The 48,781-nt window shown below is 60.7% G+C and carries 49 protein-coding genes, 2 tRNA genes and 2 pseudogenes; 35 read left to right on the top strand and 18 right to left on the bottom strand.

Annotated features, from left to right (window positions below; all coding sequences use genetic code 11):
• Positions 1-198: 198 nt before the first annotated feature.
• A tRNA-Glu gene (locus QWB57_RS04195) sits at positions 199-274 on the bottom strand.
• A 133-nt stretch (positions 275-407) separates the two neighbouring features.
• On the opposite strand from QWB57_RS04195, the gene pcnB reads away from it, so the two are divergent.
• The 14 genes from pcnB (at position 408) to pnp (ending at position 15,232) form a co-directional block, all read left to right on the top strand.
• Positions 408-1,781, top strand: a complete 1,374-nt coding sequence (gene pcnB / locus QWB57_RS04190; RefSeq protein WP_288968467.1) for a polynucleotide adenylyltransferase PcnB — start codon at positions 408-410, stop codon at positions 1,779-1,781.
• On the top strand, positions 1,778-2,305 hold the full coding sequence (gene folK, locus QWB57_RS04185; RefSeq protein WP_223627443.1) for a 2-amino-4-hydroxy-6-hydroxymethyldihydropteridine diphosphokinase: 528 nt from the start codon (positions 1,778-1,780) through the stop codon (positions 2,303-2,305). The genes pcnB and folK overlap by 4 nt, the downstream gene beginning before the upstream one ends.
• A 28-nt stretch (positions 2,306-2,333) precedes the next feature.
• Positions 2,334-3,149 carry a 3-methyl-2-oxobutanoate hydroxymethyltransferase gene (panB, locus tag QWB57_RS04180; protein WP_223627445.1) on the top strand — a complete coding sequence of 272 codons (816 nt, stop codon included), beginning with the start codon at positions 2,334-2,336 and terminating at the stop codon, positions 3,147-3,149.
• The gene (panC, locus tag QWB57_RS04175) at positions 3,146-4,000 is read left to right on the top strand and encodes a pantoate--beta-alanine ligase (protein ID WP_223627447.1); all 855 of its coding nucleotides are present in this window, start codon (positions 3,146-3,148) and stop codon (positions 3,998-4,000) included. The genes panB and panC overlap by 4 nt, the downstream gene beginning before the upstream one ends.
• A 93-nt stretch (positions 4,001-4,093) precedes the next feature.
• Positions 4,094-4,474 carry an aspartate 1-decarboxylase gene (gene panD / locus QWB57_RS04170; RefSeq protein WP_223627449.1) on the top strand — a complete coding sequence of 127 codons (381 nt, stop codon included), beginning with the start codon at positions 4,094-4,096 and terminating at the stop codon, positions 4,472-4,474.
• Positions 4,471-5,976: a glucose-6-phosphate isomerase gene (gene pgi, locus QWB57_RS04165; protein ID WP_223627752.1), complete on the top strand. Its 1,506-nt coding sequence runs from the start codon at positions 4,471-4,473 to the stop codon at positions 5,974-5,976. Before panD ends, pgi begins: the two co-directional genes overlap by 4 nt.
• Before the next feature lie 69 nt (positions 5,977-6,045).
• A tRNA-Met gene (locus QWB57_RS04160) sits at positions 6,046-6,122 on the top strand.
• Positions 6,123-6,274: 152 nt separating this feature from the next.
• Entirely contained in the window at positions 6,275-6,892 is a 618-nt protein-coding gene (gene rimP / locus QWB57_RS04155) for a ribosome maturation factor RimP (protein WP_223627451.1), read from the top strand.
• Positions 6,893-6,898: 6 nt separating this feature from the next.
• Positions 6,899-8,386 carry a transcription termination factor NusA gene (nusA, locus tag QWB57_RS04150; RefSeq protein WP_223627453.1) on the top strand — a complete coding sequence of 496 codons (1,488 nt, stop codon included), beginning with the start codon at positions 6,899-6,901 and terminating at the stop codon, positions 8,384-8,386.
• A 128-nt stretch (positions 8,387-8,514) separates the two neighbouring features.
• Positions 8,515-11,151: a translation initiation factor IF-2 gene (infB, locus tag QWB57_RS04145; protein WP_288968465.1), complete on the top strand. Its 2,637-nt coding sequence runs from the start codon at positions 8,515-8,517 to the stop codon at positions 11,149-11,151.
• Positions 11,152-11,166: 15 nt separating this feature from the next.
• Entirely contained in the window at positions 11,167-11,529 is a 363-nt protein-coding gene (gene rbfA / locus QWB57_RS04140; RefSeq protein ID WP_223627457.1) for a 30S ribosome-binding factor RbfA, read from the top strand.
• The gene (gene truB, locus QWB57_RS04135; protein WP_288968462.1) at positions 11,513-12,505 is read left to right on the top strand and encodes a tRNA pseudouridine(55) synthase TruB; all 993 of its coding nucleotides are present in this window, start codon (positions 11,513-11,515) and stop codon (positions 12,503-12,505) included. The genes rbfA and truB overlap by 17 nt, the downstream gene beginning before the upstream one ends.
• Positions 12,506-12,711: 206 nt before the next feature.
• On the top strand, positions 12,712-12,972 hold the full coding sequence (gene rpsO, locus QWB57_RS04130) for a 30S ribosomal protein S15 (RefSeq protein WP_223627461.1): 261 nt from the start codon (positions 12,712-12,714) through the stop codon (positions 12,970-12,972).
• A gap of 160 nt (positions 12,973-13,132) precedes the next feature.
• Entirely contained in the window at positions 13,133-15,232 is a 2,100-nt protein-coding gene (pnp, locus tag QWB57_RS04125) for a polyribonucleotide nucleotidyltransferase (protein ID WP_288968460.1), read from the top strand.
• A 99-nt stretch (positions 15,233-15,331) separates the two neighbouring features.
• Here the strand turns inward: pnp and QWB57_RS04120 are convergent, their stop codons facing one another.
• Genes QWB57_RS04120 through QWB57_RS04105 form a run of 4 tightly spaced genes read right to left on the bottom strand, consistent with a single transcriptional unit; the run spans position 15,332 to position 18,414 of the window.
• Complete coding sequence (locus tag QWB57_RS04120; RefSeq protein WP_288968459.1) at positions 15,332-15,877, bottom strand: 3-hydroxyanthranilate 3,4-dioxygenase; 546 nt, start codon at positions 15,875-15,877, stop codon at positions 15,332-15,334.
• Between the two features lie 4 nt (positions 15,878-15,881).
• Positions 15,882-16,304 carry a RidA family protein gene (locus tag QWB57_RS04115; protein WP_288968458.1) on the bottom strand — a complete coding sequence of 141 codons (423 nt, stop codon included), beginning with the start codon at positions 16,302-16,304 and terminating at the stop codon, positions 15,882-15,884.
• Entirely contained in the window at positions 16,301-16,966 is a 666-nt protein-coding gene (can, locus tag QWB57_RS04110) for a carbonate dehydratase (RefSeq protein WP_223627471.1), read from the bottom strand. The genes QWB57_RS04115 and can overlap by 4 nt, the downstream gene beginning before the upstream one ends.
• On the bottom strand, positions 16,963-18,414 hold the full coding sequence (locus tag QWB57_RS04105) for an aldehyde dehydrogenase (protein WP_288968456.1): 1,452 nt from the start codon (positions 18,412-18,414) through the stop codon (positions 16,963-16,965). The genes can and QWB57_RS04105 overlap by 4 nt, the downstream gene beginning before the upstream one ends.
• 215 nt (positions 18,415-18,629) lie before the next feature.
• Here QWB57_RS04105 and rpsF point away from each other — a divergent pair, with 215 nt between their 5' ends.
• The 7 genes from rpsF (at position 18,630) to QWB57_RS04070 (ending at position 24,377) form a co-directional block, all read left to right on the top strand.
• Positions 18,630-19,052, top strand: coding sequence for a 30S ribosomal protein S6 (rpsF, locus tag QWB57_RS04100; protein ID WP_223627475.1), 423 nt, complete (start codon positions 18,630-18,632; stop codon positions 19,050-19,052).
• A gap of 23 nt (positions 19,053-19,075) precedes the next feature.
• A complete protein-coding gene (gene rpsR, locus QWB57_RS04095) occupies positions 19,076-19,306 on the top strand; it encodes a 30S ribosomal protein S18 (RefSeq protein ID WP_223627477.1) in 231 nt (76 codons plus the stop codon).
• Positions 19,307-19,511: 205 nt separating this feature from the next.
• Positions 19,512-19,967 (top strand): 50S ribosomal protein L9, encoded by a 456-nt coding sequence (gene rplI / locus QWB57_RS04090; protein ID WP_223627479.1) that lies wholly within the window; start codon positions 19,512-19,514, stop codon positions 19,965-19,967.
• A 219-nt stretch (positions 19,968-20,186) separates the two neighbouring features.
• On the top strand, positions 20,187-21,599 hold the full coding sequence (locus QWB57_RS04085) for a replicative DNA helicase (RefSeq protein ID WP_223627481.1): 1,413 nt from the start codon (positions 20,187-20,189) through the stop codon (positions 21,597-21,599).
• A 24-nt stretch (positions 21,600-21,623) separates the two neighbouring features.
• The gene (gene alr, locus QWB57_RS04080; RefSeq protein ID WP_223627483.1) at positions 21,624-22,751 is read left to right on the top strand and encodes an alanine racemase; all 1,128 of its coding nucleotides are present in this window, start codon (positions 21,624-21,626) and stop codon (positions 22,749-22,751) included.
• Entirely contained in the window at positions 22,748-22,903 is a 156-nt protein-coding gene (locus tag QWB57_RS04075) for a hypothetical protein (RefSeq protein ID WP_223627485.1), read from the top strand. The genes alr and QWB57_RS04075 overlap by 4 nt, the downstream gene beginning before the upstream one ends.
• A 40-nt stretch (positions 22,904-22,943) precedes the next feature.
• The gene (locus QWB57_RS04070) at positions 22,944-24,377 is read left to right on the top strand and encodes a wax ester/triacylglycerol synthase family O-acyltransferase (protein ID WP_223627487.1); all 1,434 of its coding nucleotides are present in this window, start codon (positions 22,944-22,946) and stop codon (positions 24,375-24,377) included.
• Positions 24,378-24,399: 22 nt separating this feature from the next.
• On the opposite strand, the gene QWB57_RS04065 is transcribed toward QWB57_RS04070, so the two are convergent.
• Positions 24,400-25,791 carry a M20/M25/M40 family metallo-hydrolase gene (locus QWB57_RS04065; protein WP_288968455.1) on the bottom strand — a complete coding sequence of 464 codons (1,392 nt, stop codon included), beginning with the start codon at positions 25,789-25,791 and terminating at the stop codon, positions 24,400-24,402.
• Positions 25,792-26,062: 271 nt separating this feature from the next.
• On the opposite strand from QWB57_RS04065, the pseudogene QWB57_RS04060 reads away from it, so the two are divergent.
• The 4 genes and pseudogenes from QWB57_RS04060 to QWB57_RS04045 form a co-directional block, all read left to right on the top strand.
• A pseudogene (locus QWB57_RS04060) lies at positions 26,063-26,623 on the top strand (OmpA family protein); the annotation flags it as partial.
• A gap of 49 nt (positions 26,624-26,672) precedes the next feature.
• Positions 26,673-27,596, top strand: a complete 924-nt coding sequence (locus QWB57_RS04055; RefSeq protein ID WP_288968454.1) for a M14 family metallocarboxypeptidase — start codon at positions 26,673-26,675, stop codon at positions 27,594-27,596.
• A gap of 216 nt (positions 27,597-27,812) precedes the next feature.
• Positions 27,813-28,250: a hypothetical protein gene (locus QWB57_RS04050; protein WP_223627495.1), complete on the top strand. Its 438-nt coding sequence runs from the start codon at positions 27,813-27,815 to the stop codon at positions 28,248-28,250.
• A gap of 175 nt (positions 28,251-28,425) precedes the next feature.
• Positions 28,426-28,770 carry a RidA family protein gene (locus QWB57_RS04045; protein WP_223627497.1) on the top strand — a complete coding sequence of 115 codons (345 nt, stop codon included), beginning with the start codon at positions 28,426-28,428 and terminating at the stop codon, positions 28,768-28,770.
• A 120-nt stretch (positions 28,771-28,890) separates the two neighbouring features.
• On the opposite strand, the gene QWB57_RS04040 is transcribed toward QWB57_RS04045, so the two are convergent.
• A complete protein-coding gene (locus QWB57_RS04040; protein WP_223627499.1) occupies positions 28,891-30,696 on the bottom strand; it encodes a DUF885 domain-containing protein in 1,806 nt (601 codons plus the stop codon).
• A 139-nt stretch (positions 30,697-30,835) separates the two neighbouring features.
• On the opposite strand from QWB57_RS04040, the gene QWB57_RS04035 reads away from it, so the two are divergent.
• Both QWB57_RS04035 and QWB57_RS04030 read left to right on the top strand, forming a co-directional pair.
• Positions 30,836-32,896 carry a M13 family metallopeptidase gene (locus tag QWB57_RS04035; RefSeq protein WP_223627501.1) on the top strand — a complete coding sequence of 687 codons (2,061 nt, stop codon included), beginning with the start codon at positions 30,836-30,838 and terminating at the stop codon, positions 32,894-32,896.
• An 85-nt stretch (positions 32,897-32,981) separates the two neighbouring features.
• Positions 32,982-33,563 carry a DUF6151 family protein gene (locus QWB57_RS04030; protein WP_288968452.1) on the top strand — a complete coding sequence of 194 codons (582 nt, stop codon included), beginning with the start codon at positions 32,982-32,984 and terminating at the stop codon, positions 33,561-33,563.
• Between the two features lie 38 nt (positions 33,564-33,601).
• On the opposite strand, the gene QWB57_RS04025 is transcribed toward QWB57_RS04030, so the two are convergent.
• The 5 genes from QWB57_RS04025 to QWB57_RS04005 form a co-directional block, all read right to left on the bottom strand.
• Positions 33,602-34,150, bottom strand: a complete 549-nt coding sequence (locus QWB57_RS04025; RefSeq protein ID WP_288968450.1) for a peroxiredoxin — start codon at positions 34,148-34,150, stop codon at positions 33,602-33,604.
• Between the two features lie 104 nt (positions 34,151-34,254).
• Positions 34,255-36,171, bottom strand: coding sequence for a M56 family metallopeptidase (locus QWB57_RS04020; RefSeq protein WP_288968448.1), 1,917 nt, complete (start codon positions 36,169-36,171; stop codon positions 34,255-34,257).
• On the bottom strand, positions 36,164-36,550 hold the full coding sequence (locus QWB57_RS04015) for a BlaI/MecI/CopY family transcriptional regulator (protein ID WP_288968447.1): 387 nt from the start codon (positions 36,548-36,550) through the stop codon (positions 36,164-36,166). The genes QWB57_RS04020 and QWB57_RS04015 overlap by 8 nt, the downstream gene beginning before the upstream one ends.
• A gap of 100 nt (positions 36,551-36,650) precedes the next feature.
• Complete coding sequence (locus QWB57_RS04010; protein WP_263296630.1) at positions 36,651-36,776, bottom strand: hypothetical protein; 126 nt, start codon at positions 36,774-36,776, stop codon at positions 36,651-36,653.
• Positions 36,777-36,805: 29 nt separating this feature from the next.
• Positions 36,806-37,183 carry a GGDEF domain-containing protein gene (locus QWB57_RS04005; protein WP_288968469.1) on the bottom strand — a complete coding sequence of 126 codons (378 nt, stop codon included), beginning with the start codon at positions 37,181-37,183 and terminating at the stop codon, positions 36,806-36,808.
• A gap of 25 nt (positions 37,184-37,208) precedes the next feature.
• Between QWB57_RS04005 and QWB57_RS04000 the strand changes: the two genes are divergently transcribed.
• Both QWB57_RS04000 and QWB57_RS03995 read left to right on the top strand, forming a co-directional pair.
• The gene (locus tag QWB57_RS04000; protein ID WP_223627511.1) at positions 37,209-37,370 is read left to right on the top strand and encodes a hypothetical protein; all 162 of its coding nucleotides are present in this window, start codon (positions 37,209-37,211) and stop codon (positions 37,368-37,370) included.
• Positions 37,371-37,987: 617 nt separating this feature from the next.
• Positions 37,988-38,254, top strand: a complete 267-nt coding sequence (locus QWB57_RS03995; RefSeq protein ID WP_223627513.1) for a DksA/TraR family C4-type zinc finger protein — start codon at positions 37,988-37,990, stop codon at positions 38,252-38,254.
• Between the two features lie 51 nt (positions 38,255-38,305).
• Here the strand turns inward: QWB57_RS03995 and QWB57_RS03990 are convergent, their stop codons facing one another.
• A complete protein-coding gene (locus QWB57_RS03990; protein ID WP_223627515.1) occupies positions 38,306-38,791 on the bottom strand; it encodes a hypothetical protein in 486 nt (161 codons plus the stop codon).
• A 9-nt stretch (positions 38,792-38,800) separates the two neighbouring features.
• Here QWB57_RS03990 and QWB57_RS03985 point away from each other — a divergent pair, with 9 nt between their 5' ends.
• Positions 38,801-39,673 (top strand): hypothetical protein, encoded by an 873-nt coding sequence (locus QWB57_RS03985; RefSeq protein WP_223627517.1) that lies wholly within the window; start codon positions 38,801-38,803, stop codon positions 39,671-39,673.
• Positions 39,674-39,945: 272 nt separating this feature from the next.
• Positions 39,946-41,616, top strand: coding sequence for a M1 family metallopeptidase (locus QWB57_RS03980; RefSeq protein ID WP_288968444.1), 1,671 nt, complete (start codon positions 39,946-39,948; stop codon positions 41,614-41,616).
• A 15-nt stretch (positions 41,617-41,631) separates the two neighbouring features.
• Here the strand turns inward: QWB57_RS03980 and QWB57_RS03975 are convergent, their stop codons facing one another.
• The 3 genes from QWB57_RS03975 to QWB57_RS03965 all read right to left on the bottom strand — a co-directional run bounded on the left by QWB57_RS03975 (position 41,632) and on the right by QWB57_RS03965 (position 44,545).
• On the bottom strand, positions 41,632-43,404 hold the full coding sequence (locus QWB57_RS03975) for a DUF885 domain-containing protein (RefSeq protein WP_223627521.1): 1,773 nt from the start codon (positions 43,402-43,404) through the stop codon (positions 41,632-41,634).
• 68 nt (positions 43,405-43,472) lie between these two features.
• Positions 43,473-43,883 carry an HIT domain-containing protein gene (locus QWB57_RS03970; protein WP_223627523.1) on the bottom strand — a complete coding sequence of 137 codons (411 nt, stop codon included), beginning with the start codon at positions 43,881-43,883 and terminating at the stop codon, positions 43,473-43,475.
• The gene (locus tag QWB57_RS03965) at positions 43,880-44,545 is read right to left on the bottom strand and encodes a dienelactone hydrolase family protein (RefSeq protein ID WP_288968441.1); all 666 of its coding nucleotides are present in this window, start codon (positions 44,543-44,545) and stop codon (positions 43,880-43,882) included. The genes QWB57_RS03970 and QWB57_RS03965 overlap by 4 nt, the downstream gene beginning before the upstream one ends.
• Positions 44,546-44,727: 182 nt before the next feature.
• On the opposite strand from QWB57_RS03965, the gene rimO reads away from it, so the two are divergent.
• Positions 44,728-46,059: a 30S ribosomal protein S12 methylthiotransferase RimO gene (gene rimO, locus QWB57_RS03960; RefSeq protein ID WP_288968439.1), complete on the top strand. Its 1,332-nt coding sequence runs from the start codon at positions 44,728-44,730 to the stop codon at positions 46,057-46,059.
• 25 nt (positions 46,060-46,084) lie between these two features.
• Here rimO and QWB57_RS03955 read toward each other — a convergent pair whose 3' ends face one another.
• Both QWB57_RS03955 and QWB57_RS03950 read right to left on the bottom strand, forming a co-directional pair.
• Positions 46,085-46,372, bottom strand: coding sequence for a HigA family addiction module antitoxin (locus QWB57_RS03955; protein ID WP_288968438.1), 288 nt, complete (start codon positions 46,370-46,372; stop codon positions 46,085-46,087).
• 5 nt (positions 46,373-46,377) lie between these two features.
• Positions 46,378-46,656, bottom strand: coding sequence for a type II toxin-antitoxin system RelE/ParE family toxin (locus tag QWB57_RS03950; protein WP_288968437.1), 279 nt, complete (start codon positions 46,654-46,656; stop codon positions 46,378-46,380).
• Between the two features lie 532 nt (positions 46,657-47,188).
• On the opposite strand from QWB57_RS03950, the gene QWB57_RS03945 reads away from it, so the two are divergent.
• The 3 genes and pseudogenes from QWB57_RS03945 to QWB57_RS03935 form a co-directional block, all read left to right on the top strand.
• Positions 47,189-47,629 carry a GspH/FimT family pseudopilin gene (locus tag QWB57_RS03945; RefSeq protein WP_288968436.1) on the top strand — a complete coding sequence of 147 codons (441 nt, stop codon included), beginning with the start codon at positions 47,189-47,191 and terminating at the stop codon, positions 47,627-47,629.
• Positions 47,626-48,099 (top strand): type IV pilus modification protein PilV, encoded by a 474-nt coding sequence (gene pilV / locus QWB57_RS03940; RefSeq protein ID WP_288968434.1) that lies wholly within the window; start codon positions 47,626-47,628, stop codon positions 48,097-48,099. Before QWB57_RS03945 ends, pilV begins: the two co-directional genes overlap by 4 nt.
• Positions 48,096-48,781 (top strand): annotated as a pseudogene (locus QWB57_RS03935) (hypothetical protein); the annotation flags it as partial. The gene pilV and the pseudogene QWB57_RS03935, both read left to right, overlap by 4 nt.

The raw sequence follows: 48,781 nt of genomic DNA, 5'->3' as shown, positions 1-48,781 counted from the left end.
AATAACGCGATATCGAACCTTGTACCGTGTTTTTGATGCTCAAAGCCATCACGGTTCGATTGTCGGTCTTTGGCCAGTTGCAGGATTTCCCGGTCCACGGGGTAGCCAATGCGCTGGGTGAGTCAGATCGGTCAGATGTGATATCACGCTAGGCCATAGCAAGGCAAAGGCCACCTTGCGGTGGCCTTTGCCTTGCTATGGCGCTCCCTACGGGATTCGAACCCGTGTTTTAGCCTTGAGAGGGCCACGTCCTAGGCCTCTAGACGAAGGGAGCAATGAGGGGTGCCGATTGGACAATCGGCTCGGCGCTGGGGATTCCGGCGCTGAGCTTGTTAGTATAAGTGGCTGCGCAAGCCACTGGCAATGCGCCTTTCACTTCCTTTGACGCTGCGGTCTGGCCGCCACGCATGACTGAATCCCAATCCATTTCCACCGCTGTTGTCCCCAGCTTGCACGTGATTCCACGTGAAGCGCACAACATTTCCCGCAAACAGATGAGCCAAGGCACACTGCGTGTGCTGTACCGCCTGCGCGAGGCCGGCTTTGCGGCCTATCTGGTGGGGGGGGCGGTGCGCGACTTGCTGGTGGGCGGTGAGCCCAAGGATTTTGACGTGGCTACCGATGCCACTCCCGAGCAGGTCAAGGCGCTGTTTCGCAATTGCCGCTTGATTGGGCGCAGGTTTCGCTTGGCGCATGTGGTGTATGGCCGTGAAATCATCGAAGTGGCCACCTTTCGCGCCAATGGCGGTGATGACGAAGGCGACCGCCTGACCGACGATGGCGGCCGGCTGCTGCGCGATAACGTGTACGGCAGTATCGAGCACGATGCGGTACGCCGCGACTTCACCGCCAACGCGCTGTATTACGCGATTGAAGATTTTTCGGTGCGCGATTACGTGGGGGGGTTTGCAGATGTGCAGGCACGGGTGCTGCGCCTGATTGGTGAGCCGGAAGCGCGCTATCGCGAAGACCCGGTGCGGATGCTGCGGGCGGCGCGGTTGGCGGCCAAGTTGGGATTCACGATTGCGCCGGCCACCGCCGAACCGATTGCACGGTTGGCCCCGTTGCTGGCCGATGCGTCGCCGGCGCGTTTGTTCGAAGAAACCCTGAAGATGTTCCTGTCGGGTCATGCAGTGGCCAGTTTTGAATTGCTGGAAGCGCATGGATTGTTGCCGGTGTTGTTGCCGGAAACGGCGCAAGCCTTGCAGTCCAACAAGTCGGGTGCGTTGCGGCGGATGCTGGTGCAGGGCTTGCGCAACACCGATGCGCGGGTGCATGCCGATCAGCCGGTGTCGCCGGCGTTCTTGTATGCGGTGTTGCTGTGGCCAGCGTATTGCCGTGCTTTGGCGCTGCTGCAAGCACAGGGCGTGCATGCGGCCGAAGCGCAGCGGCGTGCGGCCGATCGCGTCACCTTGCACCAAGTGGCGCGGATTGCGTTGCCGCGGCGGTTTTCGCAACCGATGCAGGAAATCTGGCTGTTGCAACCGCGCTTCACCTTGCGTCTGCGCAAGCGGGTGTTCCGCCTGCTGTCGCATCCGCGGTTTCGGGCCGCGTTCGATTTCCTCGAACTGCGCTTGGCGGCTTCGGACTCGCATGCTGACGACGTGGCGTTCTGGCGCGAGGCGCAGTTGCACCCCAGCGATGCCACTGCCGACAGCGCGCAAGATCGTCTGACCCCCGACGAGATTGGCAATGATGCCATTGCCGAGGCGGGCGACGCCCCGCGCAAACGTCGGCGTCGGCGTCGGCGTCCCACCGACACCCGTCCCGCCGCCGAATGAGGGCGCCGGTACACGCGGCAGTGGGTTTAGGTGCCAATCTGGGCGATTCCACCCACGCAGTGACCAGCGCCATCCATGCGCTGGCTCAGCTGCCGGAGACCGAATTGCTGAGCGCATCGCGCCTCTATCGCACGCCGGCGTGGGGGCGGGTGGATCAGCCGGATTTCATCAATGCAGCGGTGCTGTTGAACACCACATTGACCGCCCCGGCCTTGCTGGCGCAGTTGCTGGAAATCGAACGCAATGCAGGCCGGCAGCGCGGCGGCGATACCGCGGCACTGCGCTGGGGGCCACGGGTGCTGGATCTGGACCTGCTGCTGTATGGCGATGCCGTGATCAACGTCCCCGGCTTGCGGGTGCCGCATCCGTATCTGCACGAGCGTGCGTTTGCACTGGTGCCGTTGGCCGAGATCGCAGCAGAGATGGTCTTTCCCGGATATGGCAGTGTGGGTGAGGCGCTGCGGCAGGTGGATGCGCAGGGCGTGGAAGCGATTGCCGTTCAGGCTGCTTCATCTGCGCGATAATGCGCGATTGCCCTGTTGGAAGCCCGCAATGAGCGTGCATGCCGAATCGAAGTCCTGGAGCGTGCCGCAGCTTGCGCAGGCGCGTGCCGCCGGCCGCAAATTGGTGATGTTGACCTGCTATGACGCCAGTTTTGCGCGGGTGCTGGATGCTGCGGGTATTGATCTGATCTTGATCGGCGATTCGTTGGGGATGGTGGTGCAGGGCCACGAATCCACCTTGCCGGTACAGGTGGATGACATCGTGTACCACACCGCAGCGGTCGCGCGGGCGGCCAAACATCCGCTGAAAATTGCGGACTTTCCGTTTGGCAGTGACGGTAGCCCGGCGCAAGCATTTGCCGCGGCGGTGCGGTTTATTCAAGCCGGCGCGGCGATGGTCAAGTTGGAAGGTGCGGGCCACAAACTCGGCACCATTCGCTATTTGGTGGAACGCGAAATCCCGGTGTGCGCGCATCTGGGCCTGACCCCGCAGTCGGTGCTCACGATGGGTGGCTTCAAGGTACAAGGGCGCGAGCAATCTGCCGCCGAGCGTTTGCAGGCGGAAGCCTTGGCCGTGGCAGAAGCCGGTGCGGCTTTGCTGGTGTTGGAGGGCGTGCCGGCCACGTTGGCTGCGCAAATTACCCAGGCCAGCCCGATTCCCACCATCGGGATTGGGGCAGGTGCCGGCTGTGATGGGCAAGTGTTGGTGTTGCATGACTTGTTGGGTATCGACACTGGGCATCGCAAACCCAAATTCGTCAAGGATTTCCTGGCCGAAGGCGGCTCGATTGCCGGCGCGGTGCATGCCTATGCCGAGGCGGTGCGCGCAGGCACGTTTCCGACCATGGAGCACAGCTACGCATGATTGAAACCATCACCCAGCTTGCGGCATTGCGCGAGCGTATTCGCCAGTGGCGGCGCGACGGCCAGACGGTGGGTTTCGTGCCGACCATGGGTAACCTGCATGCCGGCCATTACTCACTGGTTGCACTGGCGCGGCAGCATGTGGACAAAGTGGTGTCCAGCGTGTTCGTCAATCCCACCCAGTTTGGCCCCAACGAAGATTTTACCCGCTATCCACGCACGCCCGACGCCGATACCAGCGGCCTGCATGCGGCTGGCTGCGATATATTGTGGTTGCCGGAAGTGGAAGCGATGTACCCGTTCGGTGTGCCGTTGGCCTCGAATGTGCATGTCCCCGGAATCAGCAGCGTGCTGGAAGGTGCGTGCCGCCCCGGCCATTTCGATGGTGTGTGCACGGTAGTGACGCGCCTGTTCAATCAGGTGCAGGCGGATGTGGCGGCGTTCGGCAAAAAAGACTTCCAGCAGTTGGCGGTGATCCGGCAAATGGTGGTGGATTTGCACATGCCCACCGCCATTCTCGCCGGCGCGATCGTGCGTGAAACCGACGGCCTGGCGATGAGTTCGCGCAACCAGTATTTGTCGCAGGCCGAGCGCGCCACCGCGCCGGGCATTCATCGTTGCTTGTTGGCGATGCGCGATGCCGCGCAGGCCGGCCAGCCGCGTGCACAAGTGGAAGCCGATGCCGACGCACAACTGCGTTCGGCAGGCTTCGTACCGGACTACGCGGTGCTGCGTTGCCCCGATTTCAGCGAGCCGCAGGATGGGCAGGCGGGCGCAAGGGTTGCGCTGATCGCGGCACGTCTGGGGCGGACGCGGTTGATCGACAATCTGGAATTTGAATTGCCCGGATAAATTGCGGTTTTTGGAATGTTGCAGTGCGGCATTTGCGTCTTATACTGCAGCCTCAATGCGGCCAACGCCGTCATGCACCATCGGAGTCAAGCCATGCAACTGACCCTCCTCAAGGGCAAGATCCACCGCGCCACCGTCACCCATGCCGAGCTGCATTACGAAGGCTCCTGCGCAATTGACGGGCGTTTGCTGGATATTGCCGGTATCCGCGAATACGAGCAGATCCACATCTACGACGTCACCAGTGGCGAGCGCTATTCCACGTATGCCATTCGTGGCGAAGAAGGCAGTGGGGTGATTTCGGTCAACGGCGCGGCCGCACACAAATCACGGGTGGGTGATCTGGTCATCATCTGCGCCTATGTGCAGTGCGATGCCGAAGAAGCCAAGGCCTACAAGCCCACCTGCGTGTATGTGGACCGCAATAATCATCTGACCCACACCAATCATTCGATGCCCCAACAGGCGGCCTGACCATGACAAGCCTGCTGGACGGTCTGGATGCACATGCACAGCGACTGGCCAGCAGCACGCTGGTCAATTTGATTGCAAACGATCCGGCGCGCGCGCAGGAATTTGCCCTGCGTTGCGGCCCGTTGTACGCCAATTTTGCGCGTCAGCGTTATGACCGCACGGCGCTTGATGCGTTGTTTGATCTTGCCAAGCGCGCTGATCTTGCAGGCGCCATGCAACAGCTGTTGGGTGGTGAAACCGTCAACGGCACTGAAGGCCGTGCGGCTTTGCATAGTGCATTGCGCGGCGGCGTGGCAACGTCGGCTTTTGCGCTGGCGGCGCGTGCGCAAGCGCTGTCTGCGCAGCTAAGGATGCGCGAGTTGATCGACGCGCTGGCAGCCAGTGATGTGACCGACATCGTATCCGTTGGCATTGGTGGTTCTGATCTTGGGCCGCGTTTGATTGTGGATGCATTGGCGCGGCCGGGTGCGCGTTTCCGCGTGCACTTCATTTCCAATGTCGATGGCAATGCGGCGCGCCGCGTGCTGGCAGGGCTAGATCCGGCCAAGACCGCCGGAGTGGTGATTTCCAAAACTTTCGGCACCCAGGAGACCCTGCTCAATGGCGGCATTGTGCGGGAGTGGTTGGGCAACAATGACCGCTTGTACGCGGTCAGCACGAATGCGCAACGGGTAGCCGATTTTGGCATCCCGCCGGAACGCACCCTACCAATGTGGGACTGGGTGGGCGGGCGTTATTCGCTGTGGTCGGCGGTGGGTTTTCCGATTGCCTTGGCGCTGGGCATGGATCGCTTCGAGCAATTGCTGGAAGGCGCAGCCGCGATGGATACGCACGCGCTGCACGCGCCGTTGCATGGCAATATCACGGTCTGGCACGCGCTCACTGCGGTGTGGAACCGCAACGGCCTGCACGCCGCCACCCAAGCCGTGCTGCCGTATGACGACCGCCTGAAGTTGTTGCCCAATTACTTGCAGCAGCTGGTGATGGAAAGCCTGGGCAAATCGGTGCGCGTGGATGGCAGCGACATCGCTGCTGACACCGTGCCGGTGTGGTGGGGTGGGGCGGGCACCGATACCCAGCACAGTTTCTTCCAAGCCCTGCATCAAGGCACCCAGATCGTGCCGGCCGATTTCATCGGCGTGGTCAAGGCCGACCACCCGCACGCGGCCAACCATGCCGCACTGCTTGCTAACCTGTTGGCACAAACCGAGGCATTGGCCAACGGCCAGGACAGCGACGACCCGCATCGCCGCTATCCCGGCAATCGCCCCAGCACGCTGTTGCTGCTGGATGCACTGACCCCGCAATCCTTGGGCATGCTGATTGCGTTGTATGAGCACAGCGTGTATTTGCAATCGGTGTTGTGGGGGATCAACGCCTTCGATCAATTCGGTGTCGAGCTGGGCAAGCAAGTGGCCAGTCGCTTGCTGCCAGCGCTGCGTGGTGAAAGCCAAGCCCATGACGCGGTGACGCGGGCGCTGTTGGCGGTGATTCATGGGTAGGGAATTACGTTCGCAGTGAAGATAGTGGTTGCATGTTTCTTGCACACTGCCTACAATGCGCGACTCTGCTGCGGGGTGGAGCAGTCTGGCAGCTCGTCGGGCTCATAACCCGAAGGTCGCAGGTTCAAATCCTGCCCCCGCTACCAAGTTTCAGTGTCGATTCAACGGCATCGGGCTCGGGCTCGCGAAAGTATCTCCAGGCTTTCGCAATCCAGTGTCATCGGAAAAGGGCCCAATGGGTCCTTTTTCGTTTTCAGATATCGGAATTTCACACATCCGTTTTTGCGATAGGCGCACCGTGACAGACAAGGCTGACGAAATTGCTGCGTTGCTGGCTCCAACCATTGCATCGATGGGCTTGGAGTTGCTGGGTATTGAATATTTGCCGGCATCGGGCAGTGCGTTGTTGCGTCTGTATATCGATGTGCCCCCAGCAGAGGCTGCTACGCGCAATGTGGGCATTGAAGAATGCGAGGCGGTGAGCCGTGAAATTTCCGCACAACTGGATGTAGCCGACCCCATTAGCGCGAACTACACCTTGGAAGTGTCTTCACCGGGGATTGATCGCCCGCTGTTTGGTGTGGCGCAGTTTGCGCGCTTTATTGGTGCGACTGCAAAGGTCACACTGAAGCTACCGCAGGATGGGCGTCGTCGCTTGCAAGGGGAGATTTTGCGAGTGGAAGGCCAACAGATCCTGTTCGCTGTGGACGCTCAAGAGCTGGCCGTGGATGCCGCTAACGTGGACAAGGCCAAACTTGTCCCTGACTGGGTAGCGCTCGGTCTGGCGCCAGCACAAGACAAGTCCGGACGCGATGCGCGGCCAGGCAAGCAAAAAGCGTCGGCGGGCAAAAAGCCCACGGCAAAGAAAAACCCAACCAACAAGACGGCGGCCGCTGGGTCGCCAGATGCGGAGTAAGCGGGCATGAGCAAAGAACTATTGCTGGTCGTCGATGCGGTGGCTGCCGAAAAAGGTGTGCCGGAATCGGTCATCTTGGAAGCCATCGAGGCGGCATTGGCTTCAGCGGCAAAGAAGCGCTATATCGACCAAGACGTGCTGGTGCGCGTACAGATCGACGCCAAAGACGGCAGCTACGAAACTTTCCGCCGCTGGGAAGTGGTGGCCGATGACGTAGTGATGGAGTCACCGGATCGTCAGGTGCGCCTGATGGATGCGCTGGACGAAAGCGATGAAGTGGAAGTGGGTGATTACATCGAAGAACAAATCGAAAATCCCGACTTCGGCCGGATTGCTGCGCAAGCCGCCAAGCAGGTTATCGTGCAGCGCGTACGCGAAGCCGAGCGCCAGCAAGTGGTGGATGCGTGGAAAGATCGCGTGGGCGAATTGATCACCGGTGTGGTCAAGCGTGTGGAACGCGGCAATATCTATGTCGATCTGGGCGGCAACGCCGAGGCCATCATCGCCAAGGACAAGGGCATTCCGCGCGACGTGTTGCGTACCGGCGACCGCGTGCGTGGTTATTTGTTCGACGTGCGCAGCGAGTCGCGTGGCCCGCAGCTGTTCATCAGCCGCGCAGCCCCGGAATTCATGATGGAGCTGTTCAAGCTGGAAGTGCCGGAAGTCGGTCAAGGTTTGGTATCGATCATGGCGTGCTCGCGTGATCCGGGTGACCGCGCCAAGATCGCGGTGTTGGCGCATGACAACCGTACCGATCCGATTGGTGCCTGCATCGGGATGCGCGGTTCGCGTGTACAAGCGGTCACCAATGAGCTCAACGGCGAGCGCGTGGATATCGTGTTGTGGAGCGACAACCCGGCGCAATTCGTGATCAATGCAATGGCACCGGCGGAAGTGCAGTCGATCATTGTCGATGAAGACAAGCACTCGATGGATATCGCGGTGGCTGAAGAAAACTTGGCCAAGGCGATTGGTCGTGGTGGTCAGAATGTGCGCCTGGCCAGTCGATTGACCGGTTGGCAGCTCAATGTAATGACCGCCGATCAAGTGCAGGCCAAGACCGAATCCGAGCAAGCGGCGGCGCGTCAGTTGTTTGTAGACAAGTTGGAAGTGGACGAGGAAATCGCCGGCATCCTGGTGGGTGAAGGCTTCAACACAGTCGAAGAAATTGCCTATGTGCCGGTGGCCGAGTTGCTGGCGGTGGAAGGCTTTGACGAGGATATCGTCGAAGAGTTGCGTTCGCGCGCGCGCGATGCGTTACTGAACGAGGCACTGGCCGCCGAAGAAGGCTTGGAAGAGCATCAGCCGGCTGCAGATCTGCTAGGTCTTGCCGGAATGGACGAAGCCACGGCCTATGCCCTGGCCGAGCGTGGCGTGCGTACCCGCGAAGATCTGGCCGAAGCAGCTACCGATGAGATTGCCGATATTGAGGGCATGGGGGATGCGCGCGCCGCAACCTTGATCATGGAAGCGCGCAAGCACTGGTTCGAATGATGTATGGCACGGTGCGGGCCTGGGCCTGCATCGCTTGATTGGCCGGCGGGCAGAGATTTGTCATCGCGTCCGTCCTACAATCCACAGATTCGGTCACCTGCGAGGTGGCCAAAGACACCGGAAACCGAATGTCGCAGCAAACCACCATCCGCAAGCTCGCTGAACTGGTGAATACGCCGGTCGATAAACTGCTGGAACAACTGGCCGAGGCCGGTATGAAGTTCAGCGGTCCCGATCAGGTCATCACCAGTGCCGAGAAACTGAAACTGCACGGCTTTTTGCGTCGAGCCCACGGCAAGGATGAAAAGCCTGCCGAAGAGGCGATCGCATCGGGCAAGATCACCCTTAACCGCAGCCGCAAACAGGAGATTTCCGTTGGCAACGGCGGCAAGGCTGGGCGTGCAGCAGGCACCATTGAGGTCGTCACCCGCAAGAAAATCACCCTGAAGCCGGGTGAAGGGCGTGCGCAAACGGCAAACGAAAAGCTGGACGCCGAGCGCACCGATGCGCTGCGCAAGCTGGAAGAATCGCGCGCGCGCAACCTTGCCGAGCAACGAGCACTGGCCGAGAAAGACCGCCAGCGTGCAGAAGTGGTTGCGGAACAGAAGCGCGTGGAGCAAGAGCAACTCGAGCGTGTCGCGGCGGAGGCCGCTGCCGCCGCTGAAGCCGCGTTGGAGGATGCAGGCAAAACCAAAGGTCACGGCCATGGTCACGGCCATGGCGCGGCGCATCCCAAACCCGCAGCACCAGCGCGTGAGGCCGACAAGGCTGCCGTTGCTGCCAAGGGCAAGCCGCAAGTGCAGCGCGGGTCACATGTGATGGTGGCAGGGGTGGAAGATGATGACCGCACCGAGCGTTTCGCCGGGCAGTTGCATCTGTCAGCCTCCGATCGTGCCCGCCGTAGCAGCAATACGCGTGGCAAGGGCAAGCCCGCAGGGGGCAGCAAGCGCGCTTCGGATCAATCGCGCACCGGTACCGGGTTCAACAAGCCCACCGCGCCGGTGGTGCGTGAAGTGGCGATTGGGGATGCCATCACTGTGGCTGATCTTGCCCAGAAATTGGCGATGAAGGGCGGCGATGTGGTGAAGGCGCTGTTCAAGATGGGCGTGATGGCCACCATCACCCAATCCATTGACCACGACACAGCCGTGTTGATCACCGAGGAGCTGGGTCACAAGGCGGTTGCTGCCGGTGCCAACGATGCCGAGTCCGAATTGCTGGCGCACGCCGAGGAGGTGCAGGGCGAGAAGCAGCAGCGGCCGCCAGTGGTCACCATCATGGGCCACGTCGATCATGGCAAGACCTCGTTGCTCGACTACATTCGCCGCACCAAGGTGGCCACCGGGGAAGCCGGTGGCATTACCCAGCACATTGGTGCGTACCACGTTGAAACACCGAAGGGCGTGATCAGCTTCCTGGATACACCCGGCCATGCAGCATTTACCCAAATGCGTCAGCGCGGCGCCAAGCTCACCGATATCGTGGTGTTGGTGGTGGCGGCCGATGACGGGGTGATGCCGCAGACCGCGGAAGCGATCCAGCATGCCAAGGCGGCCAAAGTGCCGCTGATCGTGGCAATCAACAAGATCGACAAATCTGACGCTGATCCGTCGCGGGTCAAGAGCGATTTGTTGACTTATGAAGTGGTGGCCGAAGAATTCGGCGGCGATATTCAGATGGTGGAGCTGTCGGCCAAGACCGGGCAGGGTGTGGATGACTTGCTCGACGCCATTTTGCTGCAGTCGGAAGTATTGGATCTGCAAGCTGTATTCGAAGGCCGTGCCACGGGTGTGGTGATTGAATCTGCGTTGGACAAGGGGCGTGGCCCGGTGGCTACGGTGTTGGTGCAGCAGGGGCAATTGTCGAAGGGCGATTATCTGGTGTGCGGCATTCAATATGGCCGTGTGCGTGCCTTGTTTGATGAAAATGGCACGCAGGTGCAAGTCGCTGGCCCGTCGATTCCGGTGCAAATTCTGGGCCTGTCCGGCGTACCGGAAGCGGGTGATGATTTTGTGGTGGTGGCCGATGAGCGTCTGGCCAAGGATGTGGCCCAGCAGCGCGACACCAAGCGCCGCGAGTTGCGTTTGGTCGCCTCGGCGGGCAACCGCATGGAAGACATCCTGGCGCAGATGGGCGAAGGCAGCAGCCAGCAGCTGGCGCTCAACCTGGTGGTCAAGGCCGATGTGCACGGCACCATGCAGGCGCTACGCGAAGCCTTGACCGGGCTGTCCAACGACCAGATCAAGATCAATGTGATTGGCTCGGGCGTGGGCGGGATTACCGAGTCCGATGCGCAGTTGGCAGCCACCTCCAAGGCTGCCGTGATCGGCTTCAACGTGCGTGCCGATGCCTCGGCGCGCAAGGTGATTGATAACAACGGCATCGACCTGCGTTATTTCTCGATCATCTATGACGTGATCGATCAGGTGAAGCAGATTGCCTCCGGCGTACTGGGCAAGGAAGTGCGCGAAGAAATCATCGGTACCGCATCGGTGCAGCAGGTGTTCCGGCATTCCAAGTTCGGCTCGATCGCCGGCTCGGTGGTGGTGGAAGGTGTCATTCGCAAGGGCAAGCCGATCCGTGTGCTGCGCGACGATACCGTCATCTTCTCGGGCGAATTGGATTCGCTGCGTCGCTTCCAGGAGAACGTGGACGAAGTGCGCAACGGTACCGAATGCGGTATCGGCGTGAAGGGTTACGACCAGGTCAAGCCGGGCGACAAGATCGAATGCTTCGAACGCATCGAGGTACAGCGCACGCTGTAAGGCGCGCGCTTGGTCATGGCACAAAAATCATTCCATCGCACCGACCGCGTATCGGCCCAGTTGCGTCGTGAATTGGGCACGCTGGTACATGCCTTCGTGCGCGAGCACGGGCTGGCATCGTCCAGTGTGTCCGATGTCGAGGTCACTCGCGACATGGCACACGCCAAAGTGTTTGTGACGGTACTGCAGCCAGAACGTGCGTTGGACACCGTGAAAGCATTGAAGACACTGGCCCCCGAAATCCGCTATCAGCTGGCGCATGCCATGCGCCTGCGGCACGTGCCAGAGCTGCATTTTCACTATGATGAATCGGTGGATCGCGGCGAACGCATCGACAACCTCCTGCGCGACTTGCGCCCCAGTGGCTGCGCCGAATAACCCGCGCGAGCGCCGCCTGCGCACCGTGTTCCGCCGTCTGGATGGCATCTTGCTGCTGGACAAACCGCAGGGCTTGTCTTCGAATCAAGCCTTGCAGCGCGTACGGCATTTGTTTCGCGCCGAGAAGGGTGGGCATACCGGTAGTTTGGATCCGCTCGCTACCGGCTTGTTGCCGGTGTGTTTTGGCGAGGCCACCAAAATCGCCGGCGGCCTATTGGGCGCACGCAAGGCGTATGAAACCGTAGCACGGCTCGGGATTGTTACCGATACCGACGATGCCGAAGGCCAGCCACTGCGTGAGCGCCCGGTACCGGCGCTGACGCTGGATGTCATTGATGCTGCGCTCAAGCAATTGACTGGTCGCATCCTGCAACGCCCACCGATCTATTCGGCACTCAAGCGTGGTGGCGAGCCGTTGTACGTTAAGGCACGGCGCGGCGAGGTCATCGAGATCGAAGCACGTGAGATTGATGTCCACGCGTTTGAACTGCTCAATGCTGCCGATTTGCTGGATGCCGGCACGCCGCATTTGCGCCTGCATGTGGAATGCGGCTCCGGCACCTATGTGCGCAGTCTGGTGCGTGATCTGGGTGAACTGTTGGGCTGTGGCGCGCACGTGGCGCAGTTGCGCCGGCTTTGGGTGGATCCGTTCCGCGAACCGCGTATGTGGACGCTGGATGCTTTGCAAGGCCTGTTGGAGCAGGCGGGAGAGCGCGTGCTGGATGCCTGCCTGTTGCCCATCGAGGCGGGCATGGCGTCGTGGCCGCAGGTGCGCGTCAATCAGCCGCAGGCACATTATCTGGGCTTTGGGCGCAGCCTGCACGGGCCTTATCAGCACACTGGGCAGGTGGCGATTCTTGACGAGCAAGGGCGTGGGCTGGGCCTGGGTGAAGTGGACGCCGATGGCAGCCTGCGTCCATCCCGCTTGTTTCGCTGGGCGCTGAGCCAGCCGGCCGTGGCTGATGCCGTCGGCTGAGCCAGATTGCGTGCCAGCGCATATCGGATGTCTTATGTTGCATTGCCGCATGGCTGCTGGCGGGCTATAATCCCGCTGCTCACTGGAGCATATCCGGTTTTGGAGTCCCCGATTCTGGATTTCCTTACCTTCACCATCACGGCGAGCCGTGCGGTGCCGGCGAATCCCTCGCCTGTTCCTGCCGGTCACGCGACTACGAGGCAACCATGTCCATCGATTCCCAGAAAGTCATCAACGAACACAAGCGCGGCGACAACGATACCGGCTCGCCGGAAGTGCAAGTCGCCCTGCTGACCGCACGCATCGAACTGCTTACCGAGCACTTCAAGGCACACAAGCAAGATCATCACAGCCGTCGTGGCTTGCTGATGATGGTCAATCGTCGCCGCAGCCTGCTCGACTACTTGCACCGCAAGGATGGCGAGCGTTACAAGGCGCTGATCGGCAAACTCGGCCTGCGTCGCTGATTGAATACCCACCGCGGCGCAGAAATGCGCCGCGGTTCGTTTTTGCAGTACGAAACATTTATCGCGGCCATGCCGCATCCCCGCATCGCAACACGCGATGCAGCGCAGCAAGCGGGGCTTGCCTGCGTTGACGAATCAAGACAAATCAAGGATTCCCAAAGTGGCGAAAATCACCAAGTCATTCCAGTTCGGCAAGCAGCAGGTGACGCTGGAAACCGGCGAAATTGCACGTCAGGCAGGCGGCGCGGTCATGGTCTCTTGCGACGGCACCGTGGTGCTGTGCACCGCTGTGGCGGCCAAAACCCAGCGCGAAGGGCAGGACTTCTTCCCGCTCACCGTGGACTACCAGGAGAAGTTCTACGCCGGTGGCCGCATCCCCGGTGGCTTCTTCAAGCGCGAAGGCCGCGCCACTGAAAAAGAAACGCTGACCAGCCGCTTGATCGACCGTCCGCTGCGTCCGCTGTTCCCGGAAGAATTCAAGAACGAAGTGCAGGTCATCGCTACGGTGATGTCGCTGAACCCGGAAGTGGACGGCGACATCCTGGCGCTGATCGGCTGCTCCGCTGCCGTCGCCCTGACCGGTGCACCGTTCCAAGGCCCGATCGGCGCCGCCAAGGTTGGCTACAAGGATGGTCAGTATCTGCTGAATCCGTCCGTTAGCGAGCTGAAAGAATCGCAGTTGGAGCTGGTGGTTGCCGGTACCCAAGACGCCGTGCTGATGGTGGAATCCGAAGCCGCCGAGCTGTCCGAAGATGTGATGCTGGGCGCGGTGATGTTTGGTCACCAGCAGATGCAGATCGCCATCGATACCATCAATGCGTTGGTGGCCGAAGCCGGCAAGCCGAAGTGGGATTGGCAGGCGCCGGCCAAGAACGACGCCCTGATCGCCGCGCTGAAGGCCGCCATTGGCGACAAGCTGGCGGCCGCCTTCCAGGTGCGCGACAAGCTGGAGCGCAAGGATGCCATCTCCGCGCTGAAGAAGGCGGTGCTGGCCGAGATCGCTCCGCAGATCGAAGCCAACGGTTGGAGTGCCGGTGAAGCCTCCAAGGAATTCGGCGAGCTGGAATACCAGACCATGCGCGGCTCGGTGCTGGCCACCAAGGTCCGCATCGACGGCCGCGCGCTCGACACCGTGCGGCCGATCAGCTCCAAGGTCGGCGTGCTGCCGCGCGTGCACGGCTCCTCGCTGTTCACCCGTGGCGAAACCCAGGCGATTGTTGCCGTGACCCTCGGCACCGCGCGTGACGGCCAGGTCATCGACGCCGTCGCCGGCGAGTACAAGGAACACTTCCTGTTCCATTACAACTTCCCCCCCTACTCGGTGGGTGAGGCTGGCCGCATGATGGGCCCGAAGCGCCGCGAGATCGGTCACGGCCGCCTCGCCAAGCGCGGCGTGTTGGCGGTGATGCCGACCATGGAAGCCTTCCCGTACACCATCCGCGTGGTCTCCGAGATCACCGAGTCGAACGGCTCTTCCTCGATGGCGTCGGTCTGCGGCAGCTCGCTGGCGCTGATGGATGCCGGCGTGCCGGTCAAGGCACCGGTCGCGGGTATTGCCATGGGCCTGGTCAAGGAAGGCAACGAGTTCGTGGTGCTGAGCGACATCCTCGGCGACGAGGATCATCTCGGCGACATGGACTTCAAGGTGGCCGGTACCAGCAACGGCGTCTCCGCGCTGCAGATGGACATCAAGATCCAGGGCATCACCGAGGAAATCATGAAGGTGGCGCTGGCGCAGGCCAAGGCCGGCCGCCTGCACATCCTGGGCGAGATGGCCCATGCGCTGACCGCGCCGCGCGGCGAGCTGTCCGAGTTCGCGCCGCGCCTGCTGACCATCAAGATCCACCCGGACAAGATCCGCGAAGTGATCGGCAAGGGCGGTTCGGTGATCCAGGCGATCACCAAGGAAACCGGCACCCAGATCGACATCCAGGACGACGGCACCATCACCATCGCCTCGGTCAACGCCGCCGCCGGCCAGGCCGCCAAGTCGCGCATCGAGCAGATCACCTCCGACGTCGAGCCGGGCCGGATCTACGAAGGCAAGGTCGCCAAGATCATGGACTTCGGTGCATTCGTCACCATTGCCCCGGGCAAGGACGGACTGGTGCACGTCTCGCAGATTTCCGGCGAACGCGTGGAGAAGGTGTCCGACGTGCTCAAGGAAGGCGATCTGGTCAAGGTCAAGGTGCTGGAAGTGGACAAGCAGGGCCGCATCCGCCTGTCGATCAAGGCTGTCACCGAGGGCGAGGGCGCGTAAGCATTTGACTTGCCATCAGGGATAAAAAACGGGCCGCAAGGCCCGTTTTTTTTTGAATGGATTTGCGCTCGCCAGGATGGGGGAACAGGGGCTTGCGCATCACTCTGCCGGCTGTTCGTACCGCCCAGGTCTTGGGTTGAGTGTGCCGCAGTGCGTGCAGGTGCGTAGCTGGTCGCCACGATAAAAATGGTCGAACACGCGGAAGAAGTCCTGCTCGATATCGACCAAGTGAAAGTGCTCGGCGTACAACTTGTGATTGCAGTGCACGCAGAACCACATCAGTGCATCGTCCTCGTACGGCAGGCGCTTGCGCTCGATCACCAGCCCGACTGAATTCGCCATCCGCTGCGGCGAATGCGGCACCCGCGGCGGCAGGTAGAACACCTCGCCGGCGCGGATCGGGATGTCGCGCAGCGTGCCGCGCTCGCCGTCGAAGTCCTCCTGCACCCGCAGGACCATTTCGCCTTCCAGCTGGTAGAACCACTCTGGCCCTTCCTCGAAGTGGTAGTCGGTGCGGGCGTTCGGCCCGCCGACCACCATCACGATGAAGTCCTCCTGCACGATGCACTTGTTGCCGACCGGCGGCTGCAGCAAGTGGCGGTGTTCCTCGATCCAGGCGTGCAGGTTGAAGGCGGCGGGCAGCATGGGCTCAGTCCTCGATCCGGGCGATGCATTTGAGTTCAATGGCGATCGGCGTGGGCAGCGCGGTGATGCCCAGGGTGGTGCGGCAGGGTGCGCTGGCGGCATCCGGGAAATGCTCGGCCCACACGGCGTTGTACGCATTGAAGTCGCGCGCCATGTCGGTGAGGTAGACGGTGACGTCCACCAAGTCCTCCCAGCGCGCGCCGCTGGCGGCCAGTACTGCGCGGACATTGCTGAAGACAGCCCGCGCCTGCGCCTCGATGTCGTACTTGCGCAAGCGCCCGTCGGCGAAATACTCGTTGCCGGGAATCGAATTGTCGGCCGGGTTGCGTGGGCCAATGCCGGACAAATACAGGGTGTTGCCAAAACGGCGTGCATGCGGGTAATGGCCCACGGCGGTCGGTGCGCCACTTGCGTGGATGCCACTCATGCCTGCGGGCCGCGACGCTCAGCCACGCCTGCGACCGCCCACGCATAGTTGGCTTCCAGTACTTCCGGCGAATCCACGTCCATCCCCAGTTCGCGCACACGGCCATCGGCCAAGCTGTACACCCAACCGTGGACCGCGAGTTGTTGCCCACGCGCCCATGCATCGGCAACCACCGTGGTTAGGCACACGTTTTCCGCCTGCTCGATGGCGTTGAGTTCGCACAGCGCATCATGGCGCTCGCTTGCGGCAAGCTTGTCCAGCAACGCTGCATGCTTTTGCGCCACATCGCCCACGTGGCGGATCCAATTGTCGACCAACCCCAACCGCGTGCCGTGCAATGCCGCACCCACGCCACCGCAGCCGTAGTGGCCGACGACCAGGATATGTCGTACCTTCAGCACATCCACCGCAAATTGAATGGTGGACATGCAGTTGAGATCGGTGTGCACCATGACATTGGCGATATTGCGATGTACAAACACTTCACCCGGTGCCAACCCCATGATCTGGTTGGCCGGCACGCGTGAATCGGAGCAGCCGATCCACAAGTATTCGGGGGTTTGCAATTTTGAAAGGCGCTCGAAGAATGTGGGGTCTTCGCGGGTCACCTTGTCTGCCCAGTCACGGTTGTTGCGCAGCAGGATTTCGAGTTCTTTTTTCATGGCGTGTCGTGTGCTGAGGGAGAGGGTAGGGCGATGCCGACGTTGCGTGGATCGGTAAAGAAGCGCATCGCTTCCAGTCCACCCTCGCGGCCCAGCCCGGATGCACCGGTGCCGCCAAATGGGGTACGCAAGTCGCGCATCAACCACGTATTGACCCAGACGATGCCCACCCGCAGTTGCGCGGCGAACCGATGTGCGCGGGTGAGGTTGCACGTCCACACGCTGGCGGACAGGCCATAGTCGGAGGCGTTGGCCAGTGCCAGGGCTTCGTCATCGTTGTCGAACACTTGCAGGGTGACGACCGGGCCGAAGATTTCCTCACGGTTGGTCGCGCAGCCCGGGCCGAGGCCTTCGATCACGGTGGGTTCGATGAACCAGCCTGGGCGGTCCAGCGCCGCGCCACCGCAGAGCACGCGGCCGCCTTCGGCGCGCGCGCGTTCGATGGCGGCCATCACCTTGTCGAAATGCGCCTGCGAGACCATCGGACCGAGTTGCGTGCCAGCTTCGAGCGGTGCGCCGAGGCGCAATGCGCGCGCACGCGCGACGAAGGCATCGCGGAATTCATCATAAATAGTGCGATCGATCAAAAGGCGCGAGCCACACAAACAAATCTGCCCGCTGTTCTGGAATGCGCTGCGTACCAACGTATCCAGATTCGCGCGCCAGTCGCTGTCGGCGAATATCAGCGTGGCGTTCTTGCCGCCCAATTCCAGCGAGATTTTTTTCAGCAGAGGTCCGGTCAACCCGGCTATGCGCCGACCCACCGCTGTGCTGCCGGTGAACGAGACCGCTTTGACCTGCGCATGCGTTACCAGCGGCTCGCCCACCGCCGGCCCCAAGCCATGGACGATATTCAGCACACCCGGCGGTAGGCCCACCTTCAGCGCAAGTTCGCCCAACATGGTCGCGGTGGCGGGGGTGATTTCAGAGGGTTTGGCTACCACCGCATTGCCGGCAGCCAACGCTGGCGCGATCTTCCAGGTGAACAGGTACAGCGGCAGGTTCCACGGGCTGATGCAGCCAACCACCCCCAGCGGCAGGCGCAGGGTGTAATTCAGGCCGGCCTCGCCGTGGTGGGACTCGCTGGCGAACTGGGTGGCGGCGTGCGCGAAGAAGCGTAAATTGGAGACGGCGCGCGGGATCTCGATGTCGCGCGCCAGCGCAAGCGGTTTGCCGGCGTCGATGGCTTCGGCGTGGGCGAATGCGTCGAGCTGTGCTTCCAGCGCATCGGCCAGGTGGTTCAGGTGGCGCGCGCGTTGGCTGCTGGAAAGCGCCGCCCAGCCCGCTGCGGCCGCGCTGGCGACGGCCACCGCGGCTTCGACAGTGCTGGCATCGCCATCGGCAACCTCGGCATACGGCTGCGCTTGGGCGGGGTCGAACACGGGTCGCCAGTGCGAGTTGGTGGTTGCGCCGCAGGTCGCGCCGATGACATGTCCAAAGCGTTGCATGGGTACAGCTTACCCGTCACGCCGGCCTTGCGGCAGTACTGGCAGTACCGGCATTGGGCGCAAGTCGTTGAATTTGCGATTGTCATGCAGATTGCGCATAATGGCCGGCTCCCGTTCATCGGGAGCTCGCCCGAACGCGTCTGCCGCACACCGCGCCAGATGGCCGAGGGCTAATCGGCCGGCATCCCGCCGGCGACATCCACGAGGAAATCACTATGCGTCATTACGAAATCGTGTTCCTGGTCCATCCGGATCAGAGCGAACAGGTCCCGGCGATGATCGAGCGCTACAAGAGCGCGATCGAAGCAGGCAATGGCAAGATCCACCGTCTGGAAGATTGGGGCCGTCGCCAACTGGCTTACCCGATCCAGAATTTGGTCAAGGCCCATTACGTGCTGCTCAATATCGAAGTCGAGCAAGCCGTGCTGGATGAAATGGTGGACGGCTTCCGCTTCAACGATGCCATCTTGCGCCATCTGGTGATGCGCCGTGATGACGCTGTGACCGAGCAGTCCTTGATCATGAAAAACAAGGACGAAAAGGGTGACAAGCCCGAGCGTGGCGAGCGCCGCCGCCGTGATGATGAGAGCGACAGTGCCATTGGTACTGGCGATTCCGAATCCGCCGAAGCCGCCTAAGCCCGCCCCCCAGGAGCACACCCATGTCCAAGTTCTTCCGTCGCCGCAAGTTTTGCAAGTTCACCGCCGAAGGCGTGACCGAGATTGACTACAAGGATCTCAACACACTGCGTCAGTACCTGACCGAAACCGGCAAGATTGTCCCCAGCCGCATCACTGGCACCAAGTCGCGTTATCAGCGTCAGCTGCAGGCCGCCGTCAAGCGCGCCCGCTTCCTGGCCCTGATCCCGTACACGGATAACCACAACGTCTGATGTTGCACGTGCCCGGTGTGGCGTGGCTTGGTTGACCGTACGCATCCTCATTGACGGCAGTCAATTGCGGTGCGCACGACATCCCGCTCCCGGCCATACCTTCGCAGCCTGTGCGCCACTGGATAACACTGAACTCTACACCCGTCCATTCGGACAGCAACCGTTGCGGTGCGATCAGCGTCGCTAACGAATACGGAGCAATTCCATGCAACTGATTCTTCTGCAAAAAGTCACCAATCTCGGCAACCTCGGCGACAAGGTCGATGTGAAGCCGGGCTACGGCCGCAACTTCCTCGTCCCGCAGGGCAAGGCTGTACCGGCCACAGCTGCCAATATTGCCGAATTCGAAGCCAAGCGCGCTGACTACGAAGCCAAGGCTGCTGCCAACTTGGGCGCCGCCAATGCGCGTCTGGCCAAGCTGGCCGATGCCAGCGTCACAGTGGCTGCCAATGCGTCGACCGAAGGCAAGCTGTACGGCTCGGTGGGCCCGCGTGAAATCGCTGAAGCCCTGACCAAGCAGCTGGGGATTGAAGTGAACAAGTCCGAAGTGGTGATGGGCGAAGGCCCGCTGCGCCACACCGGCGAGTTCGAGGTGCATGTGCATCTGCATGCCGACGTCAACACCACCGTCAAGGTGGTGGTGGTGCCGGAAGCCGCTTAAGCGTGCAACGCTGTACGTGGTTTGCAACAGGCGCCGCAAGGCGCCTGTTGTGTTTTCGGGATGGCGTGTCGCAGGAAATGAGATGCCCACCGGTTATCCACAAACTTATCTGCAACATTTGCTTGCAGGGACGGCTAGGATGACGGCTTGCATCGAACACTCACGATCGACCCGCACTGACGGGTCACTCATCGCTTGGCAAAGGACGTGTTACCGCCAATGAGCGTAAAGCAGGGTTTCCGCCCCGACTCCAGTTTCCAGACCCGCAATGAGCAGCGGATCGAGCAGCTGCGCGTGCCGCCACAATCAGTGGATGCCGAGCAGGCGGTGCTGGGGGGGTTGATGCTCGATCCTTCTGCATTCGACCGCGTGGCTGATCTACTCAATGCCGAAGATTTTTATCGACGTGATCATCAGCTGATCTATCGCGCCATACGTGAATTGGTGGAAAAAAATCAACCCTGCGATGCGGTGACGGTGGGCGATTGGTTTGAGTCGCAAGGTGTTGCCGAGCAAGTGGCAGGAGGCGCTTATTTGATCGAACTGGCCGCCACCACACCCAGCGCCGCCAACATCAAAGCGTATGCCGACATCGTGCGCGACAAGGCGGTACAACGCAAATTGATTGATGTGGGCACTGCGATCGTCAACGATGGCTTTCAGCCTGAGGGGCGTGGTTCCAGCGAGTTGCTGGCGAAAGCCGAAAGCGAAGTGTTCGCAATTGCCGAAGGCCATTCGCGCGGGCGGCAGGATTTTGTGCCGATCAAACGTGCCTTGAATGAAGCATTTGATGTGCTGCAAAAACGCGCCGAAAGCGGCAGTGGCGTGACCGGGTTACCGACCGGCTATGTGGAGTTTGACGAGATGACAGCGGGCCTGCAGCCCACCGATTTGGTCATCCTAGCGGCACGCCCGGCAATGGGTAAAACCACATTGGCATTGAATATCGCGGAGTATGGCGCGATCAAATCGAAGAAAGCGGTGGCGGTGTTTTCGATGGAAATGTCATCCTCGCAATTGGCGCTGCGCTTGATTTCCTCGCTGGGCCGGGTCAATGCCACGCGCCTGAAGACCGGTGATCTGGAGGATGAAGACTGGAGCCGTGTCACCGGTGCCATTGCGCAAATGAGTGGCATCAAGATTTTCATCGACGACACCCCCGGGCTGTCACCCGAAGTGCTGCGTGCCAAGTCGCGTCGGCTCAAGCGCGAACATGATTTGGGCTTGATCGTGATCGACTATTTGCAGCTGATGGCGGTCCCCGGCAACAGTGAAAACCGCGCCACCGAAATCTCTGAAATCAGTCGATCACTGAAGGGCTTGGCGAAAGAATTGAATGTGCCGGTGATTGCCCTGTCACAGCTCAACCGCTCGTTGGAAACCCGCACCGACAAGCGTCCAGTGATGGCCGACTTGCGTGAATCTGGTGCGATCGAGCAAGACGCCGACATGATCGTGTTCATCTATCGCGATGAGTACTACAACAAGGACAGCTCGCCGGACAAAGGCTTGGCCGAAATCATTATCGGCAAACACCGAAACGGCCCCACCGGCAGCTTCAAGCTGAAATTCTTTGGTGAATACACACGCTTTGATAATTTGGCGCACGATACCGTTGGCAGTTACGAATAAGCGACGCCGGTCATGAGCGAAACCATGAGCCAACGCCCCACCCGCATCGTGGTGGACCTGGATGCACTCAGTCACAACTTGCAAGTGATCCATGCGCATGTGCAGGTACCGGTGATGGCGATTGTCAAAGCCAATGCCTACGGGCATGGCTTGGTGCGGGTGGCGCATCATTTGCAGGCACAGGGTGTCACCCAATTTGGGGTGGCGTTTGCCGAGGAGGCACTGACCTTGCGGCGTGCCGGCATCAGCTTGCCAATTTTGGTGCTGGGCGGGATCCTGGGCCGGCAAGTGGGGCAATTGATCCAGCACGATCTGGAAATTACGGTGTCGTCACTGGACAAGCTGCGCAAAGTCGAGGCCGCCGCAGAGCGCTTGCAACGCAAAGCGGTGATCCATCTGAAGATCGACACCGGGATGGAGCGCATTGGCGTGCACAGCTACTCCTGCGCGGCATTCATTGAGGCGGCGGTGGCGTCCACGTGGTGTGTACTGAAAGGCGTGTACTCGCATCTGGCTTGCGCCGATGATCCGCACTCACCGAAAACAGCCCAGCAGTTGGAGCGATTCTTGCAGGCTTGCGCGCACTTCGAGCGTATTGGTGCGCCGATGCCGATCCGTCATTTGGCCAATTCCGGCGGCGTGTTGCACTTCCCGGAAACGTGGCTGGATATGGTGCGCCCCGGCATCATGTTGTATGGCGTGCTGCCCGATCCGGCGGCATATCGCAGCGTGGATATTCGTCCTGCGTTATCACTGCTCTCGCAGGTGGTGTACTTCAAAGTGGTCAAGGCCGGCAGCAGCGTCAGTTACGGTGCAACCTGGGCACCCGCGCAGGATACCCATGTGGTCACCGTGCCGATTGGCTATGGCGATGGCTACCCGCGGGCGCTATCCAACCGTGGCCAAGTGTTGATTCGGGGTCAGCTTCACCCCATCGTTGGCCGCTTGTGCATGGATCAATTCATGGTGGACCTTGGGCCGCACGGCAGCGCGTATGTCGAGGACGATGTGGTGCTGATTGGTCCGCAAGGTGAGCAAATCCTCACCGTCGAGGATGTCGCGGCGTGGGCCGACACCATTGGTTATGAAATTCTGACCCGCTTCAACGAGCGCATTCCGCGTGAATATGTGGGTGGGCCAAACATCCGTTGACCCTGCGCAAAGCGCGTGATTCACTCGCCAATATGCAAGGGGAGAAATCGGATGGCCGCAGCACCCGCAGCACCCGTAACACCAGCATCAGAATCGGTATCGGCACCGAAGCAGGCATCGCGGCCGGCAGCAAAACCGCGGCTGAAGCGTAGTGCCGATGCCGCAACCGGTGTACGGCCGAAGCGTGAGCCGATGTCTAAGGTGGATACCGCGTGGTTGCGCATGGAACGGCCCACCAACCCGATGATGATCACCGGTGTGTTGATGTTCGCCGAGCCGCTGCAGTTGGCACAGTTGAAAAAGATTATCCAGCAGCGCTTTCTTTCGTATGCGCGATTTCGGCAAAAGCCGGTTGAAAATGCCACCGGCGCACAGTGGGTGGACGACGAGCACTTCGACTTGGATTGGCATGTGCGCTTATCTGGCCTGCCAGGACGGCCGGGGAAGTCTTCGGAAAAGCGCGCCCTGGAACGCTTCGTCAGCAATTTGGCATCCAGTCCGTTGGACCCCACCAAGCCGCTGTGGCAATTTCATTTGGTCGAGCGTTATCAGGGCGGGTCAGCATTGGTGGCGCGTATTCATCATTGCTATGCCGATGGCATTGCCTTGGTGCAGGTCTTGTTGTCATTGACCGATACCAGCCGTGAGCCCAAACCCAGTGCCCGCCTCGACAAGGCTTGGCTGAAGCACGAAGCCGCTCCGGTGGCGCGTCGCGTGGGCGCGATGCAGCGCTACATGAAGCTGGGCGGCAAGGCACTGGAGCAGGGCATGGCGATGATGCAAGACCCCTCGCTGGCCACGTTGCTGGCCAAAGAGGGGGGCGATATTGCCAAGGAATTGGTGCATGCCTTGGCGCTGCCGGATGACCCACCCTCGATGCTGCGCGGCAAGCTGGGTGTAAGCAAGCGCGTGGCGTGGGCCGAACCGCTGGATCTGGAAGAGGTCAAAGCGGTGGGTCGTGCCTGCGGCAGCACCGTCAACGATGTGTTGATGGCGGCCGCTGCCGGGGCCTTGCGCAGCTACATGCTGGAGCGCGGTGAGCCTTTGGACGGCATGACGTTGCGCGCCACCGTGCCGGTGAATCTGCGGCCGCTGGAGCATGCCAAGAAACTGGGCAACCACTTCGGGTTGGTGTTCCTTGAGTTGCCGGTCGGCGAGGGTAACCCGATACGGCGTTTGCAGCGGGTAGCCGACTGCATGAACCAGCTCAAAAACTCACGTCAGGCCATCGTTGCGTTTGGCCTGCTGGCCGCACTAGGCATGGCTCCGCATCCGGTGCCGGAATTGGCATTGGAAATGTTCAGCCGAAAAGCCAGTGCCGTGGCCACCAATGTGCCCGGCCCGCAACAGCCGCTGTACATGGCCGGCAGCGAGTTGCGCGACATCATGTTTTGGGTGCCGCAAACCGGCTCGATCGGGCTGGGCCTGTCCATCCTCAGCTATCGTGGGCAAGTGCATTTTGGCTTGATTGCCGATGCCCGCCTGATCCCGGACCCGGATGCAGTGGTGCGGCGTTTTGGTGAGGAATTCGAGCGCTTGCTATACCTGACCATGATGGGCAGCTGGGAGTTGCCCTTGGATGCAGATGCCGCGTTTGCGCTGCTGCAGGAGACGGCATCGACTTGAACGGCGGCTTTGGTTGGGCGCGTTATCTGCTCAACCGCTGCAACACGTCATGCCAATAGGTCAGCATCCACGGGATGTTGGACGCCAGCATTTTTTCGTTGAGACCGTGCGCAAAGGTGTCGTTGGCTTTGGCAAAATCGGGCGACACGCCATAGCTGGGCACACCAGCCGCACGAAAATGCATGCTGTCGGTCGCCCCTGACGACATATCCGGCACGATGCTCAGCCCCGGGTAGCGCGCATGCACGCTGGCGCTCACCGCAGCCATCACATCCTTGCGCAACGGTGATGCCGGGCTTGCCACCGGCGGCGGGGGTTGCAAGGTGATGTGCACGGTTGGATCGGCAATGACCTGTTGCAAGGTGGTTTGCACTGCAGCCACCGGCGTGCCCGGGAAAATGCGGCAGTTGATATTGGCACTGGCGCGTTGCGGTAGCGCATTCAAGGCATGCCCACCCGACAAGGTGGTTGCCACGCAGGTGGTGCGCAGTTGGCCGACATAACCGGGATTGGCCGAAATGATCGCGGCGGCTTCACTGTCATCGGGGTTGGCGGCAAAGCGACGCATCGCCTCAGCCAATGGCCCTTGGTCATGCTCGCCAGCAGCGTTCAACGATGCCAGGGTGATGGTGTTGTGCTGCACCGGGAATTGATAAGCCGCCACGTGGTTCAGCGCCGTGGCCAACCGATAAATCGCGTTGTCGGGCGTGGGTGCACTGGAGTGGCCGCCCGGTGATGTCACCACCAGTTCGAAATCGGCATAGGTTTTTTCAGCCGCTTGTACTTCAAACACGATGGGTTTGAGGGCGGCATCAAACGTGCCGCCGCCGGCATCGGCATTGAGCAGGAATTCGGCATCGTGATAGCGCTTGGCCAGTTCACGGGTGGAGGCCATTTCGGTCTCTTCATCGCCAGAAAACACCAAAATCATGCCGCGCCTGGGTTTGAAGCCTTCGCGCTTGAAGCGCATGAAGGTGTTCACCACCGTCACGATCCCGGCCTTCATGTCGGCCACGCCGCGCCCATACAGATAGCCGTTTTCTTCGACCAGGGTGAACGGGTCGCGGCTCCAGTCCGCAGGGTTGGCGGCGACTACATCCATATGCCCGGAGATCAGAATCGGCTTCAGGCGCGCATCACTTCCTGCATAGCGCACCACCAGCGCAGCGGTGTGCTCCACCGGAATAATGTCGATATCGGTGTTGGCAAAGCCCGCTGCCTCCAGCTTGTCGGCCAGATAGCGCGCAAACGCCGGGACTTGCGCTTTACCCGCCACGGTCTGGAATGCAATCGCATGGCGCAGCATCTCCATCGTCTCGGGCTGTGCTTGCAAGGAGGTGGCAAGGGGAGCCGTGCTGGCGGCGGGATTGCCGGCAAAGGCCACGAGCATTCCGGCAAACAGACAGGTGCGCATCAACATGAGGGGTGGCCACGAGGTGATCAGGATGCTGCCAGCGTAGCAGCCGCGACGCGTGTTCAGTAGCGGCTCATTCTCGGAGCTGCCATTCACTTTCGGGCCAGATGAATACCACTAGCCTAGCAACGGATATTTCCCTCAGGAGCGTCGCATGTTGCACACCACATCCTTCAAATACGCCGTGTTGGCCAGCTGTTTGATTGCCTTCACCAGTGGTTGCGCCAGCTACGATGGCGGCAATGCCAATGACGATCATGCCCGTGCGAAGAAGGGTGCCCTGATTGGCGCTGCGATTGGTGTGGCGGCCGGCTTGCTCAGTGGCGACAGTGCGGTGGAACGCCGGCAACATGCGATGGTCGGTGCGGGCATCGGCGCACTGGCTGGTGGCGCCATTGGCAATTATCAAGACAAGCAGGAAGCCGAGTTGCGGCGCGAGACCGCAGGCACGGGCATTGATGTCAGCCGTGATGGCGATGTGATCAAGCTCAATCTGCCCGATGGCGTGACGTTTGATTTCAACAAGACCGACATCAAGCCGCAGTTCTATCCCTCACTCAATACCATTGCCGGCACCTTGCGTGAGTACAACCAGACCATCGTTGAGGTCAGCGGGCATACCGACAATATCGGTAGTGATGCGGTCAACCAGCGCATCTCCGAACAGCGTGCCAATTCAGTGGCCAGCTATTTGATGGCGCAAGGGTTGCAGCGCGAACGGTTTGAAATCGTCGGTCTTGGCAAGCGTTTCCCGATTGCCGACAACGCCACCGAGCAAGGGCGTTCACTCAACCGTCGCGTGGAAATCCGCTTGTTGCCGATCCGCTCGTAAGCCACTTCGGCGGTGCTAGAGTGATGGCAACTGTTGCTACGGACTTGCCATGATTGCGCAGACCTTTCAGCCCCTTGGCACCCCCGGTGTGCCTTGGGGCGATGCCGAAAAAAGCCAGTGGCGCGCGCGTCAACGCAAGCAGCGTAGCTATGCCGATGAGGTAGTGAACAGGCTCAACACCATGCTGGAAAGTTTCAAGGTGTTGCAGTACGGCGAGCTGGATTACGGCGATGATGGCCGCTACCCACTGTATGCCTTGCGCGGCAAATATTGGGACGATGCGCTGCCGGTCGCTTTGGTGACGGGCGGTGTGCATGGCTATGAAACCAGTGGCGTGCATGGCGCGCTGTTATTCGCGCAGGACTATGCCGGCGGATTTGAAGGCCGCTTGAACCTGCTGATTGCACCCTGCGTGTCGCCATGGGCGTACGAGCGCATCCACCGCTGGAACCCGCAGGCGCTGGACCCAAATCGCAACTTCGTGGCCAACAGCCCATGCGGGGAATCCAAGGCGCTGTGGGATTTGATCCAACCCTTGCGCGGCAAGTGCATCGTGCATATTGATTTGCACGAAACCACCGACTCCGATGAAGCGGAGTTCCGCCCGGCACTGGCCGCACGCGACGGTAAACCGTATGAACCTGGCACGATTCCGGATGGCTTCTATCTGGTCGATGACAGCGCCAACCCGCAGCCGGCATTTCAAGATGCCATCAACCTGGCGGTGGCCAAGGTGACGCATATTGCGATGTCGGATATGGACGGCACCATCATTGGCTCCCCAGTGGTCGCCGAAGGCGTGATTCGCTACCCGTTGGTGGAATTGGGCCTGTGCGCCGGGATCACCGGCGCACGCTACACCACCACGACCGAGGTCTACCCCGACAGCCCGCGCGCCTCTCCTGCGCAATGCAACCTGGCGCAGGCGGTGGCGGTAAATGCAGCGCTGACGTTTGCGTTGGCAATGGGGTGATGTGGTTTCTGGCGTGCGCCAGATCCGCATTGCAAAGCGTGTTGGGGGGGTTGAAGCAGTTCGAGCAGTGCAGTTTGAGGAACCTGAATAGGCGATTGGCCGGCCTGCGGCTGGGCCCGCGTTGGCCCTGTCACGCACGGCACTTCAGGACGTGTGTGGGGTGTACGGCGTGCCGGCAGGATTCCCCGCCGGTTCTGCGAATGGAGACCTATTGCTATGAACATGCTCCGTAATTGGACAGCTGTTGTGCTGTTGCTATGCGCCAGTTGGGCCGGCGCGCAGGAGAGGGCATACAAGGAAGGGACGGTCACCGTGGTGACATCGGTGAAAGTCGTGGATGGCCAGTTCGAGAACTACATGCGTTATTTGGCGGCCAATTGGCGGCCAGTCAACGAAGAGGCTAGGAAGGCGGGTGAAATCGTGGATTACCACGTCTATGGGGCGAACCCGCGCAGCCCGCAAGAACCTGACATGTATCTAGTTGTCACCTATCCCAACATGGCCGCATTCGATGGTATGGATGCGCGGATGGAGCCGATTCTGGCCAAGCTCACCAAGCAAACGATGCAGCAGCGCGAAGATGCTGCCGGCAAACGCGTGGTGATGCGCACGATTCTTGGCTCGGAAATGCTCCGTGAGTTGGTATTCAAATAAGGGATCGGCCGTTGCTGGAAGCAACGCCTGACCGGCATGTCGAGCAGGCAGGTCGTTCCTTGCGGCCTGCCTGACGGTTCTTCTGCTTCACATGCGTCTGGCGTCATAACGTATCGTGCTGGCCGGGCGTGGGTTGCGTACGTAAAGTGCAGGTTTTCCCCAAGAGCCTTTGACCATGATCCAACGCTTAGACCCCGGCCCGCGCATGTCCGAGGCCAGTATCCATCACGGCATCGTGTATCTGGCCGGACAAATCCCGGAAACGCTGGATGCCGATATTGAGGTGCAAACTGCTGAAGTGCTGGCGGCGATCGATGATCTGCTGGCGCGTGCGGGCAGCGATAAATCCAAAATCTTGCGCGCGCAGATTTTTTTGGCCGATATCAATGATTTTGCCGGCATGAACCGTGCATGGGACGCGTGGGTGGTGGCGGGCAATGCGCCGGCCCGCGCCACGGTGGAGGCGAAGTTGGCCAACCCGGCGTGGAAGGTGGAAATTGTGGTAACTGCGGTGGTGTAGAGCACATCACCACGCCTCCATGAATGGCATCCTTCCCGCGCCCGCGATGATGAGTGGGTTTGGACCTTGATTTTCCCTCTCCCGCTTGCGGGAGAGAGTGCCTGCAGGGTGGGAGAGGTGTCAGCGAATCGGCTCGTCCAGCATCAACTCGCGCACATAGCGCACCGGCGGTGCGCCGTAGGACAGCACTTGGTCGTGGTAGGCCTTCAGGTTGAAGGCTGCGCCTTGTTTTTTCTGCATCGCTGCACGCAGGTCAAGGTGTTCTTGTGCGCCCACGAAATAGGTGGGTAGCTGCGCCGAGGTCAATTGCGCGCGTACCCATTTGCCGGCGGCTTCGCTTTCTTGCTGGAAGGCGTCGTGGGTCATCAAGTGCATGGCTTGTTCGCGGCTCCAACCATCCACCTGTACGCCTTGGTCCAGCAGGGCGTTGGCAATGGTGCGCAGGTAGAACTTGAGCTGCACCAGATGAAATAGCGGATCGTTATCCAGATAGCCTTGTTCCTGCATCATGCGCTCGGTATAGACCGCCCAACCTTCGGCAAACAAGCCCGAGCGCAACACGCCGCGCAGGGTGGAAGGGAATTTGCCCGAATGCCAGCCTTCCAGATAATGGCCGGGAATGCCCTCGTGGATCGACAGCAGGTGGATCATCTTGCCGTTGTATTCGCGCAGGAACGAATCCGACTGCGCCTTGCTCCACTCATCCGGGATCGGCGAAATGGCGTAGAAGGTCTTGAGGTTCTTGTCCAGCGGGCCGGGCGAGTCGCAATAGGCCACCGCCACGCCGCGTTGGAACTCCGGCATGAGGATCACATCCACCGCCGAATCAGGCAGTGTGACGAGATCTTTTGCGCGCACGAAATCGGTGGCGGATTGCAGTGAAGCTTTCGCGTCTTCCACCACCTTGTCGCGTGCCGGGTGGTCGGCGTAGGCCAGCTCCAGTGCGGCTTCGATGGCGGTCTGCTGTTGCGCATCGGTGGGCTTGTCGGGTAGGGCAGGCGCACCCGGCTTGTCTTTGAGCACGCTCAGCGCGATGCCGTACATCACTTCGCGCACGCGCCTCATTTCACTTTCGGCGCGTTGTTTGATGTCGGCACGTGACAGCGAAGAGGACAGTGCGAACTTCAATTTCTGGTCGTATTTTTCCGCACCAATGCGGAAGTCGCCCTTGGCATTGGGTACCAGGGTTTTATCCAGCCAGGTTTGTTGCTGGGCAACGGCTTTTTTCAGACCTTCAATCGCGGCGCGGGTGCGGTCAGCCTGGGCTTTTGGCAATTCACCCAGATGCGGGGTGATGAAGGTGTCGACAATGGAAAGGATGCCGGCGTTTTGTTTGGCCACGGTCTGCGCATGGATGAGGGGCACCCGTGCCAGGTCCAGATTGTCCCGCGCCTGCGCAAAGAGCGCAGGCAGTTTTTCCATGCGTTCTGTGGCTGCAGCAATGCGCTCGGGTAGGGGTGCAAATTCGCGGGACATCAAGCCATAGATGGCGCTACCTGCCAGCCCGCCATACACCTGCGGGTCCCACGCCCAGCTTTGCAGCACATCGATGTCCCAGATATCCGATTGCAATTGGTTGCGCAAGATCGCGGCATCGACCTGGTGTTCACGCGAGAGTTTGCTGGCATCGATGGCTTCCAGCTCGGCCAGCAATTTTTTGCTGGTGGCCACGCGCTTGAGCCGGCCGGCGGCACTGAGATCATCCAGCTGGCCATCAAAACGGTGATCCCCGATTTGGGTGGCACTCACCGGCGACAGCGCCATCCATTCGGCCAGTGTGCGCTTGGACAGATCCGCAAATTTTGCGTCCATCGGCGCATCGCTTGCCGCGGCGGTGGCCGGTGTTGCCGCAGTGGGCGGTGATTGCTGGCCGGTGCACGCTGCCAGCACGGTGGTGATGGACAGGGCAAGCAGGGTGGTGCGCATGGGGCGGGCTCCGCAAAATGGGTAATGGCACACAATACGGTCTGCCAATCGCTTGGCAACAGTGCCGGAAGGACGAACGGCACAGGCACGGCATGGGGAAGATCAGTAGGCTGTCGGCTTCCACACACGGGTAGGTGTCATGAAGCGTTCACTGTTGAGTTTCGGCATTGCCGCCACGTTGTCCATCACCAGCATGGCCGCTCTGGCCACAGGGCCGGCGACCACGCCGCAGCTGGGCAGTTTCGGGGTGGATTTGACTTCGCGTGACACTTCGGTGAAACCGGGCGATGACTTCAATCGCTATGCCAGCGGGCATTGGATCGATACCTATCAGTTGAAGGATTACGAGTCTTCGTACGGCGCGTTCAACGAACTGCGCGACCGTTCGGAAGATCAGGTGCATGCCTTGATCGACGGGTTATTGGCGCGCAAGGATTTGCTGCCGGGCAGCAATGGCCAGAAGCTGCGCGACTACTACACCAGCTACATGAATCGCACTGCGCGTGATGCCGCCGGGATCAAACCATTGCAGCCGGTGCTGACCCGCATCGCCGCGATTGATTCGAAAGCCGCGTTGATTGCAGCGTTTGCCAATGCCGCCATCGACGGCAGTGACGCGCCGCTGGGACTGTATGTTGGCACCGACCGCAAAGACCCCGACAGTTATCTGGTGGGTTTGGGTGTGGGTGGGTTGGGCCTGCCGGATCGAGATTACTACCTTAATCCGGATGCCCGTTTCGTCAAGATTCGCGAAGCCTATGTGGCGCATATCCAGCGCATGCTGGGTTTTGCGGGTGTCAGCGAAGCAGACGCCAAGCCGCGTGCCGAGGCGATTCTGGCGCTGGAAACGGCGCTGGCCAAACCGCAGTGGGACCGCGTCAAGCTGCGCGACCGCGACAAGACCTACAACGTGGTGACGTTTGCACAGTTGCAGCAGCAGTACCCCGGCTATGACTGGGCGGCACAATTGCGTGCGCAGCAGATGCCGCAGCCGGTGCGCCTGAACATCAGTACGCCGGATGTCATTGGGCCGGTGATCGATGTCATCAATGCCACGCCGCTGGCGGCATGGCGTGATTACCTGACCTTCCACGCCATCGACGGCAATGCCAGTCTGTTGAGCACGCAGATCGATGAGGCATCGTTTGCCTTCAACGGCAAAGTGTTGAATGGCCAAAAAGCGCAGCGCGAAGACTGGAAGCGTGCAGTGGCCTTGGTTGGCTCCGGCAATGGGTTGGGCGAAGCACTGGGTGAGCTGTACGTGGCGCGCTATTTCAAGCCGCAAGCCAAGGCGGCCATGGATACTCTGGTTGAAAACCTGCGCGCCGCATTGCGGCAGAACATCGAACACATTGATTGGATGAGCGATGCCACCAAGGTCGAGGCGTATCGCAAGCTGTCCACGTTCCGCCCGAAGATCGGCTACCCGTCGAAGTGGAAAGACTATTCCAGCGTCACCATCCAGCCCGATGATTTGTTGGGCAATGCCATTGCACTGCGCCAGTACAACCGTGCGGATCAGAACCGTCGCATCGGCCAGAAAACCGACCGCGAAGAGTGGGGCATGACCCCGCAGACGGTGAATGCGTATTACAACTCGACCTTCAACGAAATCGTGTTCCCGGCCGCCATTCTGCAGCCCCCGTTCTTCGATGTGAATGCCGACCCTGCGGTGAACTACGGTGGCATCGGTGCAGTCATCGGTCACGAAATGGGCCATGGTTTCGATGACCAAGGTAGCAAATCCGATGCCGATGGCATCCAGCGTAATTGGTGGACAGACGCAGACCGCGCCCGTTTCGACGCACGCACCAAGGCACTGGGTGCACAGTACAACAGCTATTGCCCGCTACCCGGCCAGTGCGTCAACGGCGGCCTGACCATGGGTGAAAATCTGGGCGATTTGGGTGGCTTGTCGATGGCCTACACTGCCTATCAACTGAGTTTGAAGGGCAAGCCCGCGCCGGTGATCGACGGCCTCACTGGCGACCAACGCTTCTACTTGTCATGGGCGCAGGTGTGGCGCGGCAAGTACCGCGATGAGGCCCTGCTCAACCTGATCAAAACCAACCCGCACTCGCCGTCGATGTATCGTGCCAATGGCCCGCTGCGCAATATCGATGCGTGGTACAAGGCCTTCAACGTCAAGCCGGGCGATGCCATGTACCTGCCACCCGAGCAGCGTGTGCGGATTTGGTGAGTCTTGATGTGATGCGGGCGCGACTTTTTTGTCCGCCCGCATCGAGTATCGTGGGTCAACACCACTGGCGATACCGGAGTGCCAAATGAAACTGTCATGCCGTTGCGGACAGGTGCAGGGTGAATTCAATCCTGCCCGCAGCTACACCCGCGCCACGTGCTATTGCGCCGATTGCCGGGCGTTTGCGCGCTGGTTGGGTGGGGATGGGTTGTTGGATGCCGCGGGCGGCAGTGACATCGTGGCGATGGCGCCGGATGGCCTGCGCTTCACCCAGGGGCTGGATCAATTGGCCTGCATGTCGCTGGGCCCGCGTGGCTTGCTGCGTTGGTATGCGCGCTGCTGCCGCACACCGCTGGGTAATGTGCCGCGCAACCCCAAGCTGTATTACCTCGGCCTGCCGGTCGCCGCCATTGCCGAATCCGAGGCTGCCGTGACGGCCTGTTGCGGCGCACAGGGCCACACCATCATCAGCCCCGAATCGGCCACCGCTGCAGTCAATCCCACTCGCGGGGCACTGTTGGCCGGCACCTTGCGCATCGTCACCAAGCTCGCAAGCGCACGTCTGCGCGGCCGACGCAATGCCCTGTTGTTTGCTGCCGATGGCCAGCCTATCCGTGCGCCACAGGTGTTGTCGCTGGGGCAACGTCGGGCCTTGGCTGACGGGTGAACTGCGCAGGGCTTCGGCAAAGGCCCGCTTGAATAGCGCTATTTCCTCTGCGCCGGCTTTCCTTGCAGCGCCGCCACCGCCTCCAGCATTTGCTTGACGTGCTGGTTGGGGTTCATCGAATCAAACTCTGCGGCGATGCGGCCGTTCTTGCCGATCAAGTAGGACGTGCGGCTGGCGAGATCCGGCTTCAGCAGCATGGTGGCATCGAAGGTCTTGGCGATTTTCGCGCCGGGATCGGCGGCGACGGGGAATTTGCCGGCGCATTTTTCGGTGTCTTTCGAAAATTCAGCCAAGCGCTCCACATTGCCGGCGGTGACCCCAATCACGCTGACACCCCGTGCCTTGAATTTGTCGATAGCCTGCGAGAACGCGGCGGCCTCGGCGTTGCAGCCGGGGGTGAACGCGGCGGGAAAGAAGTACACCACCACCGGGCCCTGTTTCAGCGTGGCGGCAAGATCGAAGGTAAACGGCTGGCCAGCCAAAAACGCCGGTGCAGTGAATGTAGGGGCGGGGGTGCCGGGCTTCAGTGCGGCAAGGGCGGGCGTGGCAAGGGCAAGCGCGATGGCGAACGTGGCAATGCGGCGCATGGGGGGCTCCGAGAGAAAGATGGGCTTGGCCACTGTATCGCTGTTGCGTCGGGTTTGGGTGAGCAACGCGTCCCTGCAGGGCAGGGGCGCGTGCATGCACACGCTCAGACCACCGGCTGTGCCAGCCTGCGTGCGAATGCATGTTCGATCAACTGCCGGGTCTTGCTGTCGGCTGTGTGGGCGGCGTGTTCGATTTGCGTTCCAACGGCTTGCATCTCCTTGCCGATGGCTTGCATCGGTTGACTGGCCGCTTGCATGCGGTTGCCGACGGCTTGCATGCGCTGGCTTTGCTGCTGCACGGCACTGGATCGGGATTCGATGATGGCGCTTTGCGCTTGCATCTGTACAGCGATGGCGTCGATTTGTGCCGAGAGGTGATCCATTTGCCGTGCCAGACCGTCACGTTCGGCTTCACTGGCTTTGCGTGCGCGCTGGGCGAGTGCGGCTTGTTGTGTCGCCAGTGCGCCCTGGCGCGAGGCCAACGCATCCAACTGGGCGCTGGCTTGGTTCACTTCAGGGGTGGGCAGAGAGGCGGCCTGACGATCCATGTCCGCTTGCAGTTCGTGCATGTGCTGTTGGTGGGGCTGCATGCTTGCCTGCAGGGCTTCCATCTTGCTGTTCAATGGATCCAGCGGTGCCCATACGGTTTCGATTTGTGCCAGCAGGGCAGCATCACGCAGTACGAAATGTTGCTTGCCCCTGCGCACCAACAGGAAGTCGCCATCGATGGTGCTGCGTAATTTTTTCACCATGCGCATATCGTCCTGATCGCCGGCGAGGAGATAGTGGGTCTCGCCCTTGCGCACCATGGCATAGCCGTCATCACCGCGCTGGAAGCCAATATTCACGGCATCTTTCAGCGGAGGTGGTGCGGGTGGCGCAGGGGGTGCAGGTGGTGCGGGCGGTGCAGGTGGCTTCGGTGGCGCGGGCGGTGGCGGCGGCATCGGGTGTGTGCTGTGCGATGGGTGTGCTGCGGGCGCGGCGTGTGGGCTGTTGGCGTGTGCGTACAAGCCGGCACCGGCGAGTGCCAATCCAATCACGGGCAGGCCAAGCAGGGGCAGCAGGCGACTGCTGATATCAGCGGTTGTACGCGGGCGGAGCAGGTGCTGGATGCGGGACATGAGCTGGCCTCCTTGGGCGGCGGGTGCAAAGCAGGGGGGGGGCGTGGGGGTATCGAAGCTGCGGTCGAGTTCTGCCAAAGCGAGTGCCAAACGGCGGCCGTCACCCAGCGCGTTGGCGGCCAGTGCATCGGCAATCAGCTCGCGTTCGTTGCGGATGCGGCGGGACAGCCACCACACCACCGGGTGATAGAACAGCAAGGTTTCGGCTACGCCTTGCAGCAGGTTGACCAGATAATCGTGGCGGCGGATATGTGCCAATTCGTGCGCAATCAGGGCTTCCAGCAAAGGCGCAGGCATGTGCAGTACCAGCGATACGGGCAACAGCACCATCGGCTGCCACCAGCCCACTGCCAGCGGCGTGGCGGTGTCATTGCTCAATCGCACTGGCACTGCGCTACGCAAGCCCAAGCGCACGGCCATCCGGTGGGCACTGGCTTGCCAGACGCCAGTTGATTCGGCCCATGCGCGTTGGCGCAGGCGCGCCACCCAATACAGACCCGCGAACATGCGCAGCGCCAGGGCCCCCGCACCAGCCGCCCAGCAGGCAACCAGCCACGGTAGGGTGTCGGCAATTCGCGCAGGGGTGCTTGCGGCCAGTGACAGCCACGCTGCCGGCTGCTGCGCCGGTGCGATGGCCGATGTCGTGGTGCCCAATGCGAGTCCCAACACTGGTGCGCTGGCGGTTGCCGGCAGCAGGATCTGCCATGCCAAGGTGAGGATGGGCAGCAGCAGTGCGACCAGCAACGCCACACACGTCACGGCGTAGCGTGTGTGCGGGCGGGCATTGTCCAGCCGCGCCAATGCCAGCGCGGCCAACAGGCCCAGCAAACTGCCTTGCCAAACAAAGTGCAGCAGCGCTGCGCCCAGTGCCGGCACAAGCTGGATAAGCGCGTCATGCATCGTGGTTCTCCCGCAGGAATCGCTGGATTTCGGCGCGCTCGTCTGCACTGACCTGGCCACCACGCAATGCGGCCATCACCAATGCCTTGCCAGAGCCGGCGAAGGCTTTATGGATGAAGTCATCCAGCAATTTGTTCTGCAATGAGCCTTGCGCTTGGGTGGGTGCATAGATGTGCGCACGTTGGCGTTCGTCACGCTTGAGCAGGCCCTTGCCGTGCATGATCTGCAGCAGCCGCAACACGTTGGCGTAGGGCAGCTCGGGGCGTTCACGCTGCTGTGCCTCATGTACCTGTTTGGCCGTACACGGGCCCATTTGCCAGAGCGTGCGCAGCAATTCGAGTTCAGCGGGGGTAGGTTTGGGCAAACGGGGCGTGGGCATGCGATGGCCGAGGCTGTGCAGTGGTGGATGAGATGCAGCGCTGGGGCGGGGGGTGAATCTAGAAGATCATGTCTAGAAAAGCACGGCTAGAAAAAAATGTCTAGAAAATAATTTCTATTTCCGATGAACGGTTGGCGCTGTGCAAATGGGCTTCAAGCCAAGCCATCCGGTCATCGCAAAAACCCAATGCCATCCGGCTGCGCAGCACATTGCCCTTGGCGGGCATGGCATCACCATCAACTGCCGCAGAGGGGATCAGATAGCGCTTTCAGCGACCTGCGTGCGGTTGCGGCCATCGGCTTTGGCTTGGTACAGAGCACGATCTGCCAGCTCCATCCATGCCCGCAAGTTGTGGCAGTCCTGCGTCGGTGCCGCCAGGCCAATGCTGACCGACCCGCTCAGCTTGGGATCAGCAGGAAAATGCAGTGCCGCAATGCCGGCGCGGATGCGTTCGGCAATATCCTGGGCTGCGCTGACGGGCAGCGGCAGGGTCACTGCGAACTCGTCGCCCCCCAGTCGCCCGGCATGGCTGCCGGGCGGCAGAGTATCCAGTATGACCTGTGCGATGCCACGCAGGAGATCGTCGCCACCAATATGACCAAAGGTGTCGTTGATGTGCTTGAAGCTGTCCACATCGATCAATAACTAAGGTGGACGCGTGGCCAGCCACATGCCGCTGCAATTGCTGGTCAGCCATCTCCTGCCAGTGGCTGCGGCTTTGCAGCCCGGTCAGGCTGTCGCGGCGGCGGAGTTCGTCCAGCGCCTGATTGTTTTTTTGCACTTTTCGAATCAGCTGGTAGCTGCTGGCACTGACCACTAAGGTGTGGATCATCGTCAAGGGCAAGCAGGCCAGCAGTACGGGGGTGCTGGTGTGAATGTCGAAATGCAGGCCGGAAATGCCAATCGCAATGACCAGGGCAGCAAGTGCCCCGAGCAATGACCGCCACCATAGGCCGCGAATGCCGGTATTGAGCTTGTCGGCGGTGGTGACCGTCAGCAGCAACGCGGACGGCAGCAGGTTGAAGTGCATGATCGGTAGCAAGGTGGCTGCCAAGGCCGAGTCGATAACGAAATTGTGCAGCTCCGATGTGCTTGGGTCAGGGCTGTGGTGCGATTTCAGGAATGCCAAGTGCGGCCACAGCAGGCCACACACCGCAATCCACGCCCATGATGGCCAGCTGGCATGTAGTTCATGCAAGACCAGTGCCGCTGGAAGGATCCCCAGCCCCATGCCCAGTGTGCGCAAGCGATAGGTGCGCAAGTACAGGCGTTGCATGCGCTGCGACGGTGGCAGTTGCTCTTGCATCGCGGGTGCGCGTTCCGTCATTGCCTGATCTGAGTCATCAACGATGGCCAAGTGTGCGCAAAGCGTGCCCGCAATGCCAGCGGGTGCGAACTGATAGCCTTGGCAAACGGCGGTGCAATTGCGAGGGCGTCATGGCGACCGGTTGGGCAGGTGATGGGGCGGTACAAGATCAGATCGATGCAACCGTCAAAGACGGCATCGCGCGGGCTCGCAGCCGCCTGCCCAGTGGGCCAAGCCTTGCGCATTGCGAAAATTGCGATGCCTCCATTCCGGAGGCGCGTCGCAAAGCCATTGCCGGCGTACGCCTGTGCGTGGCCTGCCAGGAGCTGCAGGATCGGGATGCCGCAGCGAATGGCGGCTACAACCGGCGCGGCAGCAAGGATAGCCAACTGCGCTGACAAAAAACGCCCGGCTTGCGGCCGGGCGTTGCAGGGTAAGCAGGGGATGTCTCAGTGGATGCTGAAGGCCAGGATCATGCCGAGGATGGCGGGCAGGATCATTGACTCGCCATTGCGATAGCTGCCGTATTGGTAGCGTCCGTAATAACCATCCCGATAGCCGCGTTCAAAGCCTTGGCGAAAGTAGTAGCGGTAGTCGTTGTAGCTCACGTACTGGCCATAGTAGCCATAGCTGCCATCGATATAGCTGTAGTTGTTGCTGTAGTCGAAGCGCCAGCGGTCGGCACGGTCGGCTTGCCCTGCGTACCAGCCTTCCCGGTAGCCATCGCGAATGGCTTGCTCCAACATCTGCGCGCCATAACTATTGGTGCTATACCAGCTGCCGCCGTAGCTGTAGCGATAGTTGTACGGCGTGTAATAGAACGGGTCGTTGTAATAGTTGTAGCGGCGTGCGTTCCAGCGTGCTTGCTCGGCTTGCCAACGGCGCCAGTAGTCTTGCTGGTAGCGGTATTGGGCATTGCGGCGGCTGCGTTCCAATTCGCGATTATGGCGGTCGTAGTCACTGCGTCGACGATATTCGTCGCGCTGCCATTGCGCTTGCTGGCGGCGTTGTTCTTCAATCCGGCGTTGCTGCTCGTTGTCGGGGATGCGGTCGTGGCGGTTGTCGCGATCATTGCGATCATTACGATCATTGCCGCGATTGCCCTGCCAATCGGGGCGATTATCCTGCCCATTGCCGGGGCGATTGCCGGGGCGATTGCCGGGGCGGCGATTTTCCTGGTCTTCGCGATTCATCGCCTGCTGCATTACCCACGCCGGGTTGCTGCGGGGCTCGTTTGCGTGTTGCTCGGCAGTGCGGCGCTGCTGGTCTTGAATACGCCGGTCTTGGTCTCGTTGCGCTTGCTCCCGCTGATCTTGTTGAACGCGTTGCTCCTGGGCACGCTGATCGGCAAACCGCTGCTGGGCGTCCATGCGGCGCTGTTCCACGCGCTGCTGGTCTTGTGCACGTGCTTCATCGCGCTGTTGCTGCTGTTGCGCTTGCCATTGCTGGCGTTGTTGCTGGGCATCGCGTTGAGTTTCACGCTGGCGCTCCTGTTGCTGGCGCGCCTGCTCACCCCAGTTCTCACGGCGCTCGCTGTCGCTGCTGCGCGGAAGGTTATTGCGCGGCATTTCGACATTGCTGTCGCGGCGCGAGATCGCCGGCGGGTCGCGGCGCGCTTCATTGTCGTTGTTGCGTGCCGGTGTGGGGGCTTCGCGGCGAACTTCGTTGCGCACCTCCTCGCGCGCTGCGCGGCGTTGCTCGCGAAGTTCTCTACGGTTGTCCTGCGATTGTTCTTGATCTTGCGGATGGGCGAATGCTGGAGTCAATACAGTAAAGCCAAGCATCGCCATGAGTATGGCGGCAGACACTTTGGATAAGGCGGGTTGGCGGTTCATGGTCTCGTCCCCCAGGCGCGAACCATTCGCGCCGTTGCGTGCAGTAAGCGGTTTTCCGGATGAATCGTTGCTGATATTTTGCCTGCATGCAAAGACCCGCAAGCGGCCATTCATTTTTTGTGAAGCGGGGCTTCAGCCTGCGTGCATGACCTAAGGCAGTGATGAGTTGCTGCCCGTTCGTGCCAAGGTAACGGCCTTTCCATTGGAACGCCCTCATGTCCCAGTTTCCATCTGTTGCAGTGCTTGCCATTGTCATGGCCGCGCTTCCTGCCGCGCATGCCCAGCAATCCGAGCTGACCGCGATCACGCGGGCCACCGGCTTGCCGCGCGCACCGGAGCAGCTGGCCACCACGATTGCTTTGGCTGATCTTTCGTTCAAGGTGGATCCGGCACGGCAATGGCTGGATGCCGATGCCCGTTTGCAGTTGCAACTGACCGGCAGTGTCAATGCGTTGGTGTTGGATCTGGATCGCAATTACAGCGTGGATGTGGTGGACGTGGACGGCAAGCCCGCACGCTGGAGCAACCCGGAAGGGCGGATGACGATTGCACTGGCCAAGCCCTTGGCTGCTGGCGCGAAAGTGAGTGTCCGTATTCGTTATGCCGGTCACCCGCACGCGGCCAGCAAGGCGCCGTGGGATGGCGGCATCGTTTGGGCCAAGGCTCCCACCGGTGAGCCGTGGGTGGGTACGGCGGTACAGGGCGAGGGCTGCGATTTGTTGTGGCCGTGCATTGACCACCCGATGGGCAAGCCGCAAGTCGTGGTGCAGCACATCAGCGTACCTGCTCCCTTGGTGGCGGCCAGCAATGGCGTGGCCGAGGGGATGCAGGAAAAGAACGGCTGGCGCACCTATCAATGGCGCGCCAAGCTGCCGGATACCTACGCCATCGCCTTGAATATCGGCCCGTACGAGTTATTGCAGGCGGACTACACATCGCGCTTTGGCAATACCATCCCGCTGCGTTTCTGGTATCTGAAAGGCAACAAGAGCAAGGCTGAGGGCTTGTTTGCGGAATTTGCGCCGATGCTGGATTTCTTCGAGGAAACCATCGGCCCATATCCGTTTGCCGATGAAAAAATGGGCGTGGTGGAAACCCCCTATCTGGGCATGGAACACCAAACCATCAACGCGTATGGCAATGACTACAAAAAGTCGGAAACCGGCTACGACTGGCTGCTGCAACACGAATTCGCACACGAGTGGTTTGGCAATCAATTGACCAATGTGGATTGGGATGATTTCTGGTTGCACGAAGGCTTTGGCACCTACATGCAGCCGTTGTATTTGCAATGGCTGCGCGGTGACATGGAATACATGGCCGCATTGATGAAGATGCGGCAAGTACTCATGTTGCGCCATCCGGTGGTGGCCGGACACACGATGACGGAAAAAGATGTCTCCGACGCCAGCCGTGGGCCCGGCAATGATGTGTATTACAAAGGCGCATTGATGTTGCACACCTTGCGCGGATTGATTGGCGATGTCGATTTTTTGCGTGCCACGCGTGAACTGGTGTATGGCACCGACACCCCGCGCCCGGGTAATTTCAAGCCTCGGTATGCCGCAACCCGAGACTTTGTAGCCATCGTCAATCGCATTACTGGCAAGGACTATGGCTGGTTTTTCGATGTCTATTTGCGCTCGGTGAAATTGCCGGCGCTACAGGCCAGCCGCAGCGGCAACACGTTGCAATTGCGCTGGGTGACCGAAGGCGACAAGCCTTTCCCCATGCCGGTGCAAGTGCGCGTGGGGCAACGTGTGCTGGAGGTGCCGATGACGGGCGGGCAGGGGCAAGTGGCGATGACTGGCGATGAAAGCTACACGCTGGATCCGCACTCCAAAGTGCTGCGTGATCTGCCGTATATGGCGGACTATCAAAAAGACATGGCTGAGCGCGCCAAAGTGATGGCGCGCAAACCTTGATGCCCTGCGGCCGAATTAATTCGGCACAGCCGGCATGGCGGCTGACCACAGCTTGGCTTCGGCTTTGCCGCCCAGCATCTGCGCGCGCACCAGCGGAATCGGTGGGCCGCCAAAGCCCAGGAATGCGTCGTGGAATTGCTTCCATGCGGTGCGTCCACCTTTGTCGCGTGTCCAGTCGTCGCGCAGTTGCATGATCATCAGCTTGCCCAGTGTGTAATTGAGGTACGCCGGATCATAGGTGCCACGTGCCGCCTGTTGGCGGGCGTTGCCGGGGTCTTGCAGGCCTTTCTCGCGGAACATGGTTTCAGATTCGGCCATGCTCATGCCGCCGGTGTGCAGGCCAATCGCAGAGACAAAGCGCACATCGCGCAGCAGCGCCTCGCTGAGTTGGCCGATATGTGCTTCCGGGCTGGCATCCCCCAAGCCGGCATCGAACATCATCTCCTCGGTGTAGTGCGCCCAGCCTTCGGCGAAGGCATAGCCCACAAACAGTTGGCCAAACCTCCAGTCCGAACGGTTGGAATGCAGGAATTGCAGGAAGTGGCCGGGCCAGACTTCATGCGATGAGGTAAACAGCAATACATCCTTGCCGGGTACATAGGCGTCCTGTTCGGCCTTCGTCCATTTGGGATCGGGCGGTGCGATGTAATACACCGACGGCAAATTCTTTTCATACGGGCCGGGAATTTCGATATAGGCAAAATTCCAGCGATTGAACGGTGGTGCTTCTTCCACCTTGGCCTGCTCCGGGCCGGGGATGGTCACCAGATCCTTGTCGAGGATAAATTGCCGCAGCGTGGCCAGTTGTGCGCGCGCACCTTCCACTGCGCCGCCGCTGGGTTTGTCGGCGGCTTCTTTTGCCACGCATTGCTGCAAGGTCTTGCCTGCGGCGTACTGCTCGCAGGCGCTCTTCAGCGCCGCAAGATTACGTGCCAGATCGGCTTCGGCTGCGGCTTTGAGCTGATCCAGCGGGATGTCCACACGCTCGGTGGCATACAGCATTTTCGCGAATTTTTCGGCACCCAGTGCAAAGTTTTGCGTGGCTTGCGGGCGCTGCGCCTTCAGCCAGTCGGCCATGGCTTGGGTGGCTTTGATTGCAGCCGCGTTGCTGGCTGTCAGTCGCGTCTGCAAGGTGCTGTCTTTCACTTCGGCAAAGATCGATGGCACATCGCTGGCGAAGAAGCTGGCATAGCCGGCAAACGCATCCACACCCAGATCAATGTACGAGGCGGGCAGTGGCAATTTGAAATTGGCTTTGATCTGCTCGATCGCCTTGGGCAGCGCTTCCTGATAGCGGATGAAAGCGTCCATGCGCTGCGCCAGCGGCGCGTAGGGGCGCGTCAGATACATGCTCGGCGACAGGTCGCCGGTGTAGAACGAGGGGTTGTTGTACGCAAAGCCCGAGTCCTCCAGCCAGAACAGCGCGCCGTCGATCACCGCCAGCGCGTAGTCGCGATGAAAGCGGCCCTGCGCGTCCAATTGCGCATCGGTGAACGCGGCGAAGGCAGCGCGCTGCGCGTGCAGCCAATCGGCATTGGCCTTGAGCCCGGCGGGGCTGTAGTCGGGCAGCTTGCCGTCGTATTCGTGCTTGCCGGCGTTGGCGGCAAATACAGGGTTGCGCTGGAAGTAGCCATCAATGAAGGCATTGACCGCCGTTTCCAGCGCGGTGTTTTGCCGGGCACCGGTTGCGGTTGTGGCGGTTGCGTCGGGTGCGGCGGCATGCGGCTGGCAAGCGGCCAAAGCGGCAGTGATGCAGGCAGTCAGGGTCAAGGCGTGCAGCGTTTGCATCACAAGCTCCGAAAGGTTGGAAGGGCGGTAATTCTGGCAGTACACACGGCAGTACTTGCGGGCAGAACTCAACGCGCCAGTTGCGTACGCAACTGGCGCACGCGATCTACCAGTTGTTCGGGCGCATACGGGCAGGCGTTGGCGGCCCCCCACACCGGACGCGGCCAGGCGATATCGGTGTGGTAGCGCGCAATCACATGCACATGCAGCTGCGGCACCAAGTTGCCCAGGGCAGCCACGTTGAGTTTGTCGGGTTTGAAGAGGGCTTTGAGTGCGCGTGCAGCGGTGTCGATTTCAGCCGTCAGCTGGGTGCGCTGCGCAGGGCTGAGGTCGATGATTTCCACTGCATCGGCCACTTTGGGAATCAAGATCAACCATGGGTGGTTGGCGTCGTCCATCAAGCGCACTTCGCACAATGCCAATTCGATGACGGGTGTGCTGTCATCAGCCAGTTGCGGATGCAGATGCCAAGCGTTCATCGCAGATGCTCCGTGAAGAAGGCCAGTGTACGCCTCCACGCCAGCGCCGCAGCATCGGCGTGGTAGGGGGGGTCAGGGTCGCGGTTGAAGGCGTGGTCGGCATCCGCATAGACAAAGACCTGGGCCTGTGGCTGCTTCTGCCGGTGCAGGTCGATGGTGGCCGGCGGGATCGCCGCATCCAGCGTGCCGAAATGGAGCATCAAGGGCGCGCCCGCAGGTTCATCCAGAAACGGCGGATTGCGCGTGGCGTAATAGCTCACCGCCGGCAGGCCCAGCCGGGTGGCGGCCAGCAGCGCCACGGTGCCGCCCCAGGAAAAGCCCAGCACGCCGACCTTGTGTCCTTCGCGCGCCAGCAGCTGCGCGGCGGTGTCGGTGGCGTCCAGCCCGCAGTCCAGGCCAAGCTGGTTGACGATGCTTCGCCCGCGGTCAGCGCCGGCCTGATCGGTTGGCAGCACCAGGCCGGGTTCGATCAGGTCGAAATACGCCGGTGCCAGCGCAATAAACCCCGCCTGCGCCAGCCGCGCACAAACCTGCAGATAGTGCGGCAGCAAGCCGAAAATCTCGTGCGCCACCACCACCGCCCCACGTGGTGCGTGATCGGGCTTGGCCAGCCATGCCTGCACGGCACCGCAGGGGGTATAGAGGGTTTGCCAATCGCCCATGCGGTTCTCCAGTCATACGGACGGTGGCGAGACCGTCGGGTGAATCGCGTAGCGGCATTTGAGCCGCGGAGCGATCACCCGGCGGTAGGCGCCGCCGCGCAATAAAGTTGGGGGCCTCACGCCTTCGCCAGAGCATTCAGCCGCACCGCGTATAATTTCGCACCTTTTCCAGTAGTCGCGCCATGTCCTTGCAGCAGCCCAAAGTCGGTTTCGTCAGCCTCGGCTGCCCCAAAGCCTTGGTGGATTCCGAGCGCATCCTCACCCAGCTCAAGGTGGAAGGCTACGACTTGGTGCAAACCTATGACGATGCCGACGTGGTGGTGGTCAACACTTGCGGCTTCATCGACAGCGCGGTGGCCGAATCGCTGGACACCATCGGCGAGGCGCTGGCCGAAAACGGCAAGGTCATCGTGACAGGCTGCCTGGGCAAGCGTGCCGACCTCATCCGACAGGCGCATCCTGGCGTGCTCTCCATCAGTGGCCCGCAGGATTATCAAAGTGTGATGGAAGCGGTGCACACCGCGCTGCCACCCAAGCACGACCCGTTCCTGGACTTGCTGCCCGACTACGGATTGAAGCTGACCCCGCATCACTTTGCCTATCTGAAAATTTCCGAAGGCTGCAATCATCGATGCAGTTTTTGCATCATCCCGTCGATGCGCGGCGATCTGGTGTCGCGACCGGTGGATGAGGTGCTGCGCGAGGCGGAAAAGCTGGTGCGCGGCGGGGTCAAGGAATTGCTGGTGGTCTCGCAAGACACCAGCGCCTATGGCGTGGATGTGAAATACGCCCCCAAGCTGTGGCGCACGGGCATGTACGAAACCCGGATGAAGGCGCTGTGCGAAGGCTTGTCGGAGCTGGGCGTGTGGACGCGCCTGCATTACGTCTATCCGTACCCGCACGTGGACGACGTGATTCCGCTGATGGCCGATGGCAAACTCCTGCCGTATCTGGATATCCCGTTCCAGCACGCCAGCCCGCGCATTCTCAAACTCATGAAACGCCCCGGCGCGGTGGATAAAACGCTGGAGCGCATCCACAACTGGCGCAACATTTGCCCGGAGCTGACCCTCCGCAGCACCTTCATTGTCGGCTTCCCCGGCGAGACCGAACAGGAATTCGAAGACCTGCTGGACTTCCTTGACGAAGCCCAGCTCGACCGCGTCGGCGCGTTCGCCTATTCGCCGGTCACCGGCGCCAAAGCCAACGACCTGCCCAACCCCGTGCCCGAAGCCGTGAAGCAGGAGCGCCTTGCCCGCTTCATGCAACGGCAGGCTGACATTTCCGCCACCAAACTCGAAGCCAAAGTCGGCAGCGTGCAGACTTGCATCGTGGATGCCATCGATGGCGAACTGGCCATCGCCCGCAGCAAAGCCGACGCCCCGGAAATCGACGGCCTGGTGCAAATTCAAGATGGCCGCGAAGCCGGCCTGCGCCCCGGTGAATTTGTGCAAGTGCGGATCATGGGCAGCGACGAGCACGACCTGTATGGCGAGGTGGAGTACAACGCTTGAGCGCGGGTTTGGCTTGAACGAATTGTTAGGCTGCCGCGAGCTTGAGCTTGCCTACACCGTGCAGGTCAACGGACTGACGTGCAAGCCAAAGATCATGTGCGTCCTGCATGGCGAGCCAACTCTCGGGGGAGCGGCCGATCGCCTTGGCGAGGCGTAGTGCCATTTCAGGCGAAATACGGCCTGTGCCGTTTAGAACACGGCTAAGCGTTGATGCAGCAACACCGAGCTTCTCGGCCAGCACACGACCGCTAATCCCGTTAGGTTCAAGGTAGATGCCAGCGATGAACTCACCGGGGTGAGGGGGATTGTGCATAGTCATTAGTGGTAGTCCTCATAATCCAGCACGTAAGCGTTGCCGTCTTGGAACTCAAAGGTGATGCGCCAGTTGCCGTTGACGGTAATTGACCAGCGACCTCGCATTTCGCCTTTCAAGGGGTGAAGTCGAAATCCTGGGATATCCATGTCTTCAATGGCCTGAGCGGTGTCGAGAGCGGTCAACTGCAACCTGAGTCGTTTGGCATGATTAGCTTGAACGCCTGATGTGATTCCAGTCTCATACAGACGCCGCAAGCCTTTATGCCGAAAGGTCTTGATCATGTAGCCAACGTATCACGTTGCGCACCATGCAACAAGCGGCTCATCTATGACATGTCAGGCTGCCAGCCTTAAAGGCACGAAACGGGCAGCATGTATGAAGTCGTTGTCAGCTGTGAGCAGTGAAAGATCATGTTCGATGCAGAGCTGTGCAATGACTGCGTCAATCGTGCCGATCTGCACGCCGTTGCGTCTGCATGTGTTGCGGAGCATCGCAGCTTGGATATATGTGTCGCGGCTTGGGTTTAGGAGGGGGAGCACTTGCAGGCGTTCAATGAGGCGCGTCTGATCTTTGCAGCCATTGCAACCGGAATGAGCAACTGGCAACCGGGCGCAAGAGCCAAGCCGCGCCGCGAAGCTGCACCCCCCAAAACCGCCCACCCCCGCCCTGCGGCCGTCCGTCGGTCATTGCTGGCATCCCGGTTGTCCCCCCGTTAAGGTTGACTCGCCAAAAAGCGAGGACGCCCCGTTGTTACAACAGCCCTTACAAAGAAGCGCCAAGCCCGCCCGGGGGTTTACCTTGGTGGAGTTGATGGTGACCGTCGCAGTCATCGGAATCTTGGCCGCGATTGCTGCGCCTAGCATGAGTGGCATGATCGACAACAGCCGGGTCACTGGGCAAACCGAAGAGATGGTTAGCGCGCTGCAATTGGCTCGAGCAGAAGCCATTCGCCGTAACGCTCGGGTTACTGTTTGTGGCGGCACTGGCGGTGTTTGCAGCGGCAGCACCACATGGGCCAATTGGACGGTTTTCGGGCTGGACAACACACTTGCAACCCCGACCAACGATGTCATTCGTGATACCGCGGTCAGCGGCAGCATGGTAATTACCGGCCCGGCTGCTGGCATTGAGTACAAACCATCGGGCTTGATCGACACCCAACAAAAAGTTGAAGTCGGGATATCGGGCAATAAGCGGTGTCTTTTAGTCTTAGTAAGTGGCGTAGTCACTGTTACCAAAGGAGCTTGTGCATGAATCGGCCAGTATTCTCTGGGGCAACGTCACGCCAAATACGCGGCATTAGCCTGATCGAGGTGATGGTATCGTTATTGATATTGGCAGTCGGTTTATTGGGCATTGCTGCGATGCAGTCGCTAGCAATTCGGGGTGGGCAAGGTTCACTAGAAAGTACACAAGCTGTCATGGCATCAAACTCCATCATTGAATCCATGCGCGCCAATGCAGGAAACGTCAGTAGCTATATTTATGATGGCACTGGCTCTTGCGGTACTGTTCCGGCCGCAGGGGCTACCGTGGCAACAAATGACATCAATGCATGGGTGAGTAACTTAAAGGCCACCGTTGGCAGTGGAGTGGGCGATACCACAACATGCGGGAAAATCGAAGGCCTGGCAGGTGGAAATTACAGGATCACCGTGCAGTGGGATGACCGTCGCGCAGGCGGTGGTCAGACTCGGCAAATGAGCACGGAGGCGCGGATATGAGCCGCAATTACAAGCCAGCACTTGCAGGTTTTGGTCTGATTGAGCTCATGATCGCGATGGTCTTGGGCCTGCTGGTCTTGGGTGCTGCGATTGCCGTTTTTCAATCCAATCAGCGCACATTCAGTGCTAATGAAGGCCAAAACCGCATTCAAGAAGGTGCGCGCGCAGCGTATGAAATAATGTCGCGTGATATCCGCGCAGCGGGAGGTACGGCGTGTTCCAAAATGGCACGCCCTGATGAAGAACACAGTTACACGACGGACGAGACAGCATTGATGACAACGCCGATCACTGGGACTGCCAGTGAGTTTACGGTTCTCTCGGGGGATGACACGTCCTATCAAATCAATGCCGCGACCACGAGCACAGTCACCTTGACCCCACCCACCTTGCCATCGGGATGGAAACTTTCAGATGCGTTCAAAGGCAATGATAAATTAGTACTTTGTAACGCAACATTGATGTATGTGGTGACTATTGGCGCGAGTGGCGTGAATGACGCAACAAACACACTGACGTTCAGTCCCGCAACACCCGCTCCGATTTATGACCCGAATATTGCACCGGAAGCCACGGTTTCGGCGGCCAAATTCCGTAGTACACGTTGGTATTTAAATGCTGGTTCCCTTTATGTAGATCGCAATGGGACAGCACAGGCAGTTGTACCTGGCGTCACAGCCAT

It is taken from the genome of uncultured Thermomonas sp. (genome assembly GCF_937872235.1).
Classification (GTDB): Bacteria; Pseudomonadota; Gammaproteobacteria; order Xanthomonadales; family Xanthomonadaceae; genus Thermomonas; species Thermomonas beijingensis.
This window is presented reverse-complemented; position numbering and strand designations above follow the sequence as displayed.

Coding starts and splice junctions, on each gene's coding strand:
- pcnB (WP_288968467.1), top strand. CDS start 408: ATGACTGAATCCCAATCCATTTCCACCGCTGTTGTCCCCAGCTTGCAC.
- folK (WP_223627443.1), top strand. CDS start 1,778: ATGAGGGCGCCGGTACACGCGGCAGTGGGTTTAGGTGCCAATCTGGGC.
- panB (WP_223627445.1), top strand. CDS start 2,334: ATGAGCGTGCATGCCGAATCGAAGTCCTGGAGCGTGCCGCAGCTTGCG.
- panC (WP_223627447.1), top strand. CDS start 3,146: ATGATTGAAACCATCACCCAGCTTGCGGCATTGCGCGAGCGTATTCGC.
- panD (WP_223627449.1), top strand. CDS start 4,094: ATGCAACTGACCCTCCTCAAGGGCAAGATCCACCGCGCCACCGTCACC.
- nusA (WP_223627453.1), top strand. CDS start 6,899: ATGAGCAAAGAACTATTGCTGGTCGTCGATGCGGTGGCTGCCGAAAAA.
- infB (WP_288968465.1), top strand. CDS start 8,515: ATGTCGCAGCAAACCACCATCCGCAAGCTCGCTGAACTGGTGAATACG.
- rbfA (WP_223627457.1), top strand. CDS start 11,167: ATGGCACAAAAATCATTCCATCGCACCGACCGCGTATCGGCCCAGTTG.
- rpsO (WP_223627461.1), top strand. CDS start 12,712: ATGTCCATCGATTCCCAGAAAGTCATCAACGAACACAAGCGCGGCGAC.
- QWB57_RS04120 (WP_288968459.1), bottom strand. CDS start 15,877: ATGCTGCCCGCCGCCTTCAACCTGCACGCCTGGATCGAGGAACACCGC.
- QWB57_RS04115 (WP_288968458.1), bottom strand. CDS start 16,304: ATGAGTGGCATCCACGCAAGTGGCGCACCGACCGCCGTGGGCCATTAC.
- can (WP_223627471.1), bottom strand. CDS start 16,966: ATGAAAAAAGAACTCGAAATCCTGCTGCGCAACAACCGTGACTGGGCA.
- QWB57_RS04105 (WP_288968456.1), bottom strand. CDS start 18,414: ATGCAACGCTTTGGACATGTCATCGGCGCGACCTGCGGCGCAACCACC.
- rpsF (WP_223627475.1), top strand. CDS start 18,630: ATGCGTCATTACGAAATCGTGTTCCTGGTCCATCCGGATCAGAGCGAA.
- rpsR (WP_223627477.1), top strand. CDS start 19,076: ATGTCCAAGTTCTTCCGTCGCCGCAAGTTTTGCAAGTTCACCGCCGAA.
- rplI (WP_223627479.1), top strand. CDS start 19,512: ATGCAACTGATTCTTCTGCAAAAAGTCACCAATCTCGGCAACCTCGGC.
- QWB57_RS04085 (WP_223627481.1), top strand. CDS start 20,187: ATGAGCGTAAAGCAGGGTTTCCGCCCCGACTCCAGTTTCCAGACCCGC.
- alr (WP_223627483.1), top strand. CDS start 21,624: ATGAGCCAACGCCCCACCCGCATCGTGGTGGACCTGGATGCACTCAGT.
- QWB57_RS04070 (WP_223627487.1), top strand. CDS start 22,944: ATGTCTAAGGTGGATACCGCGTGGTTGCGCATGGAACGGCCCACCAAC.
- QWB57_RS04065 (WP_288968455.1), bottom strand. CDS start 25,791: ATGCGCACCTGTCTGTTTGCCGGAATGCTCGTGGCCTTTGCCGGCAAT.
- QWB57_RS04055 (WP_288968454.1), top strand. CDS start 26,673: ATGATTGCGCAGACCTTTCAGCCCCTTGGCACCCCCGGTGTGCCTTGG.
- QWB57_RS04050 (WP_223627495.1), top strand. CDS start 27,813: ATGAACATGCTCCGTAATTGGACAGCTGTTGTGCTGTTGCTATGCGCC.
- QWB57_RS04045 (WP_223627497.1), top strand. CDS start 28,426: ATGATCCAACGCTTAGACCCCGGCCCGCGCATGTCCGAGGCCAGTATC.
- QWB57_RS04040 (WP_223627499.1), bottom strand. CDS start 30,696: ATGCGCACCACCCTGCTTGCCCTGTCCATCACCACCGTGCTGGCAGCG.
- QWB57_RS04035 (WP_223627501.1), top strand. CDS start 30,836: ATGAAGCGTTCACTGTTGAGTTTCGGCATTGCCGCCACGTTGTCCATC.
- QWB57_RS04030 (WP_288968452.1), top strand. CDS start 32,982: ATGAAACTGTCATGCCGTTGCGGACAGGTGCAGGGTGAATTCAATCCT.
- QWB57_RS04025 (WP_288968450.1), bottom strand. CDS start 34,150: ATGCGCCGCATTGCCACGTTCGCCATCGCGCTTGCCCTTGCCACGCCC.
- QWB57_RS04020 (WP_288968448.1), bottom strand. CDS start 36,171: ATGCATGACGCGCTTATCCAGCTTGTGCCGGCACTGGGCGCAGCGCTG.
- QWB57_RS04015 (WP_288968447.1), bottom strand. CDS start 36,550: ATGCCCACGCCCCGTTTGCCCAAACCTACCCCCGCTGAACTCGAATTG.
- QWB57_RS04010 (WP_263296630.1), bottom strand. CDS start 36,776: ATGCCCGCCAAGGGCAATGTGCTGCGCAGCCGGATGGCATTGGGTTTT.
- QWB57_RS03995 (WP_223627513.1), top strand. CDS start 37,988: ATGGCGACCGGTTGGGCAGGTGATGGGGCGGTACAAGATCAGATCGAT.
- QWB57_RS03985 (WP_223627517.1), top strand. CDS start 38,801: ATGGCGGTCGTAGTCACTGCGTCGACGATATTCGTCGCGCTGCCATTG.
- QWB57_RS03980 (WP_288968444.1), top strand. CDS start 39,946: ATGGCCGCGCTTCCTGCCGCGCATGCCCAGCAATCCGAGCTGACCGCG.
- QWB57_RS03975 (WP_223627521.1), bottom strand. CDS start 43,404: ATGCAAACGCTGCACGCCTTGACCCTGACTGCCTGCATCACTGCCGCT.
- QWB57_RS03970 (WP_223627523.1), bottom strand. CDS start 43,883: ATGAACGCTTGGCATCTGCATCCGCAACTGGCTGATGACAGCACACCC.
- QWB57_RS03965 (WP_288968441.1), bottom strand. CDS start 44,545: ATGGGCGATTGGCAAACCCTCTATACCCCCTGCGGTGCCGTGCAGGCA.
- rimO (WP_288968439.1), top strand. CDS start 44,728: ATGTCCTTGCAGCAGCCCAAAGTCGGTTTCGTCAGCCTCGGCTGCCCC.
- QWB57_RS03955 (WP_288968438.1), bottom strand. CDS start 46,372: ATGCACAATCCCCCTCACCCCGGTGAGTTCATCGCTGGCATCTACCTT.
- QWB57_RS03950 (WP_288968437.1), bottom strand. CDS start 46,656: ATGATCAAGACCTTTCGGCATAAAGGCTTGCGGCGTCTGTATGAGACT.
- pilV (WP_288968434.1), top strand. CDS start 47,626: ATGAATCGGCCAGTATTCTCTGGGGCAACGTCACGCCAAATACGCGGC.